Source organism: Streptomyces sp. NPDC044061 (genome assembly GCF_056434305.1).
Map to the genome: position 1 here is coordinate 259,426 of NZ_JBWKFL010000001.1, position 45,501 is coordinate 304,926.

The window sequence follows — 45,501 nt, forward strand, 5'->3', positions numbered from 1 at the left end:
GCGCCCCCAACCCCCCCCCCCCCCCCACCCCCCCCCCCCCCCCCCCACCCCCCCCCCCCCCCCCCCCCCCCCGGCCGGCCGCGTGCAGCAGGTTGACGACGAACGCACCGCGCGCGGTGAGCACCGGCAGCGTGCGGCCGCTGTGGGCCGCGCACACCAGCAGCCGAGGCGGGTCCAGCGAGACCGAGCACAGCGCGGTACAGGTGAACCCGTACGGCACCCCTTGCTCGTCGGCGGTGGTGATCACGGCCACCCCGCCGGGATGAGAGGCCATCAGCGCGCGGAAGTCGGCCGCGGCCACGGTGGTCTCGTCCGCCGCCGGCGTCACCATGCGAAGGCCCGGGCGTCGTAGAGGTTGACGCCGACGGCGGCCTTGCCGAGGTACTCCAGGCAGTCGTGCGGTTTGGCCGGCATCACGGAGGCGAAGGAGGCCTCCCTGATCAGCCGCTCCAGGGGCTGGGACCGGCTGACCGCGGCAGAGCCGCACACCCGTGTCGCGTCCTGCGCCAGCTGCGGCCCGATCTCGCCGACCAGGTACTTGGCCGCGTGGACCAGGGCGTTGGCCTCCAGGCTGCCGCGCTCGCGGTCCACGGCGTCACCGGCCTCGTGGACGAGGGCGCGGGCGGCCCGCAACCGCGCCGACATCCGGCCCAGTTCCTGCTGGACCACGGGCGACTCGGCGCGGGACGGCGCCGCCGTCACACAGCGGACGGTGTACTCGAAGACGGCCTCGGCGATGCCGAGATAGGCGGCGGTGTAGCCGGCCACCATCCAGTGCGGCTCGCGCACCACCTTGAACAGGGACATGCCCTCAACGCCCAGGTACAGCCGGGAGCGCGGGAGGACGACGTCGGTGAGGGTCATCGGCGCGGTGCTCGTCCCGTACATCGCGGACAGGCTGTGCACCTGCCCGAAGGTGACGCCCGGGTCGTCGGCGGCGACGACGAAGTGGGAGACCTCCGCCGTGTCCTCGGGCCCCTCGGCCGCAGCGGCCACCACGTAGTAGTCGGCGACGCCGGCGAGCGAGACGAACGACTTCGCCCCGTTGAGGACGTAGTGCTCGCCGTCGTCCGTGAGCCGGTACCGCGTGGTCATTCCGCGCAGCCGGGCGCCGCGGCCGGTCTCGGAGGTGGCGGACGCGAAGAGTTTCCGGCCGTGCACCACCTCGTTCTGCATCCAGGTGCGGAACTTCTCGGCGGCGGGCGGCAGCGGGGTGCCGGCCGAGTCGGCGAGCGCGCCCAGCACCACGTGGTGCATGTTGAACCCGACGGCGGCGGCACCGTTGTAGGACCCCAGCGTGGCCAGCAGCTTCCAGTACTCGCCGAAGCTCAGGCCCAGGCCGCCGGCGTCCCGTGGAACCAGGGCGCCGAGCAGGCCCGACTCGCGCAGGACGGCGTAGGGGCGGTCCAGGTCGACGCGCCCGGCGTCGACGTCGGCTGCCAGCGGCGCCAGAGCCTCGCCGGTCTCCGTGGCCCGCTGGAGGACGTCGTCCGGATGGATCGTTGTCAGCGTTGTCGGCGTTGTTGGCGTTGTCGGCATTGCCGGCGTTGTCGGCGGTATCGGTGCTGTCGGCGCTATCGGCGCTATCGGCGTTGTCGGCGTTGTCGGCGTTGTCATAGTTCTCCTCGGATCAGTTCTCGACGGGGAGGCCCAGCTGGCGCGCGACGCCCACCCTCAGCAGGTCGTTGGGTCCCGCGTAGGTGAGGGCCGCCAGCGGGCTGAGGGGGTCGGCGGCGAGGTCGGTGTCCGGCAGGAAGGCGCGCACGCCCGCAAGCGCGGCGGCGTGCTCGGTCATCCGCAGGTAGTCCTCGGAGACCGAGATCTTCGTCAGGGCCGCCTCGGCGGCGAGCTGACGCGCGCCGGTGCCCGCGTCGAGGGCGGCGGCCAGCGTGTAGAGCTGGATCCGCGAGCGGTGCAACGCCATCGCCATGTCGCTGATGCGGGCGGCCACCTGGTGACTGGCGCCCATCCGGCGGCCGAAGTGCTCCCGCTCGCGGGCCCACCGCGCCGTCCGGTCCAGCAGCAACCGCATCGGCCCCAGCGCGTAGCCGAGGATCAGGGCGCGCTCCCAGGCGGTCGTGACCGACATGATGCCCAGCCCGGAGCCCTCCTGACCGATGACGGCCGTGGCGGGGAGCCGGGCACCGTCGAACAGCAGCTCCCCCATCGGGGCCGAACGCAGGGCCGTCTTGTCGAAGGTCTCGCCCCGTGAGACGCCCGGGGTGTCCAGCGGCACCAGGAAGGCGGTCAGGGCGAACGGCGTCCGTCCCGCTGCCGTACGGGCGAAGACGATGGCGAGGTCGGCGACCGGCGCGGCCGTGACGAAGGTCTTCGCACCGGTGAGCACGTAGCCGTCCCGGTCCCGCTCGGCGCGGCTGGCCATGGACAGCGGGTCGCTGCCTCCCTGGCGCTCGGTCAGCGCGTGACACAGCAGGGTCCGGCCCTCCTCGACGGACTCCGTGATGTCCTGGCCGGATCCCGAGAGGGTGGTGTGCAACGGGTGCTGCATGCCGAACAGTTGCGACGTCAGCGCGTAGCACAGCCCCGGGTCGACCCCGGCGAGACCGATCCCCTCGATCGCAGCGAGGCCGCGGGTGACCGGTCCGGGCCCGTCCGGGCCGCCGCCGGTGCGGCGCAGCACCCCGAGTGCGGCCAGCGAGCGCCACTGCGCGCGGAAGTCGTCGCCCGCCGTCTTGTCCGCCACCTCCGCCGCGCGCTCGCGGAACTCGTCGACGACGCGCTCGGCCGGTGCCGGGGCACAGCGCAGCATCCGGGTCAGGGTGTCGCTCATGCCTGCGCCCCGCGTGGTGCGCTCCGGACCACGGCCCAGAGGGCCAGCGGGGTACGGAAGTTGGCGGCGACGATCTCGGTCTCGGGCAGTTCGATGCCGGCCTGCTTGTCCAGCGCGGCGACGATCTCCATGATCGCCAGGGAGTCGAGCAGCCCGCTCTCCAGCAGCGGTGTGTCGGGGGCCAGGGTCTGCGGCTCCTCGCCGCGCGCCCATGTGATCCGGCTCTGGACGAGGGCGCAGAGGTCTTCGACGCTGTTGATCGCGTTCATGAGGGGTTCTCCTGAAGGGTGGTGGGAGGGGTGTTCGCGGCCGGGGCCGCGTGCCGAACCGAAGTGGCCGGAATGTCGTCGGCGAGGGCGCGACGGTCGACCTTGCCGCTGATGGTGACGGGCAGGGACGGCACCGGGACGATCCGGTCGGGGAGCATGCGGTGCGGCAGGGCGGTGCGCAGCTCCGCGAGCAACTCCCGTTCGGTGGCGGTTGTCTGGGTGTAGACCCAGATCTGCCCGGCGTGGGCGCCGGCCTTGGTCACGGCCGCGGCCGTCGTGACCCGCGGAAGTTCGAGAGCGGCGCTCTCGATGTCGAGCAGGTCGATGCGATGGCCCCGGCGCTTGACCTGGAAGTCCCGGCGGCCGCGCAGGAAGACCCGGCCGTCGGCGGTGACGCGGCCCAGGTCACCGCTGGCGTAGGCGCGGCGCACGACACCGTCGCGGAACGGCACCCGCACGGTCGGGTCGGTGAGCCGGCCGTCACGCAGATAGCCCTGGAAGACGGTCGGCCCGGCGATGTGGATCTCACCCTCACCGTCGGTGGGGCGGCCGTCGGCGTCCAGTACCTCGATGTGCACGCCGCCGATGCCCCGCCCGATGGTCAGTTCCTGGTCGGCCGTCCAGTCGCGCGGCACCCGGTAGTAGGTGCATGCGTTGGTCTCGGTGGGGCCGTACAGGTTGTAGAAGGGCCGGTCGCCCAGCAGTCGGAGGTAGCGCTCCAGCAGATGCGGGGCGAAGGCTTCCCCGCCGAAGGCCGCGATCCGGAGCGAGGGGGGCGGCGCGTCGGCGATACCGCCCTGCTGGAGCAGGTTGTGGTAGAGGGAGGGCACCGCCATGAACGCGGTGATCCGCTGCTCGTTCAGCCAGCCGACGACGTCCCGCGGGAAGGAGCGCAGCATGTCGGGCAGCAGCACGACACATGCTCCGGCCGCGGCGGCGCTGTACAGGTCGAAGGTGGTCAGGTCGAAGGTGAGCGCGGCCTGCGACCCGATGCGGTCCTCGGGCATGAGCCCGAACTCTTCGGCCGCCCACAGCGCGTAGTGCGCGACGTTCTCGTGGGACAGCAGGACGCCCTTCGGCCAGCCCGTGCTGCCGGACGTGAAGAGGATGTACCCGCCGGTGTCGACCGGCGCGGGCAGCGTCGCCGGGTGCTCGGCGGCCCTGAGAACCTCGAGGGCGGCGAGCCCGTGGCCGAACTCGCGCTCGGCGGGGGCGTGCCGGTCGCCTTCGGGTACGGCGTCACGGGCCCCGGTCGCGGCGTCGCGGGCGGCGGTCCGGAACCGTTCCGTGGTGAGCAGCAGGGAGATGCCCGCGTTGCGCAGCATCCGGGCCGTACGCAGCGGGGGATCCGCGACGTCCATCGGGGCGACCACGGCACCGGCGCGCAGAGCCGCGTACAGCGCGATGACGGTCGCCGGGGTCTTCGGCGCGTAGACGCCGACTCGTTGTCCCGGGTGGACGCCGGCGGCCGTCAGTTCGGCGGCGAGTGCGGCAACGGCCCGCTCCAGCTCGGCGTACGTCCAGGTGGCACCCTGCCCGGTGAGGGCGGGGCGGTCGGGGTGACGCCGGGCGGCGTCGGCGAGCAGGTCGTCCAGCCGTGGTGGGGTGGTCCGCGTCGTCCGCGTCTGCGTCGTCTGCGTCGTCTGCGTCGTCATCGGGGGCCTCCGGCGGCGGGCAGGCCCGTCGCGTGCTCGGCGAGGAAACCGGTGATGGCGTCGATGACGAGGTCCGGGCAGACCAGGTGCGGGTAGTGGTCGACCCCTTCGGGCACCAGGCGTCGCACCGGACCGCGTACCGCCCGCTGGAGTGCGTCGAGCTGGCCGAGCGTGCCGTACTCGTCACGATCGCCCTGGACCATGAGGACCGGCGCGGTGACGTCCAGGTCGTTCTCGATGGACCAGGACCGGAACTCGTCGGAGAGCCACAGCTCGCTCCAGTTCGTGAACACGCCGTGTGGGTCGTCGTGGACCAGGGCGAGCTTGCGGTGCAGCGGTCCGGCCGCGTAGGCGGCGCGCGCGGCCTCGATACCGGTGCGGTTGGCCTCTTCGAAGTACAGGTGCGGTCCCATGACGACCACGGCCTCGGCCGGCCTGACCGATGCGTACAGCAGTGCCGTGGAGGCGCCGTCGCTGTGTCCGATCAGGACCGGGTCGTGGATGCCGAGCAGGTCGAGCAGGTCGGGCAGGAACTGCTGCCCCTGTTCGTGCATGTAGCGCGACGTGTGGGGCGATGCGGCGGGACCGGAGCCACCGTTGCCGGGACGTGAGTAGACCAGGGCTCGGCGCCCGGTCGCGGCGGCGACCGCGGCGGGGAAGCGCCCCCAGGCGGCGACGCAGCCGAGGCCGCCGTGCAGGAAGACCAGCGGAGAACGGGACGGGTCTCCGTCGATAACAACGTGTTCGATCGGTCCGTGTCGGGTGTCTGCTACCGGCACATCAATTCCTTCGAGAAGAGGGTGCCTGCCCGGTTTTCGGCAGGATGAATTACCCGGAGCGCGTTCCCCGATAAATAGGGCACACCGGATCACCGGGAGGGGAGTCGCTGAATAGAGCGCAAGCCGATTCAGCGTTCAACCAACTAGTGGCGCGGAATTATCGCGGCTCGGCCGAGAACGGCGGCACAGTCGGGCGGGCGAGTCGCCGCACGTGCCGTACGGGCCGGACGCATCGGCGCCGGAGCGCCGTCGAGTGCCGCGATCGTGCACCGCACGACGTGCGCAGTGCCCACGGCCGGACCGCCGCAGGGCGGATTCTACCTGCGCATTTGTCCATTCGGGGCAGCCCGGTCCGGCTGCCGGCCGTGGTCCACGCGGTCGGCCCCGCTCGGGCAGGCGACGGCCACACCGCCCGCCGTCGGCAGCCCGCGCAACGACGCCAAGAGGTAAGGAAAAGACAAAATCTGGGACCCCCGTCTCAGTGCTTCGAATGCCGACGCCAATGCCCGCACGGACGATTGATGGGGCTGCGGATGCGATCTCCGCCGCCGCATCGTCCGGCCGGCCGTGGCGCCGTTGAAAACACTAGATGTGCCACGCATGGAGGAGAAATAGCTATGCCGGATCACCTATGCTCTCGAAGTATGGATGTAGATCTTCGCCACCTGAGGTACTTTCTCGCCGTTGCCGAGGACGGCGGATTCAGCGCGGCGGGCCGCAGACTCCATGTGGCCCAGCCGACCCTGACCCGCTGCATCCGATCCCTGGAGGACGCCCTGGGCGTCCGGCTCTTCGACCGCACGACGCGAAGAACCCAGCTCACGCCCAAGGGCCGGCGACTCCACGACGAACTGGTCCCGGTGCTCAGGACGTTGCAGGCGACCCTGGACGGCATACGGGTGGGCGAGCAGCTGCGGCTGGGCTTCAGCTGGGGACTGCCCGACGGCCTGTCCCTGATGGCGGCCTCCTTCGCCGAGGAGGGCGGCGTGCGGGTGGAGTACGTCCGCTGCGACACACCGCTCGCCGGACTGGACACCGGAGCGGCGGACCTCGCGCTGCTGCGCGGCGACACCCTGCCCAAGCATCTGCGCGGTGTCTTCCTCTACGAGGAGAGGCGGGTCGCGGCGGTTCCCACGCACTGGGCGCTGGCCGAGCGGGACGAACTCGCCTGGGAGGAACTGGCCGAGTGGCCGCTGATCGTCAACACGGTCAGCGGAGTGACGTTTCCTCACATGTGGCCCGCCGATCGGCGACCGGTGGTGGGTGCGGAATGCTCCAACTACGACGAGTGGCTCGAGAAGGTGGCGGCGGGCCTGGGCGTGGGAACCGCGCCGGAGGACTCCACGCGCCGCTACCACCATCCCGCCGTACGGTTCGTCCCGCTGCGGGACGCCCCCACCGTCCGCCTGCACCTGGCCTATCCGTCGCATGGCTCGCACCCGCAGGCGGCCCGGTTCGCCGAGACCGTGTGGCGCGACGTGAGCGGCGGCCAACTCCCCCAGGCCGACCACAGAGTCGCCGCGTACGGTGCCGACCGCGCGACGGCGGGCGGCGTCAGCCGGCCGTGACCTCGGCGCAGCCGAGGGTCCGCCGGTTCCCGGTGGTCCCCGCGGCTGCGAGCCGACAGGCGCGCGTGGCGATGCGGCGGCGGGCAACCGCCCCGGCGCCGCGCGCGCCCGGGCCGCCGTCGCAGGGGTTCGCCGAGGCGCGCGCTCACACAGGCGGTGCCGCCGGCGCGGAGGTTCGGCCGCGGCGGTTTCGGCTCCCCGTCGCAGCGCACCGGCCGCGGTCGGGGCGGTGCGGCGGTCGCCCCTCGGCGGCCGTCTCGTGCGCGACGAAGCCGCACGGCCGGCTCACCGTCCCCTCGGCGGCCCGCGGTGTCGAAAGCCCGGGTCGGCTGCGTCCCCGGCGAACGCACGGACGCGATCGCCGCCCGGGAACACCCCGGCGACCTGCGGCGTTGATCTCGTGCACGGGAACGGAGGCCCAGACGGTGCACGGTGAGTACAAGGCGCCCGGCGGCAAGCTCGTCGTGGTGGACGTGGAGGTCGAGGACGGGGCGCTGCGCCGCGTTCGCGTGGCGGGCGACTTCTTCCTGGAGCCGGACGAGGCACTCGACGCGGTGAACGGTGCGCTGGAGGGCGCCCCGGCGGACACGGACGCGGCGGGCCTGGCCGCGAGGATCGACGCGGCACTGCCCGAGGGAACCGTGATGTACGGCCTGACCTCGGAGGGCGTCGGGACCGCGGTGCGCCGGGCGCTCGCACGCGCCACGGACTGGACGGACTACGACTGGCAGCTGATCCACGAGGGCCCTCAGTCCCCCGCGCTGCACATGGCGCTGGACGAGGTGCTGACGGCCGAGGTCGCCGCGGGCCGGCGGCCGCCGACGCTGCGGGTGTGGGAGTGGGGCGCCCCGGCGGTGATCATCGGCAGCTTCCAGTCGCTGCGCAACGAGGTGGACCCGGAGGGTGCCGCCCGGCACGGCATCGAGGTGGTGCGGCGGATCTCCGGCGGCGGCGCGATGTTCGTGGAGCCCGGCAACACGATCACCTACTCGCTCTCGGTGCCCGAGTCCCTCGTGCAGGGCCTGTCCTTCCAGGACAGCTACGCCTACCTGGACGACTGGGTGCTGGGCGCCCTCGGCGAGATGGGGATCCGGGCCTGGTACCAGCCGCTGAACGACATCGCCACCGACCAGGGCAAGATCGCGGGCGCGGCGCAGAAGCGGCTCGTCGGCCCCGGCGGCGGGCCCGGTGCCGTGCTGCACCACGTGACCATGTCGTACGACATCGACGCCGACAAGATGGTCGAGGTGCTGCGCATCGGGCGGGAGAAGCTGTCCGACAAGGGGACGAAGAGCGCGAAGAAGCGGGTGGACCCGCTGCGCCGGCAGACCGGGCTGCCGCGCGAGTCGGTCATCGACCGGATGATCGAGTCCTTCCGCGCACGGTACGGACTGGTACGGGGCGAGGTCACGGCCGAGGAGCTGGGGCGCGCCCGGACGCTGGCCGAAACCAAGTTCGCGGCCCCGGAGTGGACGGCGAGAGTGCCGTAGCCGCCGGCCCCGGGACGGCACCGGTTCAGGAACGGGTCAAGGACTGCCCTGCCCTCGGCCAAAGGGTCGTATGAGTTCCGTGTACGTCCGGGCGGCCGCCCCGACATAGCCGGATTTGGTCCGTTGCCCGCTGGCTACCGTGGTCGAGCCCAGATCAGCCACGGGAACCACGGGGAAGAGGTGACGGGGGTGGGGGCGCCGATACGTTCACGCCTGCTCGATTTCGTGGAGCCGGATCCGCCGGGACAGCGGGTGCCCGAGCAGGATCCTCCACGTTCGCCGCTGCTGGACCTCGTGGCGGCGGCCCCGCCGCCTGGCCCGGCCTCGGACGACCGTGCCCGCCCCCGGCCGGGTGTGCCCGCCTACCACACGCCCGTGTGCGTACCGGCGCATCCGAGGTCCGTCAACGGGACCGGTACGAACGGCCGCCCCGCGCGCGTGCCCTTCATCGTCCTCGAACTGTTCGAGCATCCCGCGCACGGCACCGTGGCGTTCGCGTTCAGCACGCCCCGGAAGCTGGCGGAGGCCCTGGGCGAGGCGCAGCCGTGGGTCGCCGCCTCGCTCGGCCCGCTCGCGGAGAACGTGGCCGAACAGGGCGTTCCCGTGCTGCTCGACCCGGCGGTGACGCCCGGGGAACCCCACTGGCGGCCGCGGGACGTGGCCGCCTACGCGCGAGAGGTGCGCCGGTGAGCGACTTCAAGGCGGTCTACGACGACCTCGCCACGATGGCGAAGACCTTCCACGACCAGGCGGGCCACTACCGAGAGCTGCACCCCGACGTGGCGCCGCCCGTGGTCGGCGGCGGCGACGCGGGCCTGGACTCGGCCGTCAAGGAGGTCGCGGACCTCATCATCTCGCTGCACATCGGCATGGCCGACCGGATGGACGACCACGGGGACAAGGTCGCCTACGCCCGGGACTCCTTCCACCGGCACGACGTGGACGTCCACGGGGTGTTCGAGGATCTGATGGCGGGTGAGAACTGATGGGTGACAGCTGGGTCGGCGGCGACATCGGCGGACTGCGCACGATGGCCGAGACGTACAAGAACGCCAAGGACAAGCTCGACGACGTGGTCAAGCCGCTCAGCGGCTCCGTCGAGAAGCTGGTCGGCGACGCGAGCTGGAAGGGGGAGGCCGCCGAGGGCTTCCGCGCCAGGTGGAGCGAGGACGCGCTGGCCGCCGGCGGCTTCGCCGAACTGGTGCACGCGGCGGGCGAGATCCTCCAGACCCTCGCCGACGCGCTGTCCACGTGCGAGACGTCGCTGCAGAACACGCAGCACATCGCGGTCCGCAAGGGCGTGGCGACGGACCCCAAGGGCGCGCCGCAGCCCATCATGACGGCGAATCCCCCGAGCGCGGACGACCAGAAGACCATCTCCGCGATGAACGAGTACGCCAAGGCGCGCGACGAGATCCTGCACACCGCGCAGCACGCGCGTCTGGTGGCGGCGCAGCAGTTGCAGGGGCTGTACGACAAGGTCACGTCGAAGGACGGCTCGGTGTCGCCGGGCGACAAGGTCACCCTGTACGACGCGCTGCGCGGCCTGTACGCGTACGACGCCGAGGACGCCCGGGCGGGGGGCAAGGAGGCCCGCGCGCACATCGACTCGGCCAGGGCCGAGGCGCAGGCGGCCAAGAAGCAGCTCCGCGCCGAGCGCAAGGTGTTCCAGCAGCAGGGCCGCAAGATGCCCGACGACCTGCCCGCCAAGAGCGCCTACCGCGACGCGGTCGACAAGGTCGGCGCGCTGGAGGAGGACATCGCACGCGCCGACAACGGCAGCACCAAACTGCCCTACGACCGCGCCCTGAACGTCAAACTGGCCGACGCCGCCGACGCGCTGCGGCTGGGCAAGGGGCTGGAAGCGCTGCCGGAGGCCCTCCGGGAGCTGCCGGTGCTGGACGTCGCCGCGGCCGCCGCGTGCGGGCTGATCGAGGCGAAGGACGACCACGACAAGGGCTGGTCCTGGCAGCACTCCGTCGTCGTCGACGGCGGCGTCGCCCTCGGCGGTCTGGCCGCCGGTGCGGCGATCACGGCGGCGCTGCCCGTCGAGGGTGCCGTCGCCGTCGCCGCGGTCGGCGTGGGCACGGTGGTCGCCGCGACGTCCGTCCTCGACCACGCCTTCCACGAGCACTGGAGCGAGGACATCCACGACCACGGGGTCGTCGGGGGCGTGTGGACCGGCACGAAGCACGTCGCCTCGGAGACCGTCGACGACGGAAAGCGACTGGTGAAGGATGTCTGGCATGGCGTCACGAGCATCTTCTGAGGCCCCGGCCCCCGGGTATTCCGTCCCGGTTCCGGCCCTGCCGCGGCTGGGCCGGACCTGGTACCGGCGCGGCGCGCCCTACTGGCTGCGCCGCGCCCGTACGACGGTGTTCGTCGTCCTCGCCATGGCCCTGTTCTCCCTCTTCGCGCTGGGCCTGTACGAGGGGGTCCGCGACCTTCTGCCGTCCGGTGTGCGGGTCGTGTGGGACGGCGTGCAGGTGGCCGCGTCCGTCGTGGCCCTGGTGTGGGGCGGGGTGGCCCAGCGCCGGGAGCACCGCGAGGCGCTGCTGGATCCCCCCGATCCCGCCCGGACCGTCCAGGCCAAGCGCGACCACGACCGGCGCGTCCCGGGCCGGATCGCCCTGGGCCGCGGGCTCGTGCTGCTCGCCGCGCCCGTGATGCCGGCGTTCGGGGCCTATGTCGCCGGCCGGCTCGTCGCCTGGCTCACCGTCCGCGAGTACCCCAGCGAGGTCGGCGCCCGCCGGTGGCTCGAGGAGCACGCCACCCGACCCGCGACACGTCAAGGAGCATAAGGGACAAAGCAGTACGTCATGAGCGGGCTGCCGTAACCGGCCGGGTACGCAGCGAGTTGGCCCTTCCGCCCCACAGGTACTCGTGTGAAACTGTCGTCCCCGTCCACCATGCGGACCCCCACTCCGCACCCCCTCCCCCACGAGAAGTGCGCCGTGCGTTCTCTTCCTCTGCCGCTCGCCCTCATCGCGCGTCTGACACCGGTCGCCGTGCTGGCCTGCGCCGGCTGGGCACTGACGTCGGGCCCGGAAGCACCGTCCGCCGCCGATCACCGGCAGACCCGGGAGACCCCGACCGAGCAGGCCTCCGCACCGTCCTCGACCGCGGTGTCGAAGACGTACGCCACCGCGCCCTCCCCCTGCGCCGGCGTGCCCGCGGCGACCGTCAAGTCCCTGGTGCCGGGCGCGAAGACGGCGGGCAAGGAGATCCCCTCGACGGACACCGAGCTGCGCCGCACCTGCTCCTGGAACGCCCTCAAGGGGTACGCCTACCGCTGGCTCGACGTCTCGTTCGAGATCGCCAAGTCCGACCAGGAGGCCACGAAGCAGTACCAGCAGCGCGTCACCGAGAAGAGCGGCGGAGGGGCCGTCCCGGGGCTCGGGGACAGCGGCTACTCCATCGTGAACCTCACCACGGAGGACAAGCAGGAGACCCGTGAGGGCGTGGTGCTGGCCCGCGTCTCCAACGCCCTGGTGATCGTCACGTACAACGGCAGCGACTTCGAGACGAAGAAGGCCCCGAGCACGGACGAGATCAACAAGGGCGCCATCAAGGCCGCGAAGGCCGCCGTCGCCGCGCTGCAAAACTGACCGTCCGGCGGACCGCTTCTCAGGACCGTGCGAGCGGCAGTGCCAGGTCGTGCAGTTCCCGTTCGGTGACGCCGCCGGAGTGGAAGGCCGCCATCCTGCCGCGGGTGTCGATGACGACCGTGAACGGCACGCCCTGCGGCACCGAACCCCTGGGGAACCGCAGCATCTCGCGGCCGGAGGGGTCGCTGAAGCTGGGGTAGCCGAGGTGGTGGTCCCGCTGGAAGGACCGGCCGCGGGAGGCGTCCGCGTCGGTGTTGAGCCCGAGGACCTGAACGCCCTTGGCGGCGAGGTGCTTCTGTGCCGCACTGAGTTCGGGCGCCTCGGCCCGGCACGGGCCGCACCAGGAGGCCCACGCGTTGAGCACGACCACTTTGCCGCGGTAGTCGGACAGCCGCAGGGGCTTGCCGTCCAGGCTGTCCCCGGAGAAGTCGGGCGCGGCCTTGCGCTGTGCGGCGGGAACCGGTCCGCTCGTCTCGTCGGCCGGGCCGGCGGTGGCCATTCCCGCATGGCAGGAAGCCAGCGCCAGGCAGGCCGCGGCCCACGGCAGAAATCGCGTCTTCACAAGGCACGAGTATCGCAACAGCCGGACGCGGCACGGATCTTGGGGTGTTGTAGGTTCCGGCGGGGACGAACTCCGGCGAACGCCGGGACCATGACACACGGGGGCTGTGGTGCGGGTGCGGTACGCGGTCGGGGCCGGGGCGCCGGCGGTCGTGACGGCGGCGGCCGGCTGGGCATGGTGGGCGGGGGACGAGGGCGGCCCGCACTACGGGCTACGCCCGGCCGAGCGGGCGTCCACGGCGGCGTGTACGGGTCTGGCCGGGCGGTGGCCCGCGCGGCTGGACGGTCACGGCCGCGAAGGGGTGGGGGTGACCGGCGCCGAGGCGTGGGGCGGGGGCGCCGTCACCGCCCGGTGCGGACTGACCTCGCCGGGCCCGTCCCTGGACCCGTGCGTGAGCGTGAACGGCGTGGACTGGCTGATCGAGCAGACCCGCTCCCGGCAGTCGGGGAAGCAGGTCCTCGTCTCCTACGGGCGCAGCCCGGCCGTGGAGGTGACGGTGTCGCCCGGTGTGCGGGCCGTGGACACGGTGCTGCTCGACCTGTCGAAGGCGGTCGCTGCGATCCCGCAGCGGTCGCACTGCGTGTAGCCGGGCCCCGGCGGCCGCCGGCCGCCGGGGTGCCCCTCGCTCAGACGGTCTGCGCCGCCCGCTCCCTCCGTCCGGTCAGCAGCGTCAGCACCAGGTACAGCACCAGGGAGGTACCGAGGCCCACCGCCCAGCCGTAGTCCGCGAGGGACTTGAGGGCCGGAACGGGGCGGCCGTCGATCAGCGGATGGAAGTCCGCGCCGCCGATCGCGAGGACGCCGCCGGCCACGAAGGCGACCACCGCCCGCCAGTTCCAGCCGCCCGAGTACCAGTAGCGGCCGCCCACGCGGTAGAGGTCGGCGAGGGCGAGGCGGGTGCGGCGCAGGATCCAGTAGTCGGCGACGAGGATGCCCGCGACCGTGCCGAGCAGGCCGCCGACCAGACCGAGCCAGGTGAAGATGTAGCCCTGCGGGTCGGAGTACAGCTTCCACGGGAAGATCAGCACGGCGAGGACCGCGGTGATCAGGGCGCCGATGCGGAAACTCACCTTTCTGGGCGCCACGTTGGAGAAGTCGAAGGCCGGGGAGACCAGGTTGGCCGCGATGTTCACGGACAGGGTCGCCACCAGCACGGTGACCAGCGCGTAGAGCAGGCCGACCACGTTGTCCGTCTTGGCGGCGAGCTGCACCGGGTCCCAGACGGGCTTGCCGTAGACGGCCTGCGAACCGGAGGTGACGAGCACGGAGAGGAAGGCGAAGAGGGTCATCGTGGTCGGCAGGCCGAGGGCCTGGCCCCAGGTCTGGGCCTTCTGGCTCTTGCCGTACCGGGTGAAGTCGGGGATGTTCAGCGACAGCGTGGACCAGAAGCCGATCATGCCCATGAGGGACGGCCAGAACAGCTTCCAGAACTCGCCGCCCCAGCCCAGCTGGGACGGCTGGTCGAACAGCGGGCCGACGCCGCCGGCCTTGCTGCTCATCCACCACAGCATCACGAACGCGCCGACCAGAACGAAGGGCGCGGCCCAGTTCTCGAAGCGGCGGATCGTCTCCATGCCGCGATGGATGATGGCGACCTGGATCACCCAGAAGATCGCGAACGACAGCCACATGGTCCAGGCGTAGCCGCCGATGTGCGAGGCGTTCGCCCAGCTGTCTCCGATGAGCTTGCCGGCGAGGAAGTAGATGGCCTCGCCGCCGATCCAGGTCTGGATGCCGAACCACCCGCAGGCCACCAACGCCCGTACAACCGCGGGGAGGTTGGCGCCGCGCACCCCGAAGGAGGCGCGGGCGAAGACCGGGAAGGGGATGCCGTACTTGGGCCCCGCGTGCCCGGTGAGCAGCATCGGGACGAGGACGATCAGGTTGGCGAGGGCGATGGTGAAGACGGCCTGCTTCCAGTCCATGCCGACCGCGATCAGACCGGAGGCCAGCGTCCAGGAGGCCGTGTTGTGGGCCATGCCGACCCACAGCGCGGAGAAGTTGTACGTCGTCCAGGTGCGCTTCGCCACGGGGACGGGGAGCAGGTCCTCGTTGGCGTAGGGGCCGCTGGGCTGCGGCGAACCAGGGGCTATCTCCACCCGGCCGTCGGCGAGGGTGACTTGGGCGGTCGGCGGTATGGCCGTGGGAGCGGTGTCGGTCATGGGCAGGCCAATCGAAGAGGGGTGGGTCGCAAGAGGCCGTGCGGGTGGCTCCGAGGGGGGTGCGCGGGGAAGCGCCCTGGCCCCCTCCCGGGACGCCGGGAGGGGGAGATCGACGGGGTGGGGACGGTCAGGCGTTGACGGCCGGGATCACCTTCGTGCCGTAGGCGTCGATGGTGGCCTCCTGGGCGTCGTGCATGTCGTACACCGCGAACTGGTCGACGCCCAGCTCGCGCAGCGCGTTCAGTTTCGCGACGTGCTTCTCGGGCGGGCCGATCACACAGAAGCGGTCCACGATCTCGTCGGGGACGAACTGGGTGTCGGGGTTGCCGCTGCGCCCGTGGTGGGCGTAGTCGTAGCCCTGCCGTGCCTTGATGTACTCGGTGAGTTCGTCGGGGACCTGGGAGGAGTGCTCGCCGTACTTGGCGACCAGGTCGGCGACGTGGTTGCCGACCATGCCGCCGAACCAGCGGCACTGCTCGCGGGCGTGGGCGAGCGCCTCGGGCGAGTCGTCCTCGGTGACGTAGGCGGGGGCGGCCACGCAGATGGTGACCTCGGACGGGTCGCGGCCGGCGGCCACGGCCGCGTCCTTGACGGCCTTCACCATGTACTCGGTCAGGTACAGGTCGGAGAGCTGGAGGATGAACCCGTCGGCCTCCTCTCCGGTCATCTTCAGCGCCTTGGGGCCGTACGCGGCCATCCAGACGGGGAGTTCGGCACCCTCCCTGATCCACGGGAACCGGATCTTGGCGCCGCCGAGGTCGGCCTCCTCGCCGTGACCGAGGGCGCGGATGACCTTCATGGCCTCGCTGATGCGGGCCAGGGTGTTGGGTTTGCGGCCCGCGACCCGCATCGCGGAGTCGCCGCGGCCGATGCCGCAGACGGTCCGGTTGCCGAACATGTCGTTGAGGGTGGCGAAGGTGGAGGCGGTGACCTCCCAGGTGCGGGTGCCCGGGTTGGTGACCATCGGGCCGACCTTCAGCCTCGTGGTGTTGGCGAGGATCTGGCTGTAGATCACGAACGGCTCCTGCCAGAGCACGGCGGAGTCGAAGGTCCACCCGTACGTGAAGCCGTTGCGCTCGGCCCGCTTCATCAGGCTGATGACGCGGGAGGCCGGCGGGTCTGTCTGCAGGACGAGTCCGAAGTCCATGGGCGCCACTCCTAGTTGAGGTACTGACAGGTGGAGCGCGGGGTGTAGACGCCGTGCCCGGCGCGTCCGGTGTACTCCCGCTCGGTGATGACGGGTTCGCCGCGCGAGAGGACGGTCTCGACCCGGCCGGTGGTGCGCCTGCCCTCGTACGCCGAGTAGTCGACGTTCATGTGGTGGGTCTCGGCGGACATGATCTGCTCGGCGTGCGGGTCGTAGATGACGACGTCGGCGTCGGCGCCGGGGGCGATGGTGCCCTTCTTCGGGTACAGGCCGAACATGCGGGCCGGGGTCGCGCAGGCGATCTCGATCCAGCGCCGGCGGGAGATGTGCCCGTCGACGACCGCCTGGTGGAGCAGGTCCATGCGGTTCTCCACGCCCGGCAGGCCGTTGGGGATCTTGGAGAAGTCGCCTCGGCCCAGCTCCTTCTGGCCGACGAAGCAGAAGGGGCAGTGGTCGGTGGAGACCACCTGCAGGTCGTTGGTGCGCAGGCCCCTCCAGAGGGCGGCCTGGTGCTCCTTCGGCCTCAGGGGCGTGCTGCAGACGTACTTGGCGCCCTCGAAGTCGGGCTCGGCGAGGTTGTCGGTGGACAGGAACAGATACTGCGGGCAGGTCTCGCCGAAGACGTTCAGCCCCTCGTCCCGCGCCCTGGCCAGCTCGGCCACCGCCTCCGTGGCCGAGACGTGCACGACGTACAGGGGCGCTCCGGCGACCTGCGCGAGCCGGATGGCACGGTGGGTGGCCTCGGCCTCCAGCAGGGCCTTGCGGACCTCCCCGTGGTAGCGGGGGTCCGTCTCTCCCCGAGCCAGCGCCTGCTCGACCAGCACGTCGATCGCGATGCCGTTCTCGGCGTGCATCATGATCAGGCCGCCGTTCTCGGCGGAGCGCTGCATGGCGCGCAGGATCTGGCCGTCGTCGGAGTAGAAGACCCCCGGGTAGGCCATGAACTGCTTGAACGAGGTGACGCCCTCCTCGACGAGCAGGTCCATCTCCTTGAGCGTCTCCTGGTTCACATCGGAGACGATCATGTGGAAGGCGTAGTCGATCGCGCAGTTGCCCTCGGCCTTGCCGTGCCAGGCGTCAAGGCCCTCGCGCAGGGTGTGGCCGACGCTCTGCACCGCGAAGTCGACGATCGTCGTGGTACCGCCCCAGGCGGCGGCCCGGGTGCCGGTCTCGAAGGTGTCGGAGGCGAAGGTGCCGCCGAACGGCAGCTCCATGTGGGTGTGGGCGTCGACCCCGCCCGGGATGACGTACTTGCCGGTGGCGTCGATCACCCGCTCGCCGGTGAACGCCTCGGCGGCGGGCGTGCCCGAGGCGGCGAGGGCGGCGATGCGGCCGTCCTCGATCAGGACGTCGGCGTGGATCTCGTCGGACGCGGTGATGACGAGACCACCGCGGATCACGGTACGGCTGCTCATGGTCCCTCTCCTCCCAGGGTGAACGGTGCGTCGGTGCGATCAGGGTGCTGTCAGCGGCGAGTACGCCCCCGGGGCCCGGTCGCGGTAGAACTGCCAGCGGTCGCGGACCTCGCGGAGCTTGGCCAGGTCCAGGTCGCGTACGACGAGTTCGGTCTCCTTGTCGCTCGCCACCTCGCCGACGAACTGGGCCTCCGGGTCCACGAAGTAGGTCGTGCCGTAGAAGTCGTTGTCGCCCAGGTCCTCGACACCGACGCGGTTGATCGCGCCGACGAAGTACTCGTTGGCGACGGCCGCCGCCGGCTGCTCCAGCTGCCACAGGTAGCGGGACAGTCCGCGCGAGGTGGCCGAGGGGTTGAAGACGATCTCGGCACCGGCGAGGCCGAGCGCCCGCCAGCCCTCCGGGAAGTGCCGGTCGTAGCAGATGTACACGCCGATCCTGCCGACGGCCGTGTCGAAGACGGGCCAGCCGCTGTTGCCCGGACGGAAGTAGAACTTCTCCCAGAATCCCTGGACTTGGGGGATGTGGGTCTTGCGGTACTTGCCCAGGTAGGAGCCGTCCGCGTCGATCACGGCGGCCGTGTTGTACAGGACGCCGGGCTGCTCCTCCTCGTACATCGGCAGTACGAGGACGATGCCCAGCTCCTTCGCGAGCGCCTGGAAGCGCTTGACGGTGGGGCCGTTCGGGATCTGCTCGGCGTACTCGTAGAAGGCCTTGTCCTGGACCTGGCAGAAGTAGGGGCCGTAGAACAGCTCCTGGAAGCACAGGACCTGGGCGCCCTGCGCGGCCGCGTCGCGGGCCGCCTGCTCGTGCACCTGGATCATGGACTCCTTGTCGCCGGTCCAGGCGGTCTGGAAGAGGGCGGCACGGATCACTCGGCTCATCGGGACCTCCGGTAGCTCGGTGTACGGCGAGCGTAGAAAGGCCGGATGGACCGTTCGATTGGCAGCGTGTCACGTCTGCGGCCGGTCGGCGTGCCACCGTGTCACGCGTTCGCGAACCCATGTTTCACCGTCGTTTTCCCAGGTCGTGGCATGTTTCACCCCTGTTGCGCGTCGTGCGCGAGGAGTGCGATGTGCACCGAGGCCGCCTGCTCGAAGTCGTCGAGGTCGACACGGAGCCGGGCCTGTATCGCCTCCAGGCGGCGGTAGAGCGCGGGCCGGGAGACGTGGTGGAGCTGCGCGGTGCGGGACTTGTTGCGCCCGGTCGCCAGATAGGTGCGCAGCACGTTCAGCAGTTCCTGCTCCGGGTCGCACAGCAGCCCGTCCAGCTCCCGCTCGGCGAAGGACTGCACGTGCGGGTCGTCCCTCAGCAGCCGTACCAGGCCGCGCAGATGGACGTCCCGCAGGCGTACGACGGCCGGCAGGTCGAGGGCGGCGGCGGAGTCGGCCACGGCGTCGGCGACATGCCGGGCCTCGCGCAGCCCGGCCGGCACGTCGTCCCAGTCGGTGCGCGGATCGGCGGCGGCGACCACCGCGTTCGGCGTCCCGGCGGTGGCCCGCAGCCTGGCCGCGAAGTGCGCGGTCAGCGCCTCGGCCCGCTGGTCGCGGGGGAGGCTGAGCAGGACGGCGGTGGCCCCGTCGGCCAGCTCGGCGACGAGACCGGACATCCCCGACACCCGCAGCACGCGCTCCAGTTGGCCCGGCTCACCGCCCGGGACGACGAGGGGCACGAAGGTCCGCCGGTTCACCGGCAGCCCGGCCGCCCGTGCCCGGGGCAGCAGTTGCCTGGCAGGCACGACCCCGGAGACGAGGTCGGTCAGCAGGCCCTGCGCGGACTGCTCCTCCCAGGTGTGCTGGGAGCCGCCGAGCATGCGGTGCAGGACGAGGGCCTCGGCGGCCCGGTCGGCGAGCAGCCGCCCGGTGGCCGAGTCCCCCCGGTACCCGCACAGCAGCAGCCGGCCCCACCGCTCCCCGCGTCCGCCCAGCTCGGCGTGGATCCAGCCGTCGCCCTCGCTGCCGCCCGCCTGCCGGGCGATCCGCTCCCAGTCGCGCAGCACGTCGTCCACCGCCGGCCGCTCCCCCGCCGTGGCGAGCACGCGGTGGGCGAGGTTGGTGACGACGACCGGGCAGCCGCTGTGCTGGGCGACCTCGTCGAGCAGCCGACCGAGCGGGGCGCCCGCGGTGATCAGCCCGGTGAGCGCGGTCCGCACGGTCTCCGACAGGCTCACGGCGGCGAATTTCCGCCGCACCAGCCGGGACTGGACCTCCTCCGTCAACTCCGCGAAGGGGAAGGGCCGGTGCAGGACGACCAGGGGCAGCCCGCAACGCTCGGCGGCCCTGCGCATCACCTCGGGCGGCGCCGGAAAGGCCCGCCCGAGCCCGAGCACGACGGCCGCGGCCTCCGCCCGGTGCAGGGACTGGATGTACTCGGCCTGCTTGGCCTCGTCACCGGCGAGCAGCACGCCGGTGGTGAGCACCATCTCGCCGCCGGTGAGCATCACGCCGACGTCGGCGGCCTCGGCGACGTGCACCCAGCGCACGGGCCGGTCGAGGTGCCCGGCGCCGGCCACCACCTCGGGCTCCCCGGCCTGGACCCGCTCCAGGGTGAGCACCTGGCGGACGGAGAGAGCGGGCTCGGGCAGGTGGGCGTGTCGGGACTCCGAGGGGGTGGTCATGGCCGTCAACCGTTCTCTAGTACGTGCTCCTCAGGGCGCTCTCGAGGATCGCCGCGCCCTCCTCGGCCTCCGCGACGGTCAGCGACAGCGGTGGGGCGATGCGCAGGGCGCTGGTGTCGTGGCCGCCGCCCTTGCCGATGAGCAGTCCGCCCTCGCGGGCCGCCTCCAGGACGGCGGCGGCCGCCTGCGGATCGGCCTCGTCGGTCCCGGGCCTGACCAGTTCGACGCCGATCATCAGGCCGCGCCCGCGCACCTCCCGGACACCGGGCAGCTGGGCGGCGACGGCCCGCAGCCGCTCGATGAGCAGTCCGCCGACCCGCCGGGCGTTGCCCTGGAGGTCGTGTTCCACGAGGTAGGTGAGGTTGGCGAGGCCGGCGGCCATGGTGAGCTGCGTGCCGCCGAAGGTGGAAATGCTGTTGGCGTCAAGGCAGTTCATGATCTCGGCGCGGGCGATCACCCCGCCGATGGAGGTGCCGTTACCGATGCCCTTGGCGAAGGTGACGATGTCCGGCGGGCCGCTGCGGGCATGCGCCTGCCAGCCCCAGAAGTGCTCGCCGGTGCGTCCCCATCCGGTCTGCACCTCGTCGGAGATCCACAGGATCCCGTGTTCGTTCAGCACCTCGCGGAAGGCCGCGTACAGGCTGTCCGGGGGCGAGGTGAAGCCGCCGACGCCCTGGACCGGTTCGGCGATCAGGGCGGCCGGCGGACGGGTGTGCCCGAGGACGTCCTTCAGATCGGCCACGCACGCGTCGATGAACGCGCGGTCGTCCAGTTCGGCGAACGGGCCCCGGGTGCGGACACCTCCGTGGACGTACAGGGTCTGCAGCGGGGACAGCGAGGTCGGGGACCAGCTGCGGTTGCCGGTGATGCCGACCGTGCTGAAGGAGCGGCCGTGGTAGCTGTTGCGCATCGCCAGGACCGTGTTGCTGCGCCGGTAGGCGGTGGCGAGCAGCAGGGCGGTGTCGTTGGCCTCGGTGCCGGAGGTGGTGAAGAACACCCGGGCATCCGGGATGCCGCTCAACTGGGCAATGCGTTCGGCGAGTTCGACCATCGGCCGGTTGAGGTACAGCGTCGAGGAGTGGACGATCCGGCCGGCCTGCTCGCTGACCGCCTTGGTCACCTCGGGCAGGGCGTGCGCCGTCATGGTGGTGAGGATGCCGCCGAAGAAGTCCAGGTACCTGTTGCCTGCGGAGTCCCAGACGTGGCGGCCCTCGCCGTGCGTGATCTCCAGCGGTTCGTCGTAGTAGAGGGCGAGCCAGTCCGGCAGGACGTTGCGGTGGCGGGCGTAGAGGTCGTTCACGGCTGCACCAGTCCTTCGTAGGCGTCGGGGCGGCGGTCGCGGTAGAAGGCCCACTGCTGCCGCACCTGCTCGATGAGGTCGAAGTCCAGGTCCCGGACGAGGAGTTCCTCGGACTTGTCGCTGGCGACGTCGCCGACGAACTGCCCGCGCGGGTCGACGAAGTAACTCGTGCCGTAGAAGTCGTTGTCGCCGTACTCCTCCTGGCCGACGCGGTTGATGGCGGCGACGAAGTACTCGTTGGCGACGGCGGCGGCCGGCTGCTCCAACTGCCACAGGTACGAGGAGAGACCGCGGTGGGTGGCGGACGGGTTGTAGACCAGATGGGCTCCGTTCAGGCCGAGTTGCCGCCAGCCCTCCGGGAAGTGCCGGTCGTAGCAGATGTAGACGCCGACCTTGCCGACGGCCGTGTCGAACACGGGCCAGCCGAGGTTGCCGGGTTTGAAGTAGTACTTCTCCCAGAAGCCCTTGACCTGCGGGATGTGGTGCTTGCGGTACTTGCCGAGGTAGGTGCCGTCGGCGTCGATCACGGCGGCGGTGTTGTAGTAGAAGCCGGACTGCTCGACCTCGAAGACCGGTACGACGATCACCATGCCCGTCTCGCGGGCGAGGTCCCGCATCCGGCGGACGGTCGGGCCGTCGGGCACCGGCTCGGCCCAGCGGTAGTGCTCCGGCTCCTGGACCTGGCAGAAGTAGGGGGCGTTGAAGACTTCCTGGAACCCGATGATCCTCGCACCCTGGCGGGCCGCCTCGCGGGCGTGCTCCTCGTGCTTCGCCACCATGGACTCGGTGTCGCCGGTCCAGGTGGCCTGGACCAGTGCGGCACGTACGACGTTGGCCATGAGCTGCTCCTTCGACGCGACGTCCGAGCCTCTACGCCCGTAGAAACGGCCCGTAGAGGCTCGAAAGTAAGCCTCGCCGGGGCCCTTGCCAAGACCATCGTCGTCAACCCGCTGAGTCGATCTCGTTTCACACTCCTTAGGGTGAGCCCACGGCCCGGTCAGGGGGCGAGTCCGGCGACCCGCAGGGCGTGCACCAGGTCCCACTCGCGCTCCTCCGAGACGCCCCGGGCGGCCCGGAGCAGCAGCGGGACGAGGCGGTGCGGGTCGGCGGCGACGCTGCGGGCGGCCTCCTCGGGGGTGCGGACGCGGACGTAGGCGTCCAGCAGGGCCCGCACCTCGCGGTCCCGTCCCCGGGTGTCCAGGCCCAGCACGGCGGCGCCGACCTCCGCGGCCGGCCTGGCCACGCCCTGCCGCAGCATCTGTTGCCCGTCCGCGGCCCTTCCGGCGGCCTCCAGCGCGTCGGCGGCGGCGACCAGCCGCTCGGCGGGCAGCGAGGCGGCCTCCCACAGCAGCGTGGCCCAGTCGGCGCCGAGTCCGGCGCGCTGCAGGCCGTCCGCGAGCAGCGGGAAGCGGGCGGCGGGCCAGTGGGCGATCTCGACCAGCAGCGCGTGCGCCTCACCACTGCGCCCCTCCGCCCGCAGCCGCGCCAGCGTGGCCACGGCCCCGACGACGGCCGAAGCCGCCTCGTGATCCACCGCCTCGACGGCGGCCTCCGCCGACACGACGGCCTCCGCCGCCCCGGCGAACCGTGCCCCGCGCGGGCCACGCCGCCCGGCCTGCGCCTCCGGCACGACCGGGGCGGGAGCCTGCGGTACGACGACGGGTCCGGCCTCGTCCTCCACCATCCCGGCAAACCGCGCACTGCCCCGCCGCCGCTTACGGGACTTGGCGGGCGCGGCCACCTCCGGGGTGGGCGGAGGCGTGACCTCACGGGTGGGAGATCCGCCGGGACGCGCAACGACTCGGGGGACCTCCGGATCGGCGCCGGAACCCACCGGGTGGGCTGCCGGGCCGGTGTCCGGCGCGCCCGGCCGAAGCGGGGCCGGGTCAGCCGCGGACCGGTCCGCCCGGGGAACCGCGGGGCCGGTGCCCGACGCGGCAGCCCGTAAGGCCGGATCCATCGCGGCCCCGGCCACTCGACGGACCACAGGGCCGGCCGGCGCGCCCGGCCGAGAGGCCTGCTCGACGGCGGCCGGCCCGGCGAACCAGGGGTCGGGACCGCCGGTGGGCGCGGCAGGCCGCCCGTCGTGGCTGCCGCTGGACGCGGCCAACGGCCCAACGTGACCGACGGCCGGGCGAGCCGCGGTGCCAGGGCCGGACGCGGCAGACCTGAAGGCCGGATCCGTCGCCGACCCGGCCGCTTGACGGGCCGCAGGGCCCGGGTCCGGCACGCCTACGGTCAGTCGGTCCAGCTCCGCCATTCGGTGCTGGAGTTCGGCGCAGCGGGCGGTGGCCCTCTCGTGGTCGTCGCGGGCCCAGGCGATGTCCAGGCGGAGGGCGTCGGCCTCCTCGCGGGAGGAGGCCGACGCGAGCAGGCGGCTCAGCTCGGCCTCGCGCTCGGCGGCGTACCGCTGCTCCCGGAGCATCACGTCGAGTCGGTCGCCGAGGGCGTCCCGGGCGCCGGGCCGGGCGTCGTACGCCGAGACGGCGGCCGCGTGCAGGGTGCGGACCCGTTCCCGCTCGGCCGCCGCGGCGGCGGGGCCGTACATCGCGGCGAGGTCCTGCAGCAGCGCCTCCAGCACGTCCCACGGCGGCACCTCACGCCCGTCGAGACAGGCCTGCATGCCCTCGGGGTCCCGCTGCCAGAAGACCCCGCACCAGCCTCCACCCTGGTCCAGGCGCCCCAGGAGGCCGTCCAGGTAGTTCGCGAACTCCCGGACAGGACCCCGGAGTTGATCCACTGCCATGCCCGACTCCCGCCCGACCGCCCAGCACTCCGGTCGTCAGGCAACACCAGCTGTGTTACGAGCCTGCTACGCACAGTTTTCCGGGAGCATGCGGGCACCTCATCATGCGATCCCGGCCCTTGCGCGCAGCGGCCCGCCCGAGGCCCGCGTCAGACGCCCACCGGCGCGCACCGCGTCACCAGCTCGTCCATGGACAGCCCGAGCGCCGCGGCCAGCGCGGCCACCGTGAAGAAGGCCGGGGTCGGCGCCCGCCCGGTCTCGATCTTGCGGAGGGTCTCGGCCGAGATGCCCGCCTCGGCGGCGACCTCGGGCATGCTCCGCCCGCCGCGCGCCTCGCGCAGCAACCGCCCGAGCCGCTCCCCGCGTTCGCGCTCTTCAGGGGTGAGAGGGGTCCGCACCATGCCGGCCATTCTAATACCGCGCCCCGCACCCACCCCCATTCAAATACCGGTATAGTAATTGGCATGGTTGAGCTGAAGACCGACGTGTCGATCGACGCGATGCACGCGGCGGGCCAGGTCGTCGGGCGGGCCCTGACGGCCGTGCGGCAGGCGGCGGACGTCGGCGTCACCCTGCTGGAGCTGGACGAGGTGGCCCGGGAGGTGCTGCGCGAGGCCGGGGCGTCCTCGCCGTTCCTCGGCTACCGCCCGTCGTTCGCGCCGACCCCCTTCCCGGCGGTGATCTGCGCCTCGGTCAACGACGCGATCGTCCACGGCATCCCCACCGCCGACCGCCTGCGTGACGGCGACCTGGTCTCCATCGACTGCGGTGCCGAGCTGGACGGCTGGGCGGGCGACTCGGCGATCAGTTTCGTGGTCGGCCGGCCGCGCCAGGCGGACCTGCGTCTGATCGACACCGCCGAGCGCGCCCTGGCGGCCGGCATCGCGGCGGCCGTCGTCGGCAACCGCATCGGCGACATCGCACACGCCGTCGGCAACGTCTGCCGCACGGCCGGCTACGGCATCCCCCGCGGCTTCGGCGGCCACGGCGTGGGCCACCGCATGCACGAGGACCCCGACGTCCCGAACGAGGGCCGCCCCGGCCGGGGACTCCCGCTGCGCCACGGCATGGTCCTGGCCATCGAGCCCATGCTGATCGCGAGCGGCAAGGACGCGTACTACGAGGCGAGCGACGGATGGACCCTGCGCACGGCCGACGGGACCCGGGCGGCACATGTGGAGCACACCGTGGCGATCACGAGTGAGGGCCCGCGGATCCTCACGGCCCGGCAGCCCACCTGAAGGGACGGGGGAACCGCCCGGGCAACCACACCCCACCCCGCACGACGGCCGACTCAAAGGGGCGGGTGGACTGCGCGACCGGCCCAGGACCACCCGCACCCGCCGGACGGACCCGAGCCCCTCACCCCCGCAGGCGCCCCGCCACCGCCCTTCGCAGAAGCCCGCACATGCCCTTCGCAGAACCTCGTGTCATCGTGGCATGAGCGGCCCGCCCCCGGGTTACCCGGCCGCTCCGCATGTCGTCTGCGAAGGAACGAAACGATGACCAGCGGCTACATCGGCCCGGAGGATCCCTTCGGAGAATTTTTCGCCCGCTTCTTCGGCGGAGCCGGCGGCACCCGGCCCGGCCCCAGGCACATCGACATCGGTCGCCTGCTCAGCCAGCCGGCCCGCGAGCTGGTCAGAGGAGCCGCCCTGTACGCCGTCGAGCACGGCAGCCGGGACCTGGACACCCAGCACCTGCTGCGCGCGGCCTTGGCGGCCGAACCCACCCGCAGCCTGCTGAGCCGTGCCGGCGCGGATCCGGACTCGCTCGCGACGGAGATCGACCACCGGTCGGGCCCCGCCCAGCATCCGCCGGGCGACGCACCGCCGCCGACCTCGCTGTCGCTCACCCCGGCCGTCAAGCGGGCCCTGCTGGACGCGCACGACATGGCGCGGGCGAGCGGCGCGGGCTACATCGGCCCCGAGCACGTACTGAGCGCGCTCGCCGCGAACCCGGACTCGGCGGCCGGGCACATCCTGCACGCGGCCCGCTTCTCGGCGGGCGCCCTGCCGCCCGAGACCCAGGAGGCCCCCCAGACGCGCCCTGAGCGCCAGCGGCCGACCTCCACGCCCACGCTGGACAAGTACGGCAGGGATCTCACCGACCTCGCGCGCCAGGGCCGAATCGACCCCGTCATCGGCCGCGACATGGAGATCGAGCAGACCATCGAGGTGCTGTCCCGGCGCGGCAAGAACAACCCCGTACTGATCGGTGACGCCGGCGTCGGCAAGACGGCGATCGTCGAGGGCCTCGCCCAGCGCATCGCGGACGGTGACGTGCCGGACGTGCTGGCCGGACGGCGGGTGGTGGCCCTCGACCTGACCGGGGTGGTCGCGGGCACCCGCTACCGGGGTGACTTCGAGGAGCGCCTGAACAACATCGTGGAGGAGATCCGCGCCCATTCCGACCGCTTGATCGTCTTCATCGACGAGCTGCACACCGTCGTCGGCGCCGGTGGCGGCGGCGAGGGCGGTTCGATGGACGCGGGCAACATCCTCAAGCCCGCGCTCGCCCGCGGGGAGCTGCACATCGTGGGCGCGACCACGCTGGAGGAGTTCCGCCGGATCGAGAAGGACGCGGCGCTGGCCCGCCGGTTCCAGCCGATCCTGGTGCCCGAGCCGACGGTCGAGGACACGATCGAGATCCTGCGCGGCCTGCGCGACCGGTACGAGGCCCACCACCAGGTCCGGTACACCGACGAGGCGCTGATGGCCGCCGTCGAGCTGTCCGACCGCTATCTGACGGACCGCCGCCTGCCCGACAAGGCGATCGACCTGATCGACCAGGCCGGCGCCCGGGTACGGCTGGGCGCCCGGACGAAGGGCACGGACGTACGGGCCATGGAGCGCGAGGTCGAGCAGCTCGTCTGCGACAAGGACCAGGCGGTCGCCGACGAGCAGTACGAGCAGGCCACCCAGCTGCGCGACCGGATCGGCGAGCTGAAGCAGCGCATCACCGAGGCCAGTGGCGAGGACAAGGCCGACGAGGGGCAGGACCTGTCGGTGACGGCGGAGGCCATCGCCGAGGTGGTGTCCCGGCAGACCGGCATCCCGGTCAGCCGCCTGACCCAGGAGGAGAAGGAACGGCTGCTCGGCCTGGAGCAGCACCTGCACCAGCGGGTGGTCGGCCAGGATGAGGCCGTGAGCGTGGTCGCCGAGGCCGTGCTGCGCTCCCGGGCCGGGCTCTCCAGCCCGGGCCGGCCGATCGGCAGCTTCCTCTTCCTCGGCCCGACCGGCGTCGGCAAGACCGAGCTGGCCCGCGCGCTCGCCGAGGCCCTGTTCGGCAGCGAGGACCGCATGGTCCGCCTCGACATGAGTGAGTACCAGGAGCGGCACACCGTCTCCCGGCTGGTCGGCGCCCCGCCCGGGTACGTCGGCCACGAGGAGGCCGGCCAGCTCACCGAGGTGGTGCGCAGGCACCCGTACTCCCTGCTGCTGCTCGACGAGGTGGAGAAGGCCCATCCGGACGTCTTCAACATCCTGCTCCAGGTGCTGGACGACGGCCGCCTCACCGACTCGCAGGGCCGGACGGTGGACTTCACCAACACGGTCATCGTGATGACCAGCAACCTCGGCTCCGAGGCGATCACCCGGCGCGGCGCCGGGATCGGCTTCGGGCCGGGCGGCGCGGACGCGGACGAGGAGGCGCGGCGCGAGCGGATCCTCCGGCCGCTGCGGGAGCACTTCAGGCCGGAGTTCCTCAACCGCATCGACGAGATCGTCGTCTTCCGGCAGCTGACGAGCGAGCAACTGCGGCGGATCACCAACCTGTTGCTGGAGAGCACCCGGCGGCTGCTGGACGGCCAGGGCATCTCGGTGGAGTTCACCGACGCGGCCGTCGACTGGATCGCCGAGCGCGGCTACCAGCCGGAGTACGGCGCCCGCCCGCTGCGCCGCACCATCCAGCGGGAGGTCGACAACCAGCTGTCCCGGCTGCTGCTGAACGGCACGATCTCCTCGGGCAGCCGGGTCACGGTGGACACGATGGACGGGCGGCTGGACTTCCGTGCTCAGGAAGCGCCGCCGGCCCCGGAGCCGACGACGGCCGCGCCTGAGCCGGCGGAGGAGGAACCCCGTCCGCCCGCCCCCGAGTTGTAGGGCGCGACGCTACGGCGCCGGGTCCACCACCATCGCCGAGCCGCCGCCGCGACGTACCTTCTCGGCGGCGGCCAGCCACTTCCCGTCCGGCAGCCGCTGCACGCCGGTCGCCGCGCCGATCTCGGGATTGAGCTTGAAGCTGTGCCCGACGGCTTCCAGCTGCTTCCTCAGGTCGCTGTCGTACAGGCCCGGTTCGAGTTCGGTCTGGGCGGCGTTGCGCTGGCTGGCGCGCGGTGCCGCGATGGCGTCGACCAGCGGCAGATGCCGGTCGAGGAACCCGGTCAGGGTCTGCAGCACGGTGGTGATGATGGTCGCGCCACCGGGCGAACCGAGCGCCACCACCGGCTTGCTGTGCCCGTCGAGCACGATGGTCGGCGAGATGGACGAGCGCGGCCGCTTGCCCGGTCCCGGCAGGTTCGGGTCGTGCACGGCCGGGTTGGCCGGGGCGAAGGAGAAGTCGGTCAACTCGTTGTTGAGCAGGAAGCCGCGGCCGGGCACGGTGACGCCGCTGCCGCCGGTCTGCTCGATGGTGAGCGTGTAGGAGACGACGTTGCCCCACTTGTCGGCCACCGTCAGGTGGGTGGTGTTCTCGCCCTCGTAGGTCGTCGGGGCCGCCGTGCCGCCCTTGCCGCAGGCCGCCGGGTGGCGCGGGTCGCCGGGTGCGAGCGGGCTGGTGAGGACCGCGTCGTCCTTGATCAGGCAGGCCCGTGAGTCGGCGAACCGCTGCGACAGCAGCTGCTTCGTCGGTACCTCCTCGAAGGCGGGGTCGCCCACCCAGCGCCCGCGGTCGGCGAAGGCGATGCGGCTCGCCTCTATGAAGCGGTGCAGGTAACGCGCCTCGCTCGCCTTCGTGAGGTCGCTCCGCTCCAGGATGTTGAGGGCCTCGCCGACGGTCGTGCCGCCGGACGAGGAGGGGGCGATGGAGTACACGTCGAGACCGCGGTACGACGTCCTGGTGGGCGCCTGGAGCTTGGCGCGGTAGACGGCGAGGTCCTTCTCGGCCAGCTTGCCGGGGCGGGCGTTCCAGCCGGAGGCGGGGTCCACGGGCGGGTGCTCGACGGTGTCGACGATGTCGTCGCCGATGTCTCCGCGGTAGATCGCTCCGGTGCCCTTGCGGCCCAGCTCCTCGTAGGTGCGGGCGAGTTCGGGGTTCTTGAAGGTGGAGCCGACGACCGGGAGCTGCCCGTTCGGCAGGAACAGCTTGGTGGTGTCCGGGAAGTAGCGGAACCGGGTCTCGTTGGAGGCGGTCTGCGAGCGGAAGGTGTCGTCCACGGTGAAGCCGTCGCGGGCGATCCGCTCGGCGGGCTGCAGGACCGTGCCGAGCCTTCTGCTGCCCCACTCGTCCAGTGCCTTCTGCCAAGTGGCGGGCGTGCCCGGGGTGCCGACGCTCAGACCGCTGCTGACGGCGTCGGCGAAGCCGAGCGGCTTGCCGTTCTCCACGAACAGGTCGGAGTCGGCGGAGAGCGGCGCGGTCTCGCGGCCGTCGATGGTGTGCACCGTACGGGACCTGGCGTCGTAGTAGACGAAGTAGCCGCCCCCGCCGATGCCGGCCGAGTACGGCTCGGTGACGCCGAGCGCGGCGGCCGTGGCGACGGCCGCGTCGACCGCGTTGCCGCCCTTCCTGAGCACCTCGATGCCGGCGGCGGAGGCGTCGGCGTCCACGCTGGCGACGGCACCGCCGTAGCCGACGGCCACCGGGACCTTCGTGGTCGTGCCGCTCGTCGTCGCGGCGGGCGGCGCCGCCGCCCCCACCGACACCATGGCGGCCGACGCCGCCAGAACCGCCAGTCTCCGCGTGCCAGGACGACCCATCCGAACCTCCCGTCGGGACAGTCCGCGCAGCGTAACCAGATTGCCGCAGTACCGACAGTACGCCTCGGGCACCCGCCACACGAACGTCACACATCGAACACCGGTACGTGCTTTTTCCCGGGGCCCGCTAGCATGCGCGGCCATGAACGACGACGTGCGCAACATCGTCCTGGGCGTCCTGGCGGCCGGCATCAGTGCCGCGCTGGGCTGGCTGGCCCGCACCTACCTGTGGCGGCGCAGGCTGCGGCGCAAGCAGGCGTTCTTCGGGCTGCCGGAGAACTCCGAGTCCCTGCTCGTCGTCAACCGCGACCCGGCCACGGCGGAGCCGGCCGTGCACCGCTTCGACGTCTTCGCGCTCCTCGAACTCTCCGCCCTGATCAAGGACTGCGGCGCACATCTGCAGATGGTCACCCAGGACGCGACCCAGCAGGGGTTCGGCGAGCGGACCGAGTTCTGTGTGGGCGGCCCCGCCTCGAACCGGCGGATGCTGGCCCACATGTCGGCGATGCTGCCGGGCGTGCGGGTGAACGTCGACGCCGAACCCGGCCCGGACCGCGGCGCGTTCCAGATCGGCGGCGAGCGGTACCGGATGGACCCGGGCGTCACGGAGTACGTCCTGCTGGCCCGGCTCACCGCCGGCCGGCGGACCCGGCCGGTGTTCCTCTTCTGCGGGCAGCGGGCCATCACCAACCAGGCCGCGACCCGCTATCTCGCCCGCGATCACGAGCGGTTGAGCCGCAAGTACGGCAACGGCCCCTTCGTGCTGCTGCTGAAGGTGGTCAACTCCCAGGCGTACGGTCCCGATCTCGTGGAGCTGGTCGCGGACGTGACCCGGGCGGCACAGGCACCCCTTCCGGTGACGGAGACCCAGCGCGCCTCACACCGGGCGTCGTAGCTTCAACAATCTTTACTGGTACGTAACTTACCGACGGGTTACTTGCGGTAAGGTCCCCCGGTTACCGTCGGGTCACTTTGCATGGACACCAGTCTAGGAGTGACCCATGGGACACGGTCGCACCACCCTGCGCACCTCAGCCGTCGGAGCAGTCTCCGCGGCGCTGATCGCCGGTACCGTCGTCGGCCTGGCTCCGGCCGCCCAGGCCGCGCCGTCCGTACGCTTCGTGGACATCACCGGCGACGGCGGCACCGTACTGAAGGCGAACGTCGTCACGCCCGCGGGCGCCGACGGCTCGCACAGCTACCCACTCGTCGTACTGCCCACGAGCTGGGGCCTGCCCCAGGTGGAGTACCTCGCCCAGGCGCAGAAGCTCGCCGACTCGGGCTATGTGGTGCTCACCTACAACGTGCGCGGGTTCTGGCAGTCCGGCGGCGAGATAGAAGTGGCCGGTCCGCCGGACATAGCGGACGCCTCGAAGGTGATCGACTGGGCGCTGGCCAACACCCCCGCGGACCCGCACCGCATCGGCATGGCGGGCGTCTCCTACGGCGCCGGCATCAGCCTGCTCGCCGCCGCCCACGACAAGCGCATCAAGGCGGTCGCCGCGCTCAGCGGCTGGGCCGACCTGATCTCCTCGATCTACTCGGGCCGCACCCAGCACGTCCAGGCCGGCGCCCTGCTGGACGGCGCGGGCACCCTCACCGGCCGCGAGAGCCCCGAACTCCGCCAGATCTTCGACAACTTCTACGCCTCCAACCTGACCAAGGAACAGGAGATGATCGACTGGGGGAGGAAACGTTCCGTCGCGACCTACCTCGACCAGCTGAACAAGAACGGCCCCGCGGTCATGCTCGCCAACGCCTGGGGCGACACCATCTTCCCGGTGAACCAGTACGCCGACTTCTACGAGAAGCTGACCGTCCCCAAGCGGCTGGAGCTGCGCCCCGGCGACCACGCGACCGCCGAGGCGACCGGTCTGTTCGGGCTGCCCAACGACGTGTGGACGGACACCGGGCGCTGGCTCGACCACTACCTCAAGGGCGCCGACAACGGCATCGACCGCGAGCAGCCGGTCCAGTTGAAGTCCCGCAGCGCGGGGGGATACGAGGGCTACCCCGACTGGAAGTCGGTCGGCGCGACCAGCCGGAAGATGGAGCTGGCGGGGTCGACCACCATCCACGCGAACGTCGACTCGGGCGCCGACGGCGGGATCATCTTCCTCTCCAGCATCCTGGACCAGGTCGCCCAACTGCCGCCCGTCGCCTCGATCCCGCTGCTGCCCCGCCGCTGGGCGGCCGTGTGGCAGTCGGAGCGGTACGGCACGGCGCAGCAGGTGCGCGGCACGGCCACGCTGCACACCACGCTCACGCCCACCAAGGAGAGCGGCACCCTGATCGCCTATCTGTACGACGTGGGACCGCTCGGCTTCGGCAAGCTGGTCACCAACGCGCCCTACACCTGGCACGGACGGACGCCGGGCGAGCCGTTCGACGTCGACCTGGACCTGTTCTCCACCGCCTACGACGTCCCGGCCGGGCATCGTCTCGCGCTGGTGGTCGACACGGTCGACCCGCTCTACATCGAGCACAACCCGTCCGGCGCGCAGCTGACCTTCTCCTCGCCGTCGGACGACCCGTCGTACGTGTCCGTCCCCGTGCGCGAGCAGTGATCTCCGGCTGCCGCCGGACGAGCCTGGCCCGTGTGAACTGCCGCCGCCCCCTACGGTTTCAGGGCCGTGGGGGGCTCCCCACCCGGCAGCGGGTGCACATCCCGGTGTGGATCGGCGAGTTCACCATCACCACGGGGATGAACGGCAAATCGTAGTCGAGGTTGGGCGCGATGAGCTTCCCCCTCTGGGGCGGCCGCCGAATGCCGGTCGTACTCCGGCAGGTTGGCGGGAGCTGCGGTCGACGTTGTCGTACTGGCCGAAGCTATACAGACCTCGGCGGAGTTGACGGACGACACGCATATTTCGGGCATTAGCCGTATTTAACCCAAGTCGGATCCGGGTCACGCCTCGGCGACCTCCGCGTACAGCTGCGACAGCTCGGGGACACCGCTCGCGGCCCACTCCCGGCCGGGCTCCACCACCTCGACCTCGCGGCCGGAGGCGAGCCGTACGACGGGCTCGCCGTCGGGCCGGATCTCCCAGGCCGCGCCGGGGACGGTGCGCACGACGACCGTGCCCAGGTACAGCCCTGCGTCGTTGCCCAGCCAGGGCAGGATCTCCGCGTCGTCGCGCCAGCGCGGGACCAGCTGGTCCAGCGCCTCCAGGGAGGCCGGTGTGTCGTCGAGGCGGACACCCGCCTGGGCCGCCTGGGAACGGAGCAGTTCACATTCGGACAGGAGCGCGGCGATCGACTCGGGGTCGGCCGGCAGCGCCGCCCCACCGCTCTTGCCCTGCCGGTGGCCCAGGAACGGAATGTTCATGGACCCAGCCTGGCATCAGACGTCCAGGTCGACCACCACCGGCGCGTGGTCGGACGCGCCCTTGCCCTTGCGCTCCTCGCGGTCGACGTAGGCGTCCTGGACGGCCTTGGCGAACGGCTCGTTGCCGTACACCAGGTCGATGCGCATGCCGCGGTTCTTGGGGAAGCAGAGCTGGCGGTAGTCCCAGTACGTGAACGGGTGGTCGTACTTCAGCGGCCGCGGGACGACGTCGGAGAGGCCGGCCTCGCGCAGCGAGGCGAGGGCGGCACGCTCGGCGGGGGTGACATGGGTGGAGCCCTCGAAGACGGCCGGGTCGAAGACGTCGTCGTCGGTCGGCGCCACGTTGTAGTCGCCCAGCACCGCGAACGGGCGGCCGCCGGAGGCGTCACCGGCGACGGCTGCCTTCAGGGCCTCGAACCACTGGAGCTTGTACGCGTAGTGCGGGTGCTCCACCTCGCGGCCGTTGGGCACGTACACCGACCAGACGCGGACCGGGCCGCAGGTCGCCGAGATGGCACGCGGCTCGGTCACCCCGTCGTAGCCCGGGTCGCCGGGCAGGCCCTTGACGACGTCCTCGATGCCGACGCGGGAGAGCACCGCCACACCGTTCCACCGGCCGGTCGCGTGGACCGCCGACTCGTAGCCCAGCTCCCGCAGCTGGTCGGACGGGAACTGCTCCTCGGCGACCTTGGCCTCCTGGAGGCAGAGCACGTCGGTGCCGCTGCTCTCCAGCCAGGCCAGGAGCCTCGGGAGGCGGGCGGTGATCGAGTTCACGTTCCAGGTGGCGATGCGCATGTCTCACAACCTACCCGGCGGGTACGACAACGCGGACCGCCGTGCGTCAGACCTGCGCCGACGCCCCCGGGGCGAGCCGCAGGTGCTCGGCGCCGCTCAGATTGCCGAGGTGGGTGTCGTAGATGGGCCGCGCCAGGTCCGTCAGGAGGGCGTCGTGGACGTCGTAGACGCGCTGCGGCTTGACCTCGCGGACGTACTCGATGACCTCGGCGATCTTGTTCCAGGGCGCCTGGACGGGGGCCAGCAGCGTCTCGACCGAGTGGCCGGGGACGGTGAGGGCGTCGCCGGGGTGGAAGACCCTGCCGCCGTCGATCAGGTAGCCGACGTTGGTGATGCGCGGGAGGTCCGGGTGGATCACCGCGTGCAGCTCCCCGTGCACCTGCACGTCGAAGCCGGCGGCGGTGAAGGTGTCGCCGTGCCCGACGGTGTGCACACGGCCTGGGAAGGCCGCGGTGATCCGGTCCGCGACGGACTTCAGGGTCCAGATCGCGGCGGCCGGGTTCGCCTCCAGGGCGGTCCGCAGCCGGCCCTCGTCGAAGTGGTCCGGGTGCTCGTGCGTGACCAGGATCGCGTCCGCACCGGCCGCCGCGTCCTGCTCGCTGAACCCTCCGGGATCGATGACGAGCGTCCGCCCGTCCTTCTCGAGGCGGACGCAGGCGTGGGATTTCTTGGTGAGCTTCATGTCTCCCCATCCTGCCGCGTACGGCGGCCCGGGGCCGCTCACTCCGCGGGCGTGGTCTCCTCGCGGATGACCTGCTGGGCCACCCTGAAGGCGCTGTTCGCCGCGGGGACACCGCAGTACACGGCCGCCTGCATCAGCACCTCCCTGATCTCGCCGGGGGTGAGGCCGTTGCGCAGGGCGGCGCGGGTGTGCAGGGCCAGCTCGTCCAGATGGCCGCCGGCGACCAGCGCGGTGAGCGTCACGCAGCTGCGGGTTCGGCGGTCCAGTCCTGGCCGGTCCCAGATCTCGCCCCAGGCGTAGCGGGTGCTGAACTCCTCGAAGTCGCCGGAGAAGTCGTCGGCCTGCGCGAGCGCACTGTCCACGTGCGCGTCGCCCAGCACCTCGCGGCGGATCTTCAGCCCGGTCTGGTACCGGTCGGGCTGCCCGAGCGGCTGCGCCGGTACGACGGCGGGGGCGATCTCGGCGACGGGCACGATCTGCGGTGCCGCGGTCAGTGCCGGGTTGACCGGTGCGGCCGGCAGGGCGGTCTGGCCGGTGTCGTAGGGCTGCTGCCAGGCGGTGGAGAAGTGCCGCACCAGCAGATCGGTGACGGCGGCGGGCTGCTCGACCGGCACCAGATGGGAGGCGCCGGGCACGACCGCGAGCCGGGCGTCCGGGATCCCGGCGACCAGGGTGCGGGCCTCGGCCGGCCCGGTGACCTGGTCGTCGGAGCCGACCAGCACCAGGGTCGGCACGCCGACCCGGCCCAGCTCGGCCCGGACGTCGAAGCCGGCGAGGGCCTCGCAGGCGGCGATGTAGCAGCCCGGGTCGGTGGTGCGCACCATCTGTACGGCCCACTCGGTGATCGCGGGCTGCGCGGCGGCGAATCCGCCGGTGAACCAGCGGTCGGGCGCGGTCCGGGCGATCGGGTCGAGCCCGTTGGTCCGCACGATCACCCCGCGCTGGCGGAACTCGTCGGCGGTGCCGAACCGGGGCGAGGCGGCGACCAGCGCGAGCGACGCGAGCCGCTCGGGGTGGCGCAGGGCCAGCTGCATGCCGACCGCCCCGCCCAGGGCGCAGCCGGCGTAGCCGAAGCGCTGCACACCGAGCGCGTCCAGCGTGGCCAGCAGGCGGTCCGCCAGCTCGCCGACGGAGCCGGCCGGATGGGCGGGTGCCCCGCCGTGGCCCGGCAGGTCGTACCGGAAGACCCGCCACTGCTTGGTCAGCTCGGGGACCTGCCGGTCCCACATGTGCCATGTAGCACCGAGGGAGGTTCCCATGACCAGGACCGGAGCCTGTTCTGGCCCGTCAAAGCGGTATTGCAGGGTTTCGACGTTCTTCTCACTCACCCGCTCACGCTCCCACATCTCACACTCTATGCAGGAGCGGGGGTGGAGACGCTCGCCAGACCTCCCCAGGTATCCGCTGCCTGACGAAGATCCTCCACATCCGGCTTCACATACCAGAGCTTCGTGGTCTTGACGTTGGTGTGCCCGGCCCAGCGGGCCAGGAGGTGATCCGGCACCCCGTTGTTCGCGAGGTAGGTGAAGCAACTCGCGCGAGCGTCGTACAAGCGCACCCGCCGCAGCCCGTGCTCGTCCATGACCTTGTACACCCGCTCACGCAACTGCCGCCCGTTGAGCGCCCTGCCGAGTTCATCCACTAGCACGTATCCACTGTCCTCATACCTCTCCCCCGCCGCAGGCTTCTCGGCCACCTGCGTCGCCCGGAAACGCGTCAGAGCCTCCCGGACCAGATCCGGCAGGGGAAGCTGCCGCTCACCGGCCAGAGACTTCGTGTCCTTCTCCACCACGGTCCTGTTCCCCATCAGCGTTCGCGTGTTGGCGACAGCCAGGGTGGCCTTGTCCAGGTCCACATCGGCCCAGCGCATACCGCAGATCTCCGCCGGCCGCAGGCCCATCAGGGCAAGCAGGAGAGGGGCGTACAGGCGGTCGTCCTCAACCACGCGCACGAAGGCGTGAACCTCCTTGACGTTCCAGGGCTGTACCACCGCCTTGGCCCTGCGCTCCGCCTTGCGCGCTTTCCGAGGGATCGCGACCTCTCGGGCAACGTTCACGGCGACCAAGCGCCGGGCCATCGCCCGGTTCAGTGCCTCCTTCAGCCGCGCCAGGGACATCTCCACTGAGGTCACCCCCAGACCTACCCCCGTCATGGCACCACGGCCCTCCCGAAGCGCCCACCTCATCCACGCGTCAACGTGGTCCTCGGTCAGATCCTGTAGCCGGATGTGCCCAAGCTTCCCCCGGACACGACCCAGGGTCATCGTGTAGCTGTAGACGGTGCTCTCTTCCAGGTCTTCCGCCTTCTTCGCGAGCCACTGGTCGAGCCATTCGTTCACCGTGATCTTGTTGGGCTCGACGAGCGTCCCCTCGTAGCGACGGTTCGTGATGCGGGCGTACTCGACCTTCGCTTCCCTCAGCGTGCGGAAGGTACGGGTCAACTGCTTGCGCTTCCCGGTAGCGGGATCGCTCCCTACATCGACCACAAACCGATACCGGACCTGTCCCTTCGTATTCGGGGGGAGCTTCTTGATCGGAACGGACAGAATTGCTCACTCTCCTCGCGTGGAACACTTCCACGCAGGCATAGGCGCCGCTGGGTTTCAGCGAAGGGCGCCGCGGTCATCGGGGTAGCAGGCGGCAGAACCGTTCGCTCCCCCGGGAGGCTGCGGCTCTGTCCACCCAGTCCGGTACGGCTCCCCCGCCGAGCTCAGCCGAACACGAACACCTTCAATGGTCGTCACCATCGCCGGTTTGGCCAACCGGCGATCATGGTCTACATTGCGCTCGCCACCGGCGGTGGTGCGGCCTCGCCATCCCCGATGCGGCCTCGAACAGAAGCCCGCTAGGAAGGACTGAAGTACAGGGTCACGCCGTCGGAAGAGCTCTTAGGGGCAATGCCGTAGAAGCGGCGCTACCCGTCGCCTGCGCCGTCACCCACCCCGGTGCGCGGGTCGTGATCCGTCACCTTCCGCCGCCACGGCCGCCCGCACCCGCTGCTCCTCGCGAGCAGAGCCGACATCCCGTTCCAGGGGCGTGCGGCTCACGGCCGTCGCGAGGTCTTCCAAGGCCCGTTTTTGCAGTTCCGCTTCGCGCCGCACGACCGGGCTCCCGTTGCCGGCGGCGTCCTCCCACGTGTGGAGCGCCTCCTCCACGCGTCCCCAGTCCGGATTCCTGTGCTCGCGCACGGCGACTGCTGCCTTCGCGGTGTCCGTCTCCAGGGCATCGGCGAATCGCTCCGCCTCGGGGACGACACGGCTGTCGGCCTGCGGGACGTGGCTCTCCATGAGCATCGCCGCGCGGCCGAACCCCTTGAGCGCCTCCTGCGCCTCCTGCGCCTCGCGCGACGTCAGCCCCCTGGGGCGGACCGGTTCCCGCCTTGCCCGGTCGTATGCCTCCTGCCAGGCGGCACGTGCCTCCCTGCTTTCCAGCAGTGCCCGGCGCATGTCGGCGTGATGCTCCCGGGTCGGTTCGGCGTAGTCGCGGAGCACCGCGGCCGCGTAGCGGCCGTTGGCGGCGAGCCAGTCCGCAAGCCGGCCCGGCAGTCGGGGTGTCTCCCATGCGGGGAACACCAGGTACGCCAGCATCGCCAGGACCCCGCCGAGCAGGGTGAGCACCACCCGCTCCGGGACCGTCTGCTCCCATGCCTGGCCGCCCATGCCGAGCAGGAAGACGACGTACGCGGCGGTGAAGCACTGGGAGTAGGCGTAGCCGGTACGGTTCAGCGTGTACGACAGGCCCGCCGAGACCACCGCCAGCGCGCCGGACACATGGGGGTCCGTGCCCAGGGCCCGCACCATGCCGGTGGCGAGTGCGACCCCCGCCAGGGTCCCGGCGAGACGGGCCACCGCACGCGCGTACGTCCGGTGGAAGTCCGGCCGCATCACCATCACCGAGGCGATGGGCGCCCAGTAACCGTGGCCCAGGGGGAGCCGGGCGGCGATCAGATAGCCGAGCGTGGCCACCGCCGCCAAGCGGACGGCATGCCGGAACACGGGCGAGTCCCGGCGGAGCTCACGGCGCACCGCCCGGACGACGACCGGGACCAACCGGAGCATTGTCGGGCGCACCAGGAACTGGGCGCCGGCGAGGCCGGGCGGCGTGGGCGTCCTCCCGCGCGCGCAGCCGCTCCCGGCGATCTCCAACGCCTCACCGAGCAGTTCCACGAGCCGCTCGGCGGCTTGCCGCGCGGGGCCCTCCAGCACCTCGTGCTCCTCGTCGACGCGCAGGACGTCCGTGCTCTCGGGCCGCACCTCGGCGGGAGTGCCGCAGCGGATCGAACGGGCGGCCGCATCCAGGACGTCGGCGGCCGCGTCGAGCAACTCCCGCGCGCGGTCCCGCCCGGGTCCCTCCGCCGGGGCGCCCACGTCCGGGTCGGCGAGCGCGGCGACGACCGGCCGAATGCGCTCGGCGAGTCCCCGGGGGCCGTGCAGGACGGGGGGACGGGTGCGGGCCTGTGACGGCGTCACGGCAGCCGCGTCCCGGGCCGTCATCAACGGCTCCGGGTCGAACGGGGCGGTCGGGTCGTGCCGCAGCCGGCGGGCGTAGTCCGCCACGGCGGCCAGGGCGTCGGCGAGCGCGTCACGATGCGCTCCCCAACGCCGGATCGGGAACAGAAAGATCAGCACGGCCTGGGTCACGCCCCCGAGTGCGATGACCCCGGCGTGCTCCAGGGCTCGCCCGATGCTCGTGGGCAAGGTGATGGTCACCAGCATGCTGCCGACCGTCGTCGCTGCGACGATCCCAGCGGTCGATCCGACGGCCCACGCCATTCCCGCGGCAAAAGCCCATACGGCCAGCAGTGGGAGGAACGTCACGAGTCGCCCCGCCGCCAGGTAGCCCACGAAGGTGCTGAGCGCCAGACCCGCGCCCGCGCCGAGCGCGACCACCTTGCGTGGACGCCAGGTGCGCTGGAAGGTGGCCCCACCCGCGGAGTAGGCGCCGAGGGCGGCGGACGCGGCATACGCAGGGGAGACCAGCCACAGCGTCGGCCCGATGACGATCGCCACCCCAGCGGCCGTGCGCAGCGCGAGCAGGGGCTCCAGCCGCGTCTCCTCGATCGTGAGCCCGGATCGTACGACCTCCCCGAAGGTCCGCAGCCACGTCACCGGTGTCCGCCTGGCCGGAACGCGGCGCCGGGGCGCGTCGGCCTGGTTGAGGTGCGGCAACCGTCGGGCAAGGAAGCCTCCCACACGGCCCGCTCGCCGGCTCGCGGCCGCAGCCGCTGGAGGGGTGCTGCCACTGCGGACCCTGCTGAACGTCCGCCGTCCGTCCTCCAAGCCGGAGCGATGGCAATCGTTGTTGGTTCAGGTCCGGCCGGAGCGCGGCGATTGCCCCGGCCCCGTCCGGCGGACGGGCAGATCGCCACCCGTCGCTCGGACCGGGCCAGGGGGCTCAGGGGGCACGGCGGCCCTGGTCTCTTACCGCTTGTGGCCGTTGCCGTGTCCGTTGGGATGCAGGACGACCTTGGTCCAGCCGTCGTCACGGGCGTCGAAGTGCTCGTAGGCGGTGGGGGCCTCGTCCAGGCTGAGCTCGTGGGAGACGACGAAACTCGGCTTGGCCTTCCCGCCGGCGATCAGGTCCCGCAGGGCCCGGTTGTACTTCTTCACCGGTGCCTGCCCGGTTCCCATGCGCTGGCCCTTGAACCACATCATGCCGAAGTCGATCGGGACCTTGCCATGAGCTTCCAGCTCCCCCTGCGCCTCCGCGCCCCCGGGGTCCTGGGGCAGGAACACGCCCACCACTCCGATGTCGCCCGTGAACCTGACCGAGTCGATCAGACCGTTGAGCGTGAGGCTGGCGTCCTCGTGCCCCTGGGGGTCGTGTGCCTGGTAGCCGACGCATTCGCAGCCGTTGTCGGCGCCCAGACCGAGGGTGGCCTCCTTGACGACCTCTGCCGGGTTCTGCTCGGCGGTGTTGATCGGGATGGCCCCTATCTCCTCCGCCTTGCGCAGCCGGTCGGGCTGGTGGTCGGCCGTCCAGACGCGCCCGGCGCCCTTGAGGAGGGCGGAGTAGGTCGCCATCAGCCCGACGGGACCGGCCCCGAAGACGATCGTCTGGTCGCCCGGTTTGACGTTGGCCATCTCGGTGGCGTGATAGCCGGTGGGGAATATGTCGGCGAGCATCACGTAGTCGGTCTGCCGCTCGGCGGCGTCCTCGCCCAGACGCAGGGCGTTGAAGTCGCCGTAGGGCACGCGCAGCAGCTCTGCCTGGCCGCCCTGGTAGGGGCCCATGTCGGCGAATCCGTAGGCGGCTCCCGCGAGGGCCGGTTCCGGCTGCATGGTCAGGCAGTAGTTGGTCAGCCCCTGCTCGCACTGCTTGCAGAAGCCGCAGGCGATGTTGAAGGGCAGGACCACGTACTCGCCGACCTGGACCTTGCGGACGGCCGAGCCGACCTCCACGACCTGGCCCATGTTCTCGTGTCCCAGGGTGCGGCCGGACTCGAACGAGGTGCGGCCCTCGTACATGTGCAGGTCCGAACCGCAGATGTTGGTAGTGGTGATCTTGACGATGATGTCGCAGGGGTGTTCGATCTTCGCGTCCGGTACGTCCTTCACTGTGACCGTTCGCGGGCCTTCGTATACCGCTGCCTTCATGGTGGCTTCCCTTGATGTCGCGGTACGGCGGTGATGGGGAAGGCGCAGAGAGCCTGACTCTCGGAAGTGCTGCGACGGGGTCCGGGGCTCCGGCACGCCTCTGGGGGCCGTTCACCTTGGTGAGGGGAACGGTGGTTTTGCCGCCGGCCCGCTCGGAGCTTCAGCACTCGGCGGCGTGCGGTGCGGGTCCCCGTCCCCATGCAGCGCGAAACGACCCTTCACCGATCGATCAGCGGTTGTTCCGTCCCCGGGACGGCCACCGAAGCGTAGACGCCTCTCCGGCTCAGGTCACCGGCTGGTCGCCGTGGTCGTCCGCCAGCATGCGGCGACGTTCCTGTTCGCGCTTGGAGTAGGCGGCCGTCCGGATCGCCTCGTCGCTCTCCAGGCCCGATCCCAGCGCGCCGCCCACCGTGGCGACGGAAGCGACGAACCAGGACAGCGTCCAGTACTCCGCGGCGTGCAGTGGGGTTCGTGTCGTGGAAGCGAACACCCGGTCGTTGAGGATGAACAGCGCCCACACCAGGTTGATGACCATCAAACCCACGTAGCAGACGAGCACCCCGATACCCACGGTCACGATCGTCGAGGCGTTGTAGAGAGCCGCCCTCTTCCTCGCCTCCGGCGAAACCTCATCCGTTCGATGCCACAGGTTCGCGTCCACGATCAGCCAGCCGATCATGAGAGCGACGGACCCGACCATGGCGATCACCAGGCGTGGCGTGCTCAGGTAGGTGGCCAGGTTCCAGATGGTGGAGTTCACGGTGGCGACTGCTCCCGTGGCGAGTGCGGCCGCCAGGGCTTTCGACAAGCCCGGCACCAAACGCCACGGCCGGTTGGCGCGGACCATACCGAGGAGCACCCTCAGGTAACCGCGCGGCCCACTGACGACGTACCGCAGATCGGCGATCTCCTCCTCACCGACCTGGCCCGGATGGATAGGCGCGAGACGACCGATGAACGGCCCCCGCAGCGGCTGACTTCCCGGAGGTTCCTCAGGCCCAGTGGCCTGCGGGCGGCCCGTCAAGCTGAGCACGGCTTCTTCCACGGCCTGCCGGGCCCTTGTCTGCAGCCGGAAGCCCCCCAGCGTGGGAAGGGACAGCAGCGCCAGGCCGTGTTCGTGACTCAGATCCAGCACGAGCTTGCGCCCATGTGAGTGCAGCGGAAGGTCGGTGAGGGCCACGACGATGTCCCAGTTCCCCTCATTTCCGCGGTCCATGATCCGGCGCGTCAATGTGGGCAGGTCCTCGGTCCCTGCTGTGAAGGGCTCACTGACCACCTCGACGTCGAACCGTCGTCCCGGGCCCGACCTGTCGGCGAGCCGGTCAGGAAGCATCCGGGCCATGCGCTGCGCGATCTCCGTGGGCGCGTCCGGATCCGCCAGGAGAGCCACGACCGTAACGTCCTGCGATGACTCCCGCATGACCGGCCCCTTCCAGTCGGCTGACCCGGCGCTCACCAGTGCCCAGAATGTCCCCGACATAGCGCCGACACCGCGTGACACGCTGGCCCCTGCCAATACCAACGGGCCATACCTGGGAGTGGGGCCTGGTGACGGCGCCTGTCGCGCGGTAAGCGGCGCGATCAGGTACTCAGGAACGGTGGACAAGGACGCGACCGACCTCTTCGTGCATGTCCGGGGCGCCGGTGAGAACAACCTGCGGAACGTCGATGTCGACGTTCCGCGGGACGCGCTGGTGGCCTTCACCGGCGTCTCCGGTTCGGGCAAGTCCTCGCTCGCGTTCGGCACGCTCTACGCGGAGGCCCAGCGGCGCTACTTCGAGTCCGTAGCGCCGTACGCCCGACGGCTGTTGCACCAGGTCGGCGCACCGCACGTGCAGGAGATCACCGGGCTGCCACCGGCCGTGGCCCTGCAGCAGCGACGCGGGTCGCCCGGCTCGCGCTCGACGGTCGGCACCCTCACCACGCTGTCCAATCTGCTGCGCATGCTGTACTCCCGCGCCGGCACCTATCCGCCCCGGGCCGCACGGCTGGAAGCCGAGTCGTTCTCACCCAACACCGCGGCCGGCGCCTGCCAGGAGTGCCACGGACTGGGCGTCGTGCACGACGTCGCCGAGGACCTGCTCGTCCCGGACCCCTCGCTGAGCATCCGCGAGGGGGCGATCGCCGCCTGGCCGGGCGCCTGGCAGGGCGCCAACCTGCGCAGTGTCGTGAGCGGCCTGGGGATCGACATCGACCGGCCGTGGCGCAGGCTCAGGAAGAAGGACCGGGACTGGCTGCTGTACACGGACGCGCAGCCCTTGGTGTACATCGAGCCGGAGGAAGACCGCGTCGACTGGGGCTACCAGGGCAAGTTCTGGAGCGCTCGCAAGCACGTCATGCACGTCCTCGCCGACTCCAAGAGCGAGAAGATGCGCGAACGGGCGCTCCGGTTCGTCAGGAGTGTGCCCTGCCCCGCCTGTCACGGCAGCGGACTGCGGCCCGAGGCGCTCGCGGTGACCTTCGCCGGACGTTCCATCGCCGAGATCAACGCGATGCCGCTCACCGAGGTCGTGGCGCTGCTGCGGCCCGTCGCGGGGCTCTCCGAGGCCGACGCCACCACGTCGACCGCCCGGTCCGGGGAGACGACCGAGGTCGCGGTCCGGATCTGCGGCGATCTGGTCGCGCGGATCGATGTGCTGCTCGACCTGGGCCTGGGCTATCTCGGCCTCGGGCGCCGCTCGACGACCCTGTCGCCGGGCGAGGCGCAGCGGCTGCGGATCGCCACCCAGCTGCGCTCGGGGCTGTTCGGCGTCGTCTACGTCCTCGACGAGCCCTCCGCGGGCCTGCACCCGGCGGACGCGGAACCGCTGCTGGAGGTGCTGGACCGCCTCAAGGCGGCGGGCAACTCGCTGTTCGTCGTGGAGCACGACATGGACGTCGTACGGCGGGCGGACTGGGTGGTCGACATCGGCCCCGGTGCGGGCGAGGGCGGCGGACGGGTGTTGTACAGCGGCCCGGTCGCCGGTCTTGAGCGGGTCGGGGAGTCGGCCACGAGCCGGTACCTGTTCGGGCGCGCCCAGCCGCTCGCTCACCGCCCGCGCACACCGCACGGTTGGCTGCACCTGCGCGGCGTCTCCCGCCACAATCTGCACGACGTGTCCGTCGACGTGCCGCTGTGCGTACTGACGGCGGTGACGGGCGTGTCCGGTTCGGGGAAGTCGACGCTGGTGACGCAGGTGCTCGCCGAGGTCGTCCGTGGCCACCTCGGACTCGTACCCGAGGAGCCCGACGAGGCGCAGTGGGAGGTCGACGTCCAGGACGCGTCGGGGGTGGAGTCGTTCGACCGGCTGGTCCTGGTCGACCAGCGGCCCATCGGCCGAACGCCCCGGTCCAACCTGGCCACGTACACCGGGATGTTCGACGCGGTGCGCAAGCTGTACGCGGCGACGGACGAGGCCAGGGCGCGCGGCTACTCGGCCGGGCGGTTCTCCTTCAACGTGCCCGAAGGGCGGTGCGAGACCTGCCAGGGCGAGGGGTTCGTCGCGGTGGAACTGCTGTTCCTGCCCGGCACCTACGCGCCGTGCCCGGCCTGCGAGGGCGCCCGGTACAACGCCGAGACGCTGGAAGTGACCTACCGCGGCAAGAACATCGCGGACGTACTGGCGCTGTCCGTCGACGCCGCCGCCGAGTTCCTGTCCGCCGTCCCGGCGGCCTCCCGCAGTCTCGAGACGTTGCGCGAGGTGGGGCTGGGGTATCTGCGGCTGGGCCAGCCCGCGACGGAACTCAGCGGTGGTGAGGCGCAACGCATCAAACTGGCCACCGAACTGCAGCGAGCCCGCCGCGGGCACGCGCTCTACCTGCTCGACGAGCCGACGGCGGGGCTGCACCCCTCGGACATCGCGCTGCTGCTGCGACAGCTGCACCGGCTCGTCGACGCCGGCAACACGGTGGTCCTCGTCGAGCACGACCTGGACACGATCGCCACGGCCGACTGGGTCATCGACCTCGGTCCGGGCGGCGGCGACGCGGGCGGGCGGGTGGTCGCGGGGGGGGGGGGGGGGGGGGGGGGGGGGGGGGGGGGGGGGGGGGAGGCCCCCCCCCCCCCCCCCCGGGATGTTTTTTTTCTCTCGCTACAGGCG

General features: G+C 71.6%; 38 protein-coding genes and 1 pseudogene. 13 read left to right on the forward strand and 26 right to left on the reverse strand.

The window, feature by feature from the left end; genetic code table 11:
- The 6 genes from AC07CM_RS01170 to AC07CM_RS01195 form a co-directional block, all read right to left on the reverse strand.
- Positions 1-331: flavin reductase family protein (locus AC07CM_RS01170; protein WP_478874449.1), on the reverse strand; the 331-nt coding region annotated here is incomplete at its 3' end.
- Positions 325-1,539 (reverse strand): acyl-CoA dehydrogenase family protein, encoded by a 1,215-nt coding sequence (locus tag AC07CM_RS01175; protein ID WP_478874208.1) that lies wholly within the window; start codon positions 1,537-1,539, stop codon positions 325-327. The genes AC07CM_RS01175 and AC07CM_RS01170, both read right to left, overlap by 7 nt.
- A gap of 91 nt (positions 1,540-1,630) precedes the next feature.
- Positions 1,631-2,791 carry an acyl-CoA dehydrogenase family protein gene (locus tag AC07CM_RS01180; RefSeq protein WP_478874209.1) on the reverse strand — a complete coding sequence of 387 codons (1,161 nt, stop codon included), beginning with the start codon at positions 2,789-2,791 and terminating at the stop codon, positions 1,631-1,633.
- Positions 2,788-3,060, reverse strand: coding sequence for an acyl carrier protein (locus AC07CM_RS01185; RefSeq protein ID WP_478874210.1), 273 nt, complete (start codon positions 3,058-3,060; stop codon positions 2,788-2,790). Before AC07CM_RS01185 ends, AC07CM_RS01180 begins: the two co-directional genes overlap by 4 nt.
- Positions 3,057-4,715, reverse strand: coding sequence for an amino acid adenylation domain-containing protein (locus tag AC07CM_RS01190; protein ID WP_478874211.1), 1,659 nt, complete (start codon positions 4,713-4,715; stop codon positions 3,057-3,059). Before AC07CM_RS01190 ends, AC07CM_RS01185 begins: the two co-directional genes overlap by 4 nt.
- Positions 4,712-5,494, reverse strand: a complete 783-nt coding sequence (locus AC07CM_RS01195; RefSeq protein ID WP_478874212.1) for an alpha/beta fold hydrolase — start codon at positions 5,492-5,494, stop codon at positions 4,712-4,714. Before AC07CM_RS01195 ends, AC07CM_RS01190 begins: the two co-directional genes overlap by 4 nt.
- A gap of 644 nt (positions 5,495-6,138) precedes the next feature.
- Here AC07CM_RS01195 and AC07CM_RS01200 point away from each other — a divergent pair.
- The 7 genes from AC07CM_RS01200 (at position 6,139) to AC07CM_RS01230 (ending at position 12,160) form a co-directional block, all read left to right on the forward strand.
- Complete coding sequence (locus AC07CM_RS01200) at positions 6,139-7,062, forward strand: LysR family transcriptional regulator (RefSeq protein WP_478874213.1); 924 nt, start codon at positions 6,139-6,141, stop codon at positions 7,060-7,062.
- Between the two features lie 425 nt (positions 7,063-7,487).
- A complete protein-coding gene (locus AC07CM_RS01205; protein ID WP_478874214.1) occupies positions 7,488-8,552 on the forward strand; it encodes a lipoate--protein ligase family protein in 1,065 nt (354 codons plus the stop codon).
- Between the two features lie 189 nt (positions 8,553-8,741).
- Positions 8,742-9,242, forward strand: a complete 501-nt coding sequence (locus AC07CM_RS01210; RefSeq protein WP_478874215.1) for an SAV_915 family protein — start codon at positions 8,742-8,744, stop codon at positions 9,240-9,242.
- Complete coding sequence (locus tag AC07CM_RS01215; RefSeq protein ID WP_478874216.1) at positions 9,239-9,538, forward strand: DUF6317 family protein; 300 nt, start codon at positions 9,239-9,241, stop codon at positions 9,536-9,538. The genes AC07CM_RS01210 and AC07CM_RS01215 overlap by 4 nt, the downstream gene beginning before the upstream one ends.
- Positions 9,538-10,821 carry a WXG100 family type VII secretion target gene (locus tag AC07CM_RS01220; RefSeq protein ID WP_478874217.1) on the forward strand — a complete coding sequence of 428 codons (1,284 nt, stop codon included), beginning with the start codon at positions 9,538-9,540 and terminating at the stop codon, positions 10,819-10,821. Before AC07CM_RS01215 ends, AC07CM_RS01220 begins: the two co-directional genes overlap by 1 nt.
- Complete coding sequence (locus AC07CM_RS01225; protein WP_478874218.1) at positions 10,799-11,353, forward strand: hypothetical protein; 555 nt, start codon at positions 10,799-10,801, stop codon at positions 11,351-11,353. The genes AC07CM_RS01220 and AC07CM_RS01225 overlap by 23 nt, the downstream gene beginning before the upstream one ends.
- Before the next feature lie 153 nt (positions 11,354-11,506).
- Positions 11,507-12,160: a hypothetical protein gene (locus AC07CM_RS01230; RefSeq protein ID WP_478874219.1), complete on the forward strand. Its 654-nt coding sequence runs from the start codon at positions 11,507-11,509 to the stop codon at positions 12,158-12,160.
- A gap of 19 nt (positions 12,161-12,179) precedes the next feature.
- Here AC07CM_RS01230 and AC07CM_RS01235 read toward each other — a convergent pair whose 3' ends face one another.
- Entirely contained in the window at positions 12,180-12,659 is a 480-nt protein-coding gene (locus tag AC07CM_RS01235) for a TlpA family protein disulfide reductase (RefSeq protein ID WP_478874220.1), read from the reverse strand.
- Between the two features lie 172 nt (positions 12,660-12,831).
- On the opposite strand from AC07CM_RS01235, the gene AC07CM_RS01240 reads away from it, so the two are divergent.
- Positions 12,832-13,308, forward strand: coding sequence for a DUF3515 family protein (locus AC07CM_RS01240; RefSeq protein WP_478874221.1), 477 nt, complete (start codon positions 12,832-12,834; stop codon positions 13,306-13,308).
- A gap of 40 nt (positions 13,309-13,348) precedes the next feature.
- On the opposite strand, the gene AC07CM_RS01245 is transcribed toward AC07CM_RS01240, so the two are convergent.
- The 9 genes from AC07CM_RS01245 to AC07CM_RS01285 form a co-directional block, all read right to left on the reverse strand.
- A complete protein-coding gene (locus tag AC07CM_RS01245) occupies positions 13,349-14,884 on the reverse strand; it encodes an NCS1 family nucleobase:cation symporter-1 (protein ID WP_478874222.1) in 1,536 nt (511 codons plus the stop codon).
- Positions 14,885-15,011: 127 nt separating this feature from the next.
- Positions 15,012-16,031 carry a TIGR03842 family LLM class F420-dependent oxidoreductase gene (locus AC07CM_RS01250; RefSeq protein WP_478874223.1) on the reverse strand — a complete coding sequence of 340 codons (1,020 nt, stop codon included), beginning with the start codon at positions 16,029-16,031 and terminating at the stop codon, positions 15,012-15,014.
- 11 nt (positions 16,032-16,042) lie between these two features.
- The gene (gene hydA, locus AC07CM_RS01255; protein WP_478874224.1) at positions 16,043-17,446 is read right to left on the reverse strand and encodes a dihydropyrimidinase; all 1,404 of its coding nucleotides are present in this window, start codon (positions 17,444-17,446) and stop codon (positions 16,043-16,045) included.
- A 39-nt stretch (positions 17,447-17,485) separates the two neighbouring features.
- Complete coding sequence (locus tag AC07CM_RS01260; protein WP_478874225.1) at positions 17,486-18,328, reverse strand: nitrilase-related carbon-nitrogen hydrolase; 843 nt, start codon at positions 18,326-18,328, stop codon at positions 17,486-17,488.
- A 155-nt stretch (positions 18,329-18,483) separates the two neighbouring features.
- Positions 18,484-20,061 (reverse strand): PucR family transcriptional regulator, encoded by a 1,578-nt coding sequence (locus tag AC07CM_RS01265; RefSeq protein WP_478874226.1) that lies wholly within the window; start codon positions 20,059-20,061, stop codon positions 18,484-18,486.
- A 16-nt stretch (positions 20,062-20,077) separates the two neighbouring features.
- Complete coding sequence (locus tag AC07CM_RS01270; RefSeq protein ID WP_478874227.1) at positions 20,078-21,361, reverse strand: aspartate aminotransferase family protein; 1,284 nt, start codon at positions 21,359-21,361, stop codon at positions 20,078-20,080.
- Positions 21,358-22,200, reverse strand: a complete 843-nt coding sequence (locus AC07CM_RS01275) for a nitrilase-related carbon-nitrogen hydrolase (RefSeq protein ID WP_478874228.1) — start codon at positions 22,198-22,200, stop codon at positions 21,358-21,360. The genes AC07CM_RS01270 and AC07CM_RS01275 overlap by 4 nt, the downstream gene beginning before the upstream one ends.
- 158 nt (positions 22,201-22,358) lie before the next feature.
- On the reverse strand, positions 22,359-24,107 hold the full coding sequence (locus AC07CM_RS01280) for a hypothetical protein (RefSeq protein WP_478874229.1): 1,749 nt from the start codon (positions 24,105-24,107) through the stop codon (positions 22,359-22,361).
- Between the two features lie 149 nt (positions 24,108-24,256).
- Positions 24,257-24,508 (reverse strand): helix-turn-helix domain-containing protein, encoded by a 252-nt coding sequence (locus AC07CM_RS01285; protein WP_478874230.1) that lies wholly within the window; start codon positions 24,506-24,508, stop codon positions 24,257-24,259.
- 63 nt (positions 24,509-24,571) lie between these two features.
- On the opposite strand from AC07CM_RS01285, the gene map reads away from it, so the two are divergent.
- Together map and AC07CM_RS01295 are read left to right on the forward strand one after the other, a co-directional pair.
- Positions 24,572-25,348, forward strand: a complete 777-nt coding sequence (map, locus tag AC07CM_RS01290) for a type I methionyl aminopeptidase (RefSeq protein ID WP_478874231.1) — start codon at positions 24,572-24,574, stop codon at positions 25,346-25,348.
- Between the two features lie 261 nt (positions 25,349-25,609).
- Positions 25,610-28,210, forward strand: a complete 2,601-nt coding sequence (locus AC07CM_RS01295; protein ID WP_478874232.1) for an ATP-dependent Clp protease ATP-binding subunit — start codon at positions 25,610-25,612, stop codon at positions 28,208-28,210.
- 9 nt (positions 28,211-28,219) lie between these two features.
- Here AC07CM_RS01295 and ggt read toward each other — a convergent pair whose 3' ends face one another.
- Positions 28,220-30,022: a gamma-glutamyltransferase gene (gene ggt / locus AC07CM_RS01300; RefSeq protein WP_478874233.1), complete on the reverse strand. Its 1,803-nt coding sequence runs from the start codon at positions 30,020-30,022 to the stop codon at positions 28,220-28,222.
- Positions 30,023-30,164: 142 nt separating this feature from the next.
- Here ggt and AC07CM_RS01305 point away from each other — a divergent pair, with 142 nt between their 5' ends.
- The gene (locus tag AC07CM_RS01305; protein ID WP_478874234.1) at positions 30,165-30,917 is read left to right on the forward strand and encodes a hypothetical protein; all 753 of its coding nucleotides are present in this window, start codon (positions 30,165-30,167) and stop codon (positions 30,915-30,917) included.
- Between the two features lie 106 nt (positions 30,918-31,023).
- Entirely contained in the window at positions 31,024-32,589 is a 1,566-nt protein-coding gene (locus AC07CM_RS01310; RefSeq protein WP_478874235.1) for an alpha/beta fold hydrolase, read from the forward strand.
- A gap of 94 nt (positions 32,590-32,683) precedes the next feature.
- On the opposite strand, the pseudogene AC07CM_RS01315 reads toward AC07CM_RS01310, so the two are convergent.
- The 9 genes and pseudogenes from AC07CM_RS01315 to AC07CM_RS01355 form a co-directional block, all read right to left on the reverse strand.
- Positions 32,684-32,770 (reverse strand): annotated as a pseudogene (locus tag AC07CM_RS01315) (amino acid ABC transporter permease); the annotation flags it as partial.
- 160 nt (positions 32,771-32,930) lie between these two features.
- Positions 32,931-33,350, reverse strand: a complete 420-nt coding sequence (locus AC07CM_RS01320; RefSeq protein WP_478874236.1) for a DUF6278 family protein — start codon at positions 33,348-33,350, stop codon at positions 32,931-32,933.
- A 15-nt stretch (positions 33,351-33,365) separates the two neighbouring features.
- Positions 33,366-34,145, reverse strand: a complete 780-nt coding sequence (locus AC07CM_RS01325; RefSeq protein ID WP_478874237.1) for an exodeoxyribonuclease III — start codon at positions 34,143-34,145, stop codon at positions 33,366-33,368.
- Between the two features lie 46 nt (positions 34,146-34,191).
- Positions 34,192-34,827: an MBL fold metallo-hydrolase gene (locus AC07CM_RS01330; RefSeq protein WP_478874238.1), complete on the reverse strand. Its 636-nt coding sequence runs from the start codon at positions 34,825-34,827 to the stop codon at positions 34,192-34,194.
- Positions 34,828-34,865: 38 nt separating this feature from the next.
- Positions 34,866-36,155 carry a bifunctional 3-oxoadipate enol-lactonase/4-carboxymuconolactone decarboxylase PcaDC gene (pcaDC, locus tag AC07CM_RS01335; RefSeq protein WP_478874239.1) on the reverse strand — a complete coding sequence of 430 codons (1,290 nt, stop codon included), beginning with the start codon at positions 36,153-36,155 and terminating at the stop codon, positions 34,866-34,868.
- A gap of 26 nt (positions 36,156-36,181) precedes the next feature.
- Complete coding sequence (locus tag AC07CM_RS01340) at positions 36,182-37,312, reverse strand: site-specific integrase (RefSeq protein ID WP_478874240.1); 1,131 nt, start codon at positions 37,310-37,312, stop codon at positions 36,182-36,184.
- Between the two features lie 447 nt (positions 37,313-37,759).
- Positions 37,760-39,934, reverse strand: a complete 2,175-nt coding sequence (locus tag AC07CM_RS01345; protein WP_478874241.1) for an FUSC family protein — start codon at positions 39,932-39,934, stop codon at positions 37,760-37,762.
- Between the two features lie 312 nt (positions 39,935-40,246).
- Complete coding sequence (locus AC07CM_RS01350) at positions 40,247-41,422, reverse strand: glutathione-independent formaldehyde dehydrogenase (RefSeq protein ID WP_478874242.1); 1,176 nt, start codon at positions 41,420-41,422, stop codon at positions 40,247-40,249.
- A gap of 283 nt (positions 41,423-41,705) precedes the next feature.
- On the reverse strand, positions 41,706-42,842 hold the full coding sequence (locus AC07CM_RS01355) for a hypothetical protein (RefSeq protein ID WP_478874450.1): 1,137 nt from the start codon (positions 42,840-42,842) through the stop codon (positions 41,706-41,708).
- A gap of 178 nt (positions 42,843-43,020) precedes the next feature.
- Between AC07CM_RS01355 and uvrA the strand changes: the two genes are divergently transcribed.
- The coding region (uvrA, locus tag AC07CM_RS01360; protein WP_478874243.1) for an excinuclease ABC subunit UvrA at positions 43,021-45,501 on the forward strand (2,481 nt) is incomplete at its 3' end.

Coding starts and splice junctions, on each gene's coding strand:
- AC07CM_RS01175 (WP_478874208.1), bottom strand. CDS start 1,539: ATGCCGACAACGCCAACAACGCCGACAACGCTGACAACGATCCATCCG.
- AC07CM_RS01180 (WP_478874209.1), bottom strand. CDS start 2,791: ATGAGCGACACCCTGACCCGGATGCTGCGCTGTGCCCCGGCACCGGCC.
- AC07CM_RS01185 (WP_478874210.1), bottom strand. CDS start 3,060: ATGAACGCGATCAACAGCGTCGAAGACCTCTGCGCCCTCGTCCAGAGC.
- AC07CM_RS01190 (WP_478874211.1), bottom strand. CDS start 4,715: ATGACGACGCAGACGACGCAGACGACGCAGACGCGGACGACGCGGACC.
- AC07CM_RS01200 (WP_478874213.1), top strand. CDS start 6,139: ATGGATGTAGATCTTCGCCACCTGAGGTACTTTCTCGCCGTTGCCGAG.
- AC07CM_RS01220 (WP_478874217.1), top strand. CDS start 9,538: ATGGGTGACAGCTGGGTCGGCGGCGACATCGGCGGACTGCGCACGATG.
- AC07CM_RS01225 (WP_478874218.1), top strand. CDS start 10,799: ATGGCGTCACGAGCATCTTCTGAGGCCCCGGCCCCCGGGTATTCCGTC.
- AC07CM_RS01235 (WP_478874220.1), bottom strand. CDS start 12,659: ATGGCCACCGCCGGCCCGGCCGACGAGACGAGCGGACCGGTTCCCGCC.
- AC07CM_RS01245 (WP_478874222.1), bottom strand. CDS start 14,884: ATGACCGACACCGCTCCCACGGCCATACCGCCGACCGCCCAAGTCACC.
- AC07CM_RS01250 (WP_478874223.1), bottom strand. CDS start 16,031: ATGGACTTCGGACTCGTCCTGCAGACAGACCCGCCGGCCTCCCGCGTC.
- hydA (WP_478874224.1), bottom strand. CDS start 17,446: ATGAGCAGCCGTACCGTGATCCGCGGTGGTCTCGTCATCACCGCGTCC.
- AC07CM_RS01260 (WP_478874225.1), bottom strand. CDS start 18,328: ATGAGCCGAGTGATCCGTGCCGCCCTCTTCCAGACCGCCTGGACCGGC.
- AC07CM_RS01265 (WP_478874226.1), bottom strand. CDS start 20,061: ATGACCACCCCCTCGGAGTCCCGACACGCCCACCTGCCCGAGCCCGCT.
- AC07CM_RS01275 (WP_478874228.1), bottom strand. CDS start 22,200: ATGGCCAACGTCGTACGTGCCGCACTGGTCCAGGCCACCTGGACCGGC.
- AC07CM_RS01280 (WP_478874229.1), bottom strand. CDS start 24,107: ATGGCAGTGGATCAACTCCGGGGTCCTGTCCGGGAGTTCGCGAACTAC.
- AC07CM_RS01285 (WP_478874230.1), bottom strand. CDS start 24,508: ATGGTGCGGACCCCTCTCACCCCTGAAGAGCGCGAACGCGGGGAGCGG.
- map (WP_478874231.1), top strand. CDS start 24,572: ATGGTTGAGCTGAAGACCGACGTGTCGATCGACGCGATGCACGCGGCG.
- AC07CM_RS01295 (WP_478874232.1), top strand. CDS start 25,610: ATGACCAGCGGCTACATCGGCCCGGAGGATCCCTTCGGAGAATTTTTC.
- ggt (WP_478874233.1), bottom strand. CDS start 30,022: ATGGGTCGTCCTGGCACGCGGAGACTGGCGGTTCTGGCGGCGTCGGCC.
- AC07CM_RS01305 (WP_478874234.1), top strand. CDS start 30,165: ATGAACGACGACGTGCGCAACATCGTCCTGGGCGTCCTGGCGGCCGGC.
- AC07CM_RS01310 (WP_478874235.1), top strand. CDS start 31,024: ATGGGACACGGTCGCACCACCCTGCGCACCTCAGCCGTCGGAGCAGTC.
- AC07CM_RS01320 (WP_478874236.1), bottom strand. CDS start 33,350: ATGAACATTCCGTTCCTGGGCCACCGGCAGGGCAAGAGCGGTGGGGCG.
- AC07CM_RS01325 (WP_478874237.1), bottom strand. CDS start 34,145: ATGCGCATCGCCACCTGGAACGTGAACTCGATCACCGCCCGCCTCCCG.
- AC07CM_RS01330 (WP_478874238.1), bottom strand. CDS start 34,827: ATGAAGCTCACCAAGAAATCCCACGCCTGCGTCCGCCTCGAGAAGGAC.
- AC07CM_RS01350 (WP_478874242.1), bottom strand. CDS start 41,422: ATGAAGGCAGCGGTATACGAAGGCCCGCGAACGGTCACAGTGAAGGAC.
- AC07CM_RS01355 (WP_478874450.1), bottom strand. CDS start 42,842: ATGCGGGAGTCATCGCAGGACGTTACGGTCGTGGCTCTCCTGGCGGAT.